Source organism: Halpernia frigidisoli (assembly GCF_900113805.1).
In the GTDB taxonomy this organism is placed as follows: domain Bacteria; phylum Bacteroidota; class Bacteroidia; order Flavobacteriales; family Weeksellaceae; genus Halpernia; species Halpernia frigidisoli.
In genome coordinates, this window is sequence record NZ_FOQT01000004.1 from 346,029 (window position 1) to 403,699 (window position 57,671).

Below are 57,671 nucleotides of genomic sequence, written 5' to 3' on the forward strand. Positions count from 1 at the left end.
CAATCGGCCATTCATGTTCCGCGTATTCCTTTGAAGTGTTGATTCCGTACATGAAAGTCACCAATGAGCAGACGATCATAAACTGCCATCCCCAGAAATGTATCCAAGATAATGTATCACTCCACATTCTGCTTTTAAGTAATCTTTGAAGGGAATAATAAGCACCAGCGCAAAAACCATTCATCACGAAAGCGAAAATAACGGTGTTCGTGTGCATCATTCTCAATCTTCCAAAGCCAAATTTACCCTGAGAATTGATCAAGCCCTGTAAATTTCCTGAAGACAAACTCTTTATCGTTAAATCATCTGTACCGAATAAAAATTCTGGTAATTCCGGGTAAAATAAAAGTAATGCTACCGTAAGCCCAAGAAGCATCCCGAGGAGCCCAAAAACTACTGTGGCATAGAGAAAAGCGCGGACAATACTATTGTCATAACTAAATTTCTGTGTTTCCATATTTATTTAAATATCACTATTTTTTTTCTTTTTTATCCAAATCTGAAGGTTTTTCTTCCGTAAGTTTTGGATTTTCCTTTATAACTTCGTTGTCCATTAAAATGCGTACAGCAGGCGATTCATCATCTTCAAACTGTCCGTTTTTTGCCCCAATAATAAAAATTATTAAAAATACCGCAGCTACTGAAACGCTGCAAATAATCATTAAATAAAGTATATCCATAATGGCTTACAAAAATAAGAAGAATAATCTTCAAAAGGTAGTATTTAAAATGATTTTAGTCATCAAATGTTAATTCCTGTTAAAATAAAATTAATTGCGCAAATTTACTCAAAAAAGGCTCGTATTTACCACCGTTTTGTAATTTAGAAAAACTTTAAATAAACAGAAAATTTTTAAAATTTACCTAATTTAAAATTTTTTAGATTTAAAAAAAAGCATCGTTTTTTTTAATATTTATCCATGAAAAAATGATGATTTTTAAATTCTAAATTATATTTCAAAATACTTTCTACTTCTTAACCATGTTGCCGCAGAAGTAAAAATAACCACACTTATCGAACTTATCGGCATCAAAATAGCAGCGCGCAATGGTGATAAATTGCCAGTAACGGCAAATGCTAAACCGATCACATTATACATTAAACTGATCACAAAAGTTATTTTCACAATTTTAATCGCATCCTGGCAAAGGTTAAAATAATCATTTATTTTGGTAATTTTCTTACCATCCATGATTACGTCGGATGATGGCGTGAAAGAATTACTGTCGTCCGCAATCGCAATTCCTACATTACTTTGTTTTAAAGCGCCTGCGTCGTTTAATCCATCGCCGATCATCGCCACATTTTCTCCGGAATTCTGAAGATTTTGAATGTATTGCAATTTATCTTCCGGGTTTTGGTTAAATTTTAGCTCAGTTGCATTGCTGATAATTTGCTCTAAAACGCTTTTTTCAGATGCGTTATCACCGCTCAAAATATTAATTTTAAATCTTTTTAAAGCAGAAAACATTTCCTTTAACTGCGATCGGTATTCATTTTTAAAAATAAATTTACCTAAAAACTCATCGTTCTTTTTAATGTAAACGGCCGTTTCCAGATCGATCGAATTTTCATTAACAAAACCCGCAGAACCAATTTTGTAAACGTGATTTCTGACTTTTCCGGTGTAACCTTTCCCGGCAATTTCCACATAATTTTCTATCTCAAAATAGGGATCTTTTACCTCAATAAAATCATAAAGCGATTTCGAAAGTGGATGTGTCGAATTTTTAATTAAAGTTTTGATGTTTTCCAGATCCAAATCAGAAATTTCTTTTCCGTTAAATTTAATATCAGATTTTTTATTATGTGTAATTGTTCCCGTTTTGTCAAAAACCAAAGTATTTACTTTTGCGATTTTTTCTATGGTTAAAGCATCTTTTACGTAAAATTTATTACGACCTAAAATCCGCATTATATGTCCAAAAGTAAAAGGCGCAGAAAGTGCCAAAGCGCAAGGACAAGCCACAATTAAAATAGCACAAACCACCTGAAAACTTTTTTCAAAATCAACTCTGATCCAGTAAATTCCGGCTAAAAGTGTAATTCCTAAAATAATAATTGTAAAATATTTACTCAGATTATTCGTCATCGTATCAAGTCCGGATTCTATTTTTCTAAAAGTTTCCTTATTCCAAAGTTGTGTCAGATAACTTTGGTTGACGTTTTTAATGACTTCCAACTCTAAAATTGCACCGACTTGTTTTCCGCCGGCAAAGATTTTATCGCCTGCTTTTTTCGGAATTGAGGCTGATTCGCCGGTTATAAAACTATTGTCAATATTCGCTTCACCTTTAATTAAAACTGCATCAACGGGAATTATTTCCTGATTTCGAACCATTATTCTGTCGCCCACTTTTAATTCAGACAACAAAATATTTTGCTGAACGCCATTAAAATCAACTTTTGTAACGGCGATCGGGTAAAAAGATTTATAATCTCTGTCGTAAGAAAGTGCGCTGTAAGTTCGTTTCTGGAAATATTTACCTAAAAGCATGAAGAAAATTAAGCCACATAAAGTATCAAAATATCCCGAGCCATAATCAGTGATCACTTCATATAAACTTCTTCCAAAAAGTACAAAAATCCCGATGACGATCGGAACATCAATGTTGATCATTTTGTTTTTTAAACCATACCAGGCTGATTTATAGTAGTCTGAAGCTGAATAGAAAACGACAGGAAAAGCCACCAAAAACATCAAAAAGCGAAATAAATTTTTATATTGATAAAAGTAAACATCATTTCCCCCAACATATTCCGGCCAGCTGAAGAACATACCGTTTCCAAAGGCAAAACCTGCAATCGCGATCTTAATGATCAAAGTTTTATCTAAAAATTCTTCTTTTTTTTCGGCAGTTTCTAAACTTATAATTGGTTTATAACCCAGATTCGTCAGAAATTTTGCCAATTTACTTAAAGGTAATTCCTCTGAATTAAAGGAAATCTGAACAGTTTTTCTTGTAAAATTAACCTGAGAGTAGTGAATGTTTTTCTCTAAAGTCTGCAAACTTTCTAAAAGCCAAATACATGAAGAACAGTGAATTACTGGAATTTTAAAAGTGACCAAAGTGGTTTTTCCTTCTGAAAAACTAACGACTTTATCAAAAACTTCAGGTGTGTCAAGATAATCAAACTGGTCATTATTTTCAGAATTTGGCCGAACGCCGGAATTTTTATTTAGCTCATAAAAATTTCCTAAATCATTGATATTTAGGATTTCATAAACGGATTTACAGCCGTTACAGCAAAATTCTTTCTCATCGAAAAAGATGCGTTCCTTTTCAAATTCTTGTCCACAATGAAAACAATTGGTTTGATTCATCTATCTTATTGATTTGCAAAATTATAATATTTAAAGTTGCATCACGATCTTAAAAGCTCTATTTTTGTTGATAAATGTCATTAATATGTCTTTAGAACAACAGCAAAGCGTTTTGGAAAATTTTCAAAAAGTTTTTAATGAAGAATCTTTTAAACAAAATCTGTCCGAAGACGATTTTAAAAAATACCTGTCCGAAAAACAGGAATTGAGTTTTAAAAAAGGACACCTTCTTTTTGAAGATGGGAAAAAACCAAAAGGTGTTCATTACATAAAAAAAGGAACTTTAAAACTGTCAAAATCCGGTGTTTACGGTAAAGAACAGATTCTTCGGTTTGTAAAAGAAGGTGACTTAATTGGCTATCGGTCAATACTTTGTGGCGAAGATTTTCAGGCAAGCGCGGAAGCAATGTCAGATATAGAAGTTACTTTTCTCCCCACAGAAATCTTCATGCATCTCTTAGCTGTTGATACAAAACTCTGTTTTTCAATGTTGCAAAAAATTGCTTTTGAATTGGGTGAATCTTCAAATACAGTGACTTTTTTAGCCCAAAAAACTGTTCGTGAAAGGTTGGCGGAGATCTTACTTTTGCTGGAGCAAAAATTAGGAACAAACCCTGAAGGTTTTATCCAAATATCTTTAACCCGAGAAGAAATTGCAAACATAATTGGAACGGCAACAGAAAGCGCGATTCGTTTAATATCTGAATTTAAAAACGACCAATTGATTGAAGTAGAGGGCAGAAATATTAAGATCATAAACCACGAAAAATTGATGAAAGTAGGGCACGTGACTTTGTAGATTTAAGTCACAAATCACTCATTATTAATTACACATTACTTACAAAAAATATGTCTGTACACTCAGAAATAAAAAGAATCACCACAGAAACTTTACGCAAAATGAAGTTTGACAAAGAAAAAATCACGATGCTTACGGCGTATGATTTTACGACGGCTAAAATGGTTGATGCTGGTGGAGTAGATGCAATTTTAGTTGGAGATTCTGCCTCAAATGTTATGGCGGGGCACGAAACTACGTTGCCGATTACTTTAGACCAAATGATTTATCACGCGCAATGTGTAGTTCGCGGCGTAGAAAAAGCATTGGTTGTAGTAGATTTGCCTTTTGGCTCTTACCAAAGTGATTCTCATAAAGCTTTAGAATCTGCAGTTCGGATCATGAAAGAATCGGGCGCACATGCGATAAAGTTGGAAGGTGGTGTGGAAGTAGAAAAATCTATAAAGAAAATTGTGAATGCAGGAATTCCTGTGATGGGACATTTGGGTTTAACGCCACAAAGTATTTACCAGTTCGGAACTTATAAAGTGCGTGCAAAAGATGATGAAGAAGCAGAAAAACTTTTATCTGACGCCAAACTTTTAGAAGAATTGGGTTGTTTTGCTTTGGTTTTAGAGAAAATTCCGGCACATTTAGCCAAAAAAGTTTCTGAGAGCATAACGATCCCAACAATTGGAATTGGCGCAGGAGCAGATTGTGACGGTCAGGTTTTGGTTTACCACGATATGGTTGGAATGAACCAGGGTTTTTCTCCAAAATTTTTACGAAGATATTTAGATTTGTACACAGAAATCACGGGCGCAGTTTCGCAATATGTGAAAGATGTGAAAGACCAAAATTTCCCTAACGAAAAAGAAAGTTATTAATGAACAATCAACGCAGTAAACAAGCTATTTTATCATTTGCCGCTTTGGCGTGCCTTTTAATAGGATGGCTACAACCATTCTCACCACCCGTAAATTATTTTATTTACAACCAATTATTCTACGTTTTAATAGGCGCAAGTTTCTTTTTTCAAGCGCCAACTTTGTCTAATCCTAAAATGATTTATCCAATGTACGCTGCTGCTGCACTTTGTGTAATCGGCGCATTTATCCCGGAAAACATGGGAATGGTTAACTATATAAAGACAATTGGACTTTTAGGCGGTGTTATCATTTCATTGGTTGCGAGGCCAAGGGTTCAGCGTTAATCGCTAAAAAGTATTTATGAAATTTTTTTCAACTTTCATTCTGTTGTTATTTTTCGGAAAAGTTGCCGCTCAAAATTCAAATAGTTTACCAAAAGATCAATTTTATTTAGAATCTACAGTTTTAGCTTTACGTAGCACACACACAAATTATTTTAATGGTTTTAGTTTGCTTTTTGGCGATCATTTAAATCAGAAATTTAATCTTGCTTTGGGTTACGAATACTCCGGTAGTAAATTCCATAATGATAATGATTGGCGGTTGTATAATTTGAGTTTTAACGTCATCTTGATCAGAGAGCAGTTCACGTTATTTTCAAAGAAAAAATTTAATCTTTCCGCTGATTTTCGGGAAGGACTCTCATTTATAAAATACGTGAAAGAAGAACCTTTAGTTCGTAAAAATTACCGGTACAGAGTGAAAGAAAAAGGCCTTTATCTCTATGGAGGCATTGATGCTAAATATGAAGTCTCAAAATGTATTGCCATAGTCTCAGATTTAGGAATTAAAGGATTGCACATGTCTACTAATGTCTATGAAGTTAATCCACATGGATTAAACTTTATGGTAGGTTTGCAGGTAAAAATTTAAGTATAAAATAAATGGAGGAACAAATTCCTTTTGAAGTTGCATTTAATGAATCTATAAATTATAAATCAATTTTAGTGTTACATATCTGCGTAAAACATAAATTTTATTTTCAGAAATAAAAGATTCAGAAATTGAATTTGTTATATTCCTTTGACTATTAAAAATATTGTTTACCATTAGTTCAAAACTTAAAGGAATTTTGATTGGAGTGTAACTCAAATTAAAATCTCCCTGAATAATTTTATTCTTATTTCCATTATCTGTTGATGTTTCAATATTTTTAAAAGATGTTTTCAAAATAAAATACGTTAAGAAAGTTGAACTCAAATTTGCCGTAAAAATCTTTGTTCTATATTTTGATATCCCATCATTGAAGGCAACTTCATTGTTATTAATAAAATAGTGAAGTTCAAAATTAGGTGCTTTTCGATATTTGGAAACAAACGCGAATTCAATTTCGCTATTTTTACCTTTGCTTAATGAATTTTGACCTTCCAAAATTCTTACGGAATGTAGAATCCCATAGTCAAACTTTGTATAAAAATTAATTTTGTACAATACTTTTTCCACTTTGGCAGAAATGCTCGATTTTTCAAATGGGTTTCTGACATATTTTGGCGTAAAGTATTGTATTCCATTAATGATTTCTAAAGCGGAAACCAAACCATTTTCATTGTAGGAGTAAGATGGACTTATACTAAACCCAAATTTAGAATAACCATAATAACGATAGTAAATCGCCGATAAATTGTGTGAAGAAAGGAAATATTGATTTACAATATTTCCTTGAAAAAAAACATTAAAATTATTTACAATGAGGTTTGATGTGTAATTTTTGATTGGAATTAAATAGTTGTTTTTTCGATAACTAAAATTTAAGTAATTATATTCGCTCCATTTTTTGTCAATCTCTAAATATGGTAAAACCTGATATTTATTTTCATTTTTGTTTTGGGATAGTTGAAAAAATAAATTGCTTAACTGCGCGCCCACTTTAATATTTAGTTTATTTTTGAAATAACTATACTCGGGAATCAACCCAATTTTAAAAGTAGATAATTTAATATCATTTAGGAAGTTTGGCGTAAGATTAAAAGTTTCGGATTGGTATAAATAGTTCGTGTCCTGAAGTAAAAGGCTTACGTTAAAACTGGAATTTTTATAATTTTTGCTGATTTTACTCTGGGAATTTATATTGTATATTTTATTATTTTCAATGGATTGTAGTGAGTTTTTCTCATCAGAATTTTTAGAAAGCCAGGTGTCATCAGTATCTGCACTTTGAAATGATAAATTTATATCATGGGTAAGTTGCAGGGAATTGTTGATTTTCTGATCAATATGCGTGTTATTTTTTAATGATAATGACGCGTTATTAGAATCCGTTAATAAATCGTAGGCCAAAACTGAACTCACAAAATCATTATTGATATTACTTTTATTTGGCGTAGAACTTAACACCAAGTGATTTCTGAGGTAAAATTTGTCGTTTGGTGCATATTTGTAAGACATGTCCGTGTAAAACAAAGAGGAATTATTTGAACCACTAATTTTACTCAAATCAAAATAAGAATTATCTAAAGTTTTATTTTGATTTTCCTGGATGGTATTTGTGTTGATATTTGAATATAAAAAAAGCATCTCAATTTTTGATTTCTTACCAATACTTTTGTTAAAATTCAGAGTTGAAAAATTATTTTTTACTGAATTAAAATTTTCATTTGGTAGCGCAAGCGCAATAATGTTTTGGTCCAAACTTGAAAAAAAATCTTCCGAATTATCCATCATTGCATTTGTGCCACCCTTTAATGCAAAATAATCCGTTATGCTAAATGATTTTTCGCCAATATTGTTGCTGTTTCCAATAAATGAATAACTTCTTGCTTTGTTGAAATTAAATAAATTAGCGTGTGCATAATAATTTTTTTGCACGCCGCCGCCAAGAGAGAGGTCTCCAAATAAAATATTTTGTTTGTCGTTTTTTAGTTTTATGTTTAGTACCGATTTATTAGTAGGATTATTTTTATTTTTTACACTACTTTCATTATAATTATCAATCACTTCTACATTTTCTAAAGAATTTGCAGATATATTATCAATGGCTAATTTTGTGTTATTATTAAAAAAACTTTGGCCTTCAACCAAAGTTCCTGTTATAGATTTGCCGTTTACTTTCACAGCACCATTTTTATCTACCTCAAAACCGGGCAGTTTTTCTAAAACATCCTTTAGTTTTTTTTCTGTACCATCTATGAAACTTGCAACGTGGAAAACTGTCGTATCTTGCTTTATTATAATTGGAGCAGAAATATTAACTTCTTCAATTGACGTCGTTTGCTCAGTAGAGAGTGTGAAGTCGGTTTTACCTTCTTGAGAATTACTAATCTGGAATTTGAAATTTTCTTTTTGAAGTTGAGGTATCTCAAGCGCGTAGGGAACATCTTTTACTAAAAAAGTCTCGTAGTACCCCTTTTCATTTGTACTATCAAAAATATTTTTATTGCTATTATCTGCTGGTTTAAAAATAATGATTTTATTTGAGAGTGGTTTATTATTTGCGTTTTTTATAAAACCAAACATTTTCCGCTCTTGCGAAAAGAAAATGTTTGCAATAATTAGAAAAAATATAGTTATTAATTTACTATTCAATTTATAAATTTTTAGATTCATATTTTAAATACTCGCTAATTGTCACTTTTTTTCCTTTTTCTGATACTTTTTCTACTTCAGTGTCTTTTGGATTTAATTCTAAATTTTGCAAATACGTCGTAAATGTTTTATTGTCTGTCACGATAATCACTAATCCTGGTAAACCAGAAAACTGATAAGGGCCCGCTTTTATTGGGATTGAAGGACAAAACCATGCTTCAATAGGTCTTGATTCTATTTTGGCATCTTTAAAAACATCATTATAAGTTGTATTTGCCTTATAACATTCATAATTTCCAATTTTCTTTTGTTCATTTGTAATATTCCATATTACATCTTGTTTTGTATAAGTAACCAAAAATGCACTTCCTTTAAATTCTTTATCGTTTATAATTTCACCAGTATTTAAATTAGTGAAATAATTACCAGCAACTTTTGAAATAATATAAGCGATATTAATTCCAGATTCATTTTCATTTTTTGGTTGTAATAGGAATGAACTTATAGAATCTCTGATCTTTAATTGAAAAACTGCTTTTTTATCGTTGTTATTCATCAAAAGTTCAATCGCGTTGTCAAAATATTTTTCTGCCATCTTTGGGTGTTCTTTCATCATTTCTTTCTTATCTAATTTTTTAGTGAAAGTATTGATCATCACATAATCTGCTTTTATGTTTGTTTGAGCGAAAAATAAATAGGGTGCTAATATAAAGAGTAGTAATTTTTTTGATTTCATTCTTGGGTTTTTATTTAAAAATAGCTATCTTATTATGCAAGATAGCTATTTTGGTTGAATAATTGTGGGTGATTTTTGCTCTTAAGCAGGAGTTAAAGCTGCAGGTTGTGGCTTACCTCCAAAGATTGCAGTACATCCTGCAGTGGTAGAAAGTCCAATTGCCGCAGCTCCAGCAGCCCCAACTCCTAATTTTATTGCGGCAGCTTCTGCAATAGCTCCAGCTAAATTACAATACCATCTATCGTTTGGACCATCATCATCAGAAAGCATAAAGTAAGTTTGTCCGTTATTTCCAACAAAAGTTTGTGCTTCTGCTTTAGATAGATTTAGAAAATTTACAGATGTAGTTTCTTGTAAATTTACATTTTTTACTTCACTCGTTTTTGCAAACGCGGAAGTGCTTACAGCTAAAGCTAAAAAGCTTCCAAAAATAATTTTTTTCATAATAATTAATATTTTTTTGATTAATGTCTTACAAACTTCACAAAAAATATCCAAAAACAGTGTTGCGAAAGTAATGCAAATATAGTTGCGCTAAAGCAACATTATTTTTATTTATATTTGTCACAAAATTAAACTATGTCTGTAAGTACAAATCTAAGAATTTTACGAAGTAAAAAGAAATTATCTCAACAAGAAGTTGCAGACCATTTAGAGATTGATAGAAATACTTACATAAAATGGGAAAATGGAACAGCGGATATAAAATCACAACACATGCCAAAAATAGCGGAAGTTTTTAACGTAGAAATTGCAGATTTATTTAAAGAAGATCAAAAATTATCAATCACAAATAATTTTAATAACAAAGACAATTCAAATGGTCAAAAAGATTTGCAACAAGGAATTATTATAAATATTTCAGATACTGAAGTGGCAAAAAAGCTATCAATTCAATTAGAAACTATAATTAGTAGTTTTAAAAAATAGGCGACTAATCTAACAAAACTAAATGCAAGATCAAATTCTCTTTGAAGACAATCATCTTTTAATTATCAATAAAAAAGCAGGACAACTTGTGCAAGGTGATAAAACAGGAGACGAATCTTTGTTGGATTCTCTTAAGAATTATATTAAAATAAAAGAAAATAAGCCCGGAAATGTTTTTCTTGGTTTGGTTCATAGAATAGATAGACCCACCTCCGGCTGCGTTATTTATGCTAAAACTTCGAAGGCGTTAACGCGCCTGACTGTAATGGTGAAAAACCGTGAAGTACAAAAAACGTATTGGGCGGTGGTCCCGAAAGCGGAAATCCCGGAAACGCAGAGACTGGTTCATTTTTTAAAAAAGAATGAAAAGAATAACAAATCTACTGTTTTCCCGAAACCTACTGAAGGTGCAAAAGAATCAATTCTAAATTATAAAGTCGCAAAAATTTTAGATAATTTTCAATTGCTGGAAGTTGATTTAGAAACCGGAAGACACCATCAGATCCGCGCCCAATTATCTAAAATTGGAGTGCCCATAAAAGGTGACTTAAAGTACGGTTCTGCAAGATCCAATGCAGATGGTGGAATTCACTTACATGCCAGAAATTTAGAATTTCTTCATCCTGTGACGCAACATAAAATTTCTGTGACAGCGCCTGTTCCGCAAAACGATGCGGTTTGGAAGGCTTGTGAATAGATTTGAAAGATAATTCAAAAAATAATCTTTTGATTTTTATATGATTTTGGTTATTTTATGTTCGGTTACTTACAATTAGATAGATGTAATCAAAGTAATAGAACACTGGCTATCATTATTTAAAAACTAAAATTAATTATTACACAAGTTTTTATTTAATATAAATTCATACTAATTAATGTATTTTTACAAAAAATAACACTAATTTTTAATGATGAAAAAACCTTTGATCTATCTTTTTCTATTTTTCGCTGTATTTTCGCATGCGCAAAGCGTAGGAATTAATTCTAATAATCCCAGAGCAACGCTTGATGTAGTGGGTTCACCATTAGATGTAACTAAATCAGATGGAATCATTGCTCCCAGAATTACGCTGGCCCAACTGAATGCAAAGACCAGTTACGCCGCGGCACAAACTGCTTCTCTTATTTATGTTAACGATATAACAGGTCCAACAGGTGTCACAACAGCATTAGTAACGACAGTTGGATATTATTTTTTTGATGGAACAATTTGGCAAAGTGTTTTACAGAAATCAGCAGTCTTCACAGCTTCCTTAGGAACAGGTTCAGGTTCACAGATCAACGCTACGATTGCTGCGGGCGGTTTTAATACAGTACCATTAAATGTAACAAAAAATGTCGGAGGAGGTGTTTGGAGTGGCGCTCCAAATTACACTTACAATGTTCCCATTACAGGTACATATATCATTAAATCTAGTATAAGACTTACAGATGGTAGTGCTTCAAGAAATATTTTTCAATCTGTTGGAACTTCTAATACTGATGTTCCTGAGGGAATTTGGCAGACAAATCCAGCTCCGGTTGGAACTGCGCGCTGGACAATGCTTTACACAAGAATTGCCTTTTTTACTAAAGGTGATTTATTAAGATTATACATTTATTCCGATGGCGCAATTGCGAATTTATCTGATGCTTCCTTAAATATTGCATTACTAAATCAAAATTAATTTTATTAGAAATAAAAAAATGCTCCAAATATCTGGAGCATTTTTAGTTAAAAGCATTTTTATTATTGAACCGGGATTAAACCCCCGTCATCTTTTTTATCTTTTTCCAGTAAATTTTGATCTACTTTTGCATTTTTATTCTTTGTCGGAATTTTATAATTTAGAGAAAAACCGAAATTTCTTGTGTCAGATTTACTTGACAGATAAACAAATGGTAAACTTGAGATTGAATGTAAAGCGGTTTGCTGTGTATTAAAAATATCATTTGCAAAAAGAGAAACGCTTAATCTGTCATTCATAAATTTACGGGAAAGATTTAGATCTAATGAATTACTAAAAGGTTTGTCACCAACGAAATAATAATAATTTCCATTTGGGGTAAGATAATTATAACTCGCAACAAATTTTATCTTTTTTGGAAGAATGATTTGAGAATTAAAATTAAAAACCCAAAATCCTTTTGTGCTGATATTTGGTAATTCATGCAGCTGATACGCCGCGTAAATGTAAACATAACTGACGTTATCCGGATTGATGTTAAACTTCATCAGCTCGCTGAAAGGTGTATTGAATATTAGAAAAGGAACGGGAAAACCCACATTAAAATTATGAATTTTTAATTCTGAAACGTTGTCCTGTGAATTTATCACTACGTCTGTATTGGTTTTTAAATCAGTGATGCGGGATAATTTTTGCACCACCTGATTTTTTGCAACACTTAAATTATAACCTATAAAAACATAATCTACTGCGCTTAATTTCACTTCATAATTGTCATAAATAGTGGGTTGCAGGTTTGGATTTCCCGTAGATTGAGAATTCGGTCCCTGAAAAGTAGTATTGTTTGGATTTAAAACAGAGATGCTTGGCAAAGAAATTTTCTTATTATAATTTAAAGCAAAAAATACCTGTTTGGCAAAATTATACTGTAAACTCGCATTTGGAAATAATTTAAATTTTTTAAAACCAGTCAAATCTTCATATCTTTTTGTCGAGCCGTTATAAGCTGTTCCTGAAATATCATAGTTTTCACCACGTGTTCCGAGGATCAGATCAATATTTTTTAAAGTGGCCTGAAACTCCAAATAACCCGCCGCGTTTAATTTTTGATAATCTAGATTTAAAAAATTAAAACCTGCAGTTTTAAAATTTTGCTGATCGTAAAGTGTTCCGAAACTTATTTTACCATCATCCAGAATTTTTAATGGTTGAGAATAATCGATCCTGAAATTGGCGATCTTTGTTATGGAAGAATTATCCAAAACTGTCTGTGATAAATTCTGATCAAGCTGATTAAACTGTGAATCTCCTCTGGTGTAAGTTCCTTTAAAATCAAGCTTCTTTGCTTTGTCCGTAAATCTTTTTTGGTACGTAATTACGCCTTCATTTCGATAGCTTTCAGATTGCAATAAAGCGTTTTGTATGTAAGGAATTCCCTTTGAGGTGCCTGAACTTATATTTTCAGTGTCACCGCTATTATTATAAAAATCGTAGTTTAAGAGCAAGCGGTCTTTCCCTAAATCAAATGTGAGCGCTGTTTTTAGAAAATAGCCACGGTTTACAGGGTCAGAATTTATGAAAGCTAAATTATCCTGATTTGATGTATTTAAACCTTCACGGTAATTTTGTCCCGCGTTAATTTGCCAACCAAAAATATTATTTCTTGCGTTTAAACTAATGGAATTATTTGTTCTGCTCCGAAATTTATCATAATTCGTAAAGTTGTAATTTCCTGAATAAGTTGCCGTTAAATATTTATTTGAGTTTTTTCCTGTAATAATATTTAAAATAGCACCGCCGGAAGTCGCAGGGAATTCTGCGCCGGGTTGCGTGATAATTTCTATACGATCCACAGAGTTTGCCGGCAAACCTTCCAGAAAAGCATTAAGTTCATTACTGGAAATATTTAGCGGACGTCCATCCAGATAAACATCAAGTTGTTTCCCCTGATAAAGCATTCCTGCAACATCAGAAACTATTAAACCGGGCAATTTCTTCATGCCTTCCATCACGGTTCCGGAATTTAAATTAGGTTGCTCAGAAAAATCAAAAATAGTTCTGTCTGCTTTCTGTTCAACGGCTTTTTTTACTTTGGTAATAGTGACCTCTTCGATGTTTTTCTCTTTATTTTCGGCAGGTTTTTCCTGAGAAAATACTACCACTGAACATAGAATCGAGAAAATTAGTAAATGTTTTTTCATGTAGTTTTTTAATAATAATAGGTTTGTACAAATCTGTTTTTGTTACATTAAAAAAACCATTTAATTTCTTAAATGGTTTTTACTTTTTATTACATCACTTTATTATTGGTCGCCACTTCTTTAAAGTAATTTGCGCTCATTTTTGGATAGCGTCTCTGGGTTTTAAAATCAACATTGTACAAGCCGAACGTAACACTGTAACCACTTGTCCACTCAAAATTATCCATCAAACTCCAGTAAAAATAACCTTTCACCGGAACGCCTTCGGAAGTTGCACGTTGAAGTTGCGTAAGATAATTTCTCAAAAAAGAAATTCTGTCTGTATCGTAAATTTTATTATCTGCTGTCTTTTCGTCGATGCTGCTGCTGCCATTTTCTGTAATGTACATCTCGTTCACATTCCAGATGTCTTTTACATGTTTAGTAGCCCAATAAAGTGCTTCCGGTGCAATTAATTCCCATTTTGAAGTCGTCGTAGGAAATGATTTAGCGAAAGGAATCACTTTATAACCATCTTTATTATCCGCCGCTTCTATTAAATGTGTCGGGTTGTAAACGTTTAAACCAACAAAATCTAAAGGTGAACTAATGATTTTTAATTCCTCGTCTGTATATTTCAACGCATTTGTGCTAAAAGATTTTAGATATTTTTCTGTGTACTTGCCTTCCAAAATCACTGTAAGATAGCTTGCATTTATTTCGCGCATTGCAATTTGTGACGCTTTGATATTTTCCCGTGTTTCAACCACGGGAACGGCTATACTTAGATTATCTGCCAAACCAACACGCACTTTATTTTTAGAATTTGTCCGCAAAGCCTGAACAGCAAGACCATGAGCCAGCACGGCATTATGACGAACCTGCCCAAGTTTTTCCTCAGGTAATTTTGTACCTGGTGCAAAAACTCCTGACCCATAACCCATTTCTATAAACGTACGAAACTCATTGATTGTAAAAAAATCATTAACTCTGTCACCTAGATTTTTACCAATACAAGCTGCGTATTCACCAAAAGCTTTCGAAGTTTCTTTAGATTCCCAACCTTTGTATTTATCCTGAAGATATTGCGGAAGATCCCAATGGTAAAGTGTTGCAAAAGGTCTGATGTCATTTGCCAGTAATTCGTCAACAAATCTGTTATAAAAGTCTATTCCTTTTTGGTTTGGTTTGCCCGATGCATCAGGAAAAATCCGTGACCATGAAATTGAAAATCTAAATATTGTGGTATTTAGATCTTTCATTAATTTAATATCATCTTTAAAAGAATGATACATATCGCAGGCAACATCACCATTATCATTATTTACTATATTTCCTTTTTTGTGAGAAAATGTATCCCAGATGGAAAGTCCGCGACCGTCTTCTTTATAAGCGCCTTCTACCTGGTAAGCTGCTGTTGCCGTTCCCCATAAAAAGTCTTTCGGGAATTTATTGTCAGGCAGAATAAGATCGTTTTTTATTTTTTTTAAAGATTTTTCATCTTCGCTTTTTGATGACATTATTAGTGGCAACGTTGTTAAACCTAAACCGCCAAGTGCTATTTTTTTAAGGAAATCTCTTCTTTTCTCGTTTGATTCTTTGTTGGTCATTTTTAATAAGTTTTATTATCAAATTTAATCATATTTCCATTGTATTCAGATTTTTTTTGTTTAATCTGCAATAAAAAATAGAAAATAGTCGATTCACTTTCTATTAAAAAAATTTGAGAATTCATTGATAATCTATTAATCAAGGTTAAAAGCTTTTGTTTTAAAAATAATTGGAAAAAGTTTCAAAATTAAATTTGATTATCATCCTTTTCAAAAATAAAATAAAAAAATCCCTCTCTTTCGAAAGGGATTTAAAATTATAAATAATTTAAAAGAAATTATGCATTTCTTGCTGCTTCCGCTGCAATCAAATTTAAGGCAGAACCGGCTTTATACCAAGCAATTTGCGCTTCGTTGTAAGTATGGTTTGTAAGAACAACATCTTTAGTTCCGTCAGCATGAACCAACTCTAAAGTCAACTGTTTTCCGGTTGCAAACTGATCAAGATCTAGGAAATTAACAGTGTCTTTTTCCTGAAATTTATCGTAATCTGCTTTGTCTGCGAAGGTTAAACCAAGCATTCCCTGTTTCTTCAAATTCGTTTCATGAATTCTGGCGAAAGATTTAACTAAAACGGCTTTTACGCCCAAATGTCTCGGTTCCATCGCCGCGTGTTCTCTGGAAGAACCTTCGCCGTAATTTTCATCACCAACTACGATTGTAGGAACTCCGGCTGCTTTATATGCTCTCGCAACTGCGGGAACTTCGCCAAATTCACCAGTAAGTAAATTTTGAACTTTATTCGTTTCCATGTTATAAGCGTTTATCGCGCCGATCAACATATTGTTTGAGATATTATCAAGATGTCCTCTATATTTTAACCAAGGTCCAGCCATGGAAATATGATCAGTCGTACATTTTCCAAAAGCTTTAATTAAAACTTTAGCATTGGTAATGTTTTTTCCGTCCCAGGCATCGAAAGGTGTTAAAAGTTGTAAACGATCAGAATCAGGACTCACGTTAATTTTTACAGAGCTTCCATCTTCAGAAGGTGATTGATAACCATTGTCACCAACGGCGAAACCTTTACTTGGCAATTCGCTTCCGGAAGGTTCATTTAATTTTATCTGTTCGCCATTTTCAGCAGTTAAAGTATCTGTTATTGGGTTAAAATCTAATCTTCCCGCAATCGCGATTGCTGCAACTAATTCAGGAGAAGCTACGAATGCATTTGTATTTGGATTTCCATCAGCTCTCTTGGCAAAATTTCTGTTAAAAGAATGAATGATCGAGTTTTTCTCCCCTTTTTCCGCACCTTCTCTGTCCCATTGTCCGATACAAGGTCCACAAGCGTTGGTGAAAATTCTGGCGTTTTCAAATTTTCTAAATGAATCTAAGAATCCGTCTCTTTCTGCAGTAAATCTTACCTGCTCAGAACCTGGATTAATTCCTAAAATTGCTTTAGGTTTTACACCTTTTGCCACGGCATCTTCTACTACAGAAGCTGCTCGGGAAAGATCTTCATAAGAAGAATTTGTACAAGAGCCTATCAGCGCCCATTCTATATCAAGTGGCCAGCCGTTTGCGATGGCTTTATCATGGAATTCTGCAACTGGTGTTGCTAAATCCGGCGTGAAAGGACCGTTAAGATGAGGTGTTAATTCATCTAAATTAATTTCTATAACCTGATCGAAATACATTTCTGGGTTTGCGTAAACTTCAGCATCACCTGTTAAATGTTCTGCAATTTTATCAGCCGCATCAACTACATCCTGTCTTCCTGTGGCAGAAAGATATCTACGCATAGAATCATCATAACCAAAAGTAGAAGTGGTTGCGCCAATTTCTGCGCCCATGTTACAAATAGTTCCTTTTCCTGTCGCAGAAAGAGAAATTGCTCCGTCACCAAAATATTCTACGATGCAACCTGTTCCACCTTTTACAGTAAGAATTCCGGCTACTTTTAAAATAATATCTTTTGCTGAAGTCCAGCCGTTTAATCTTCCTGTTAATTTAATTCCTATTAATTTCGGCATTTTTAATTCCCAGGCCATTCCGGCCATTACGTCAACTGCATCTGCGCCACCAACACCGATTGCGACCATTCCTAAACCACCGGCATTTACTGTGTGAGAATCAGTTCCTATCATCATTCCACCAGGGAATGCATAATTTTCTAAAACAACCTGGTGGATAATTCCTGCACCTGGTTTCCAAAATCCGATACCATATTTATCACAAACTGAACTTAAAAAACTAAAAACTTCAGAATTTTTATTAATTCCTTCCTGTAAATCTGCGGTTGCACCAACTCTTGCTTGTATCAGGTGATCTGCGTGCGCTGTAGAAGGAACCGCAACTTTAGCTTTTCCGGCTTGCATAAATTGCAAAAGAGCCATTTGTGCCGTCGCATCCTGCATTGCTACACGATCCGGTGCGAAATCCACGTAAGAGTTTCCGCGTTCAAAATTTTGTGACGCAGAACCTTCCCAAAGATGGGAATAAAGAATTTTTTCTGAAAGTGTTAAAGGTTTTCCTACAACGTTTCTTGCTGCTGCAATGCGCTCAGGAAAGCGTTCGTACACTTTTTTAATCATGTCAATATCGAAAGTCATATGCTGTAATTTTTGCTTTAAAGTTTTAGAAGTCCAAATTTAAGAAATTATAAATTGAAAATGTGATAATTTTATAGAGATAAGATATTTATACTATTGCCAAAGATTATTAATGTTAGCAATTTTCATTAAAATGAAAGAAATAGTATGTTAATTATTACCGAAAAAAAATCCGAAATAAATTCACAAATAGATTTTTTCTTCCCGGCATCTGTCCAAAATATATTTTTTTAAATTTAAAATAGATTCCTGATATTGTGGTTCTTCATAGCCAAAACGCTCATGTTCAATTTGTTCTTTTTCGAGGGCGTTGCAACCTTTTATTACTTCCTGCAACATATCTTTCATCGCTAATTCTTTGTTGCTGGCTTTCTCAAATTTAAATTCAATATTTTCCTCTTCAAGTTCATTGCAATATTCCAAAAGATCCATCACTTCCGGCTCATCTAATAAAGAAAGATTATTATTAAAAAGTTCTCGCGGAGATTTCATCGTAATAATATTGAAAGGTTTTAAAACAAATTTATAAATTTTGAAATCAATATTTAAAAATTGTAAAGATTTAATATATTTACAAAAAATAACTATGGAAAATTACAGTAATCCCGTTCAAAATCAAAGTGGAATCCCGCCTAAAACCTGGCTGGTAGAATCAATTTTAGTCACAATTTTTTGTTGCCAGATTTTGGGCATCATCAGTATAATTTATTCTGCTGGTGTAGAATCTAAATTCTACAGAGGCGATGTTGCAGGTGCAGAAAGTGCCTCCAGAACTGCTAAAACGTTAGTGATGGTAAGTGTAGGTATAGGTTTGGTAAGTATTGTGATATTTGTTGCATTGGGTGGCATGGCAATTTTATCAGGAATGATGAACCGTTAATGTGGATCAGGGAAAATAAATTATTATTTCTATTAATTGTATTATTATTAGCTTTCGGATTTGCATTTTATTATTTCGTAGATCCGCTTTCTAATAATTTTATAATTAAATGTCCTTTTAAAGCTGTTACCGGTTTAGATTGTCCGGGTTGCGGCAGTCAGCGGGCGATTCATGAACTGCTTCATGGCAACTTCAGAAAAGCATTTTCATATAATCCACTATTTATAATTGCGCTTCCTTATGCTTTTGTTGGAATTTTATTTGAATGGTTTTCTTTAAAATATAAATTCCCGAAAACCCGCAAAATTCTTTTTGGTAAAAATGCAATCTATATAGTTGCGACTGTTATCATCGCCTTTTTCATTTTGCGAAATTTTTAATTATTATTTTTGGCGTTTATTTTGTAATGAAGCCTTTTATGAAAAATTTTGTCTTATTCTTTTTATTTTATTCCGTCAGTATATTTTCTGCGCAAAGCGACAGTTTATCGGTCAATAAAATCCCGGATCTTATTCCTCAAAAAATTAATGGCAATTTTGGATATGTTAATCATAAAAGCAAATTTGTGATTGCACCAAAATATAATCTTGCGATGTTTTTCAACACCGACTGTAATTTGCTGAATTCTAAAAATAAAAAAGTAAGACCTTTCGGCAGTGCAGATTTTGCTACGGTAGAAGAAAATAAAATAGCTTATAGAATTGATAAAAAAGGCAAAAAAGTATACAAATATTTAAAACAGGATTTAGCAACTTGTCCTGTGGAATATAAAGCTCAAAAATACAAAGCTTACATCATGCAGGGATTTTATGGATTGGTCGATAAAGATTCTGTTAATGAAGGAAATTATAAAGATTTCGTTATTTATCCACAATTTCAAAGGCTGCATGTGATGGAAGGAAATGATATTGATAATCCAATGATCGTAGCAGTTTACAACAACAAATTTGGCGTTATAGACAAAAACGCAAAAGTTATTATTCCTTTTATTTATGCGGATATTAAATTAAATTTTTCCTGGCTTTTAGGCAAAATGTTTGAAGTAAGCGTTGATAATAAGGAATACTTCTACGTAGATGAAAATAATGTGGCTTACTAATTTTAGTTTTTAAAAATACCTTTCTATTTATAAGAAAATTGCGCCCCGACTTGAACGGAACTCCTTTTTTTTGCATTTGAAAAAAAAGAGTGGGAGTGGAAGGCGGAAATGTGCGCCGAAATAAAATTATAAATACACATTCGGCTGAGTTAAATGGGCGCCTAAAAAAAATCCAATATTTTTAAATAAAATTTCAATATTTTTCTATATTTGCACAAAGAAAAAAGGGGTGCTGTGAAAGGCTGAGATGATACCCAAAGAACCTGGAACAGGTAATGCTGTTTAGGGAATTTTAATAATGTAACAATAAATCAATTTAACAGTGTAGCAATTGTAATTGGTAAATTGGTAAACTTTTTTACTGTTACATTAGATTATCGCCCCTTTTATTCTAATAATTTATTTAAAAAAAATTAAAAGAATGAAAGGATTTATTTTTTTAGGACTTTGTGCAGGTCCATTATTTTTTGCACAATCTACCCAGGATTCTCTCACTACGAAAGAGATCGAGTCCGTTAATTTTACCCGCAGACTGCCGGTTGCAAAAGACATTATTAATGTTGAAAAAGATCTGAGCGGCAAAAATCTCGGTCAGGATCTACCCATTTTACTTAAGAATCAAACCTCGGTTTTATCAACTTCAGATGCTGGAAACGGCGTTGGTTACACGGGTTTTAGAATTCGTGGGGTTGGCGGTGCTTCAATTAACGTTATGTTAAATGGCGTTCCTTACAATGATTCTGAAAGTCAGGGCACTTATTTTGTGGATGTTCCGGATCTTGCGAGTTCGGCGTCGCAAATCGTTATTCAGCGCGGCGTGGGAACTTCCAGCAATGGTGTTTCGGCTTTTGGCGCGAGTGTAAATGTTTTAACTAAAAATCCATCGGAAAAATTTTATTTAAAATCTGATGAAAGTTTTGGCTCATTTAATACTTATAAATATTCGGCGGAAATTGGTTCGGGGAAATTTTTAAATAATAAATTGTCTGTTTCGGGAAGATATTCTAAAATTCATTCTGACGGATATATTGACCGCGCTTTTTCCGATCTGGATTCTTACCAGTTTTCTGCTTTATTTGAAGCCAATAAAACAAAATTGCGCTTTATTACTTTTGGTGGAAAGGAAAAGACGTACCAAGCTTATAATGGAATTGCACGCGAAACCTGGTTGACAGATCCAAAATTTAATATTTCAGGCGCGATTTTTAATTCTGATTATTCTCAGATCACTGGATTTTATGATGATGAAACGGATAATTATAAACAAAACCATTATCAATTATTATGGGAACAAAATTTAAATAAAAACTGGAATTTAGAAACCACTTTTCATTACACAAAAGGGCAGGGTTACTACAAAAATTATAAACAGGACGCGGATTTTGCTAAATATAATTTGCCTAATATTTTCCTAAATAATCAGGAAATAACAAGTACAGATTTTACCCGGAAAAAGTGGCTAAATAATGATTTTTACGGCGCAGTTTCGACTTTGTATGGAAAGTTTCAAAACTTAGATCTGAATTTAGGCGCCGTTGCAAATCAATATTTTGGGCGACATTACGGCAATGTTTCCGGTGTTCAGTTTCCACAAATTGACGAGTCTGAATATTATCGCAATTCTTCTTTAAAAAATGAAGTTTCCGGTTTTGCAAAAGCTTTGGTGAAAGCAGATCAGTTTGAATTTTTTGGCGATCTGCAATTAAGAAATATTGATTATTCTACTAAAATTCAACAGCAAGGTGATGATGAAGGTGCGGTTGTAGATAAAAACTGGCTCTTTTTTAATCCAAAAGTTGGGGTAAATTATCAAATCAACGGCGGAAAATTATTTTTGTCTTACGCGCATGCTCACCGTGAGCCAAACCGTGACGATCTTTTTTCAAACCCTGAAACGCAGCCGGAAAAACTGCACGATTTTGAAGCAGGTTTAGAAAAAACATTCGGTAAAGCCTCTTTCACGGCTAATCTATATTATATGAATTATAAAAACCAGTTGGTTTATAATGGACAGATCAATAATGTGGGCGAATTTATCCGCATAAATTCAGGGAAAAGTTACCGCGCAGGAATTGAAATAGCAACCATAATTCCACTTTCTGAAAAATTCCTTTTAGCTGCAAACGCCACTTTTAGTCAAAACAGAAATAGAGATTTTACTACGGACGGGGGAAATTTAATTGGAAAAACACACATTTCACTTTCGCCTGATCTTCTGTCGAATCTTAGTTTGCAATATTCACCACTTAAAAATCTAAGCTTTAAAGTGCAAAATCAATATGTTGGCAAACAATATTTAGATAATTCTGATGATATTATTAACCGTTTAAATGATTATTTAATGACTGACCTTTCTGCGCAATATAATTTTAAGCTAAAAAAGAACGATTTTTCTTTAAATTTTTTGGTAAATAATGTTCTCGATAAAAAATACGTAAACAACGGTTTTGTTTATGAAGGTCCTTATTATTTTTCGCAAGCAGGCGTAAATTTTATGCTTGGTTTATCCTGGAAATTCACGAAATAATTCCAAAAAATATCTAATTATAAAAGGCTGCCGATTGGCAGTCTTTTTTTTATCAAATTAAAATATTTATAAATTCAGAAATTTGCAAAGAGCCTTCTACAGGACGATTTTTCTCATTATGGGACAATGGTAAACCGATTAACTTAAGTGAAATTTATAAGAAATTTAGCTTTTGAATGTGAATTATTTAATACATTTGTTTTTAACAAAAAAATATTTTTTATGAAAAAACTTTTATTTTCTTTCATTATTCTTGCAGGCAGTTTGTTAACAAATGCACAGCAAATGAAAATTACAATTACCGGAAGTACGGTAAAATTTACAACAAGAGTTGATAGTTCAACAGGAACAGATTGGACTTCAGCTCCTGTTTATTTGTACGCTTATTCTGAAGTAGCAGACAATTCTGCAGGTGTTTTTAAAGAACTTTTAGGTTCTTTTGGCGGCACAATTTTGGTGGACGATGGTATGGGTAATTTTAGCACAACGGTAAATTTATCGTCTTTTTATCCATCGGGAACTGTTGTAAACAACATCAAATTTATTTACACAGCGCCGAACGGTTCTGGTGGATTTTTCCAAAATCCAGGTTCAGGAGGTTTTAGTACGACAGATGCGTCGCATACTTCTGGTTGGAGCGCTGTTACAGTTGCAAGTTTAGGTGTAAACGATTTGTCAAATGCTAAGAAAAATTCTTTCGTGGCAAATGGTAAACTTTACACAAAACAAACGGGTAATTTAGATGTTAAAGTTTATGACATGACTGGTAAAATCGTTGCACAATCTCAGGTGAAATCTTCGGATGCAGCTTTAGATCTTAATGTGAAACAAACCGGAACTTACATTGTAAAAGTATCCAATGGAAGCCAAACAGAAACAGTGAAATTTATCAAATAATTTTCTTTGTTTTAAATTTTAAAAGACTGCTTTTTAGCGGTCTTTTTTTTTGATTAAATTTACTTTAAATTTGCGCAAATTATGATGATGACGGATCTTATCTTAAAATATTTATCGCTCAATAATCAAGTTAAAATTTCGGGTTTTGGTATTTTTTACCAGAAAGATTCGCCTGCATTTTATGACGAAACAACTGCTGCACTTTTACCGCCGGGAAAAGAACTTTTTTTCACAGTTGATTTTGATTTAAAAGACAATGAATTTGCCCGGTTTTTTGCGGGACAAAAAAATATGACGATTGGCGAAAGCGAAGCAAAAATTCTCGAAACTGCCAATTACTGGAAATCAACGTTAGAAAATAACAAAGAACTTGAAATTCCTGAACTCGGAAATTTTTATGTAAATGATACAGAACTTGTCTTCAAAGGAAAACGTTTGATCACTCATAATCCGGATAATTTTGGACTTGAAGAAGTAAATCTTTCGCAGTTGAAAAAAAGCACTTTTACCGAAATTTCATCAGAACCAAACGATTATAAAAAAAGCACTAACAAAGTTTGGTGGTTGCTTTTTATCCTTCCTGCAGCAGTAATTATTTATTACGCGACGCAAAATCCCGAATTGATTTTCGGAAAAAAATCATTTCCTCAGCCAAATAAAATAAAATCGAATCCGGTAAGTAAAAAAGACAGTTTAAAAAATAAAACCGTAAAAATGGATTCTGTTTCTCTAAAAAATACTCAAAATGCCCAAAAATAAAAAGACCGTTGGTGAATCGCTGACGGTGATGACAAATATCGTTTTACCCAACGAAACCAATTCCTTAAGAAATTTATTCGGTGGAGAATTGCTTGCAAAAATGGACCGTTGCGCCGCAATTGCTGCTGCCAGACATTGCGCCAGAAGAGTTGTGACGGCTTCAGTGAACCACGTTTCTTTCGATAAACCCATTCCCGAAGGCGGAATTGTGGTTTTGGAAGCCAAAGTTTCCCGCGCATTTTCCACCTCTATGGAAATTTACGTAGACGTTTGGTTGGACGATCCCATAAGACAAACGAAAGTGCATACCAATGATGGTATTTACACTTTCGTCGCGGTCGATGAATATAACGTTCCTGTGCCAATTCCGGAGGCAATTCCAGAAACTGATCAGGAAATCGAACGCTGGAATGCGGCGTTGCGCAGAAAAGAATTGTCTCTCATTTTAGGAGGCAGAATGAAGGCCGAAGACAGCGTAGAATTGAAAAAACTATTTTCCAAGTAAATTTTTTGGGCAGCTTTATCCGTCTTCCGTTCCCGCTTTTTTGCTCGTCGCTCCTCCTCACAAAAAGAGCTCCACTCAAGCCGGGCTGCAAAGTGTCGCAAATAATTCGGTAATTTTTTTAAAATAAAACTTTATGATGATCTTACTTTTAGATAAAAATCATCCTTTAATAGAAGAACAACTTTCTGCCAAAGGTTTCACTTTTGAGGAAGATTTTACTTCAACTTACGAGGAGGTTTTAGAAAAAATTTCAGATTTTGAAGGTGTCATTATCCGCAGTAGAATTCCTTTAGACGAAAATTTCCTGCGTCACGCCAAGCATTTAAAATTCATCGCGAGAGTTGGCGCAGGAATGGAAAATATTAATGTTGAAGTCGCAAAAGAATTAGGAATTTCTTTGATAAATTCGCCGGAAGGAAACCGTGATGCCGTTGCAGAACAGGTTTTAGGAATGATTTTGCTTTTAACAAACCGGTTAATTATTTCTTCAGAAGAAGTAAAAAAAGGAATCTGGAAACGAGAAGAAAACCGTGGCGAAGAATTATTGGGCAAAACTTTCGGAATTATTGGTTATGGAAATATGGGAAAAGCCGTTGCTAAAAGATTAAGTGGTTTTAGTACGAAAACCATATTTTATGATATTTTGCCCAATTTATCAGACGAATTTGCAACACAGGTTTCATTAGAAGAATTACAAAAAAATGCAGATTTTATAAGTTTACATTTGCCGATCGACAAAAGCACACATTACATTATTAATGAAGACTTCATCTCAAAAATGCAGAAAAACTTCTATATAATAAACACAGCGCGCGGAAAAAACATCGATACAGAAGCGCTTGCTAATGCTTTAAAATCCGGAAAAATAAAAGGTGCAGCTTTCGATGTTTTGGAATTCGAAAAAGCCTCCTTTGAAAATATCGAGATTGAAAACATGGATTTAGATTTCCTTTTAAATTCAGAAAAAGTTTTGATCACACCACATATTGCCGGTTGGACTATTGAAAGTAAAGAGAAACTAGCGCAGGTAATCGTTGATAAAATTCTGTTAAAGTATTCTTAATCTTTTGTGCAGGCTTAGGTTTTAAAAAGAATATTCCTAAATTCGTTTTTTCAAAAAAAAATCTGCCTTTAATAATGCTGTACCGTACTTTTCTATTTTTATTTTTGGCTTTAAGCCTTTCATCCTGCAATAAAAAATCCGAGACAAATAGTAAAATTTCTGAAACCAAACTTCCAAATTTTGGAAATGTGGATGTTGACAAAATTTTCACGGATACCAATAACAGTTTACAAAACGAAGATTCCGTAAAAAAAACAATCAGAAACTATTACGAAAATGTCTGGGAAAAAGGAAACTTAAGTGGTGGACTTTTAGTGGCGAAAGGCAATAATATCTTATTTGAAGATTACAGAGGTTTTGGCCAAGTTAATGATAAGATGCCGATCGATAAAAATACGCCTCTGCACGTTGCATCAGTTTCCAAAACAATGACAGCAATGGCCACGATGAAATTAGTGGAAGGCGGTTTGCTGAAGTTGGACGATCATTTAACTAAGTTTTTTCCTAAATTTCCATATCCTGAAGTCACGGTTTTTAATCTTTTAACGCAGAGAAGCGGTTTGCCAAAATATGAGCTATTTATTGAAAAAATAGATCCCGCAGCAGCAGAAATGAAGAAAAAGTATCTTACAAACCAAGATATTCTTAATCTACTTACAGCCTACAAACCTGAACTCGCAAGGCCAACAAATTCAGGATTTATGTATTGTAACACCAATTTTGCGATGTTGGCTTTGATTGTTGAAAAAGTAACAAAAATGCCTTTCCCGCAAGCAATGCAGGAAATACTTTTCAGACCTTTAAAAATGGATCATACTTATATTTATAAAGAAAAAGATTCTATAACAGCATCACGATCATTTTTTAACGGCAATAACAGACTTTATCCGTTGGACCATTTAGACTTAATTTATGGGGATAAAAATGTGTACACCACACCACGAGATTTGTTGAATTTTTCCAAAGCGTTATATGCGAAGAATTTTCTGAGGGCTGATTTGATGAAATTAGTTTTTGAGCCGCATAGTAATGAAAACCCCGGCATTAACAACTATGGCGTAGGTTTTAGGATGAAAATTTTTGATAATGGTGAAAAACTTACCTATCACAACGGTTGGTGGCATGGCAGTAATGCAGTATTTGCGCACCTTTTAAAATCTAATGTTACTATTATAGCAATCGGAAATAAGTATTCCTCACGCGTTTATTCGGCACTTTCTCTTTCAGGTTTATTTGAAGATTTTCCTTATGAAACTGAAAAATTATTAGAGGTGACTAATCCAAAAGACAGTTTAAAAACAGATGAAGGTGCTGAATAAGGATTTTAGGCAGGAAAATCCGTAACTTCTCAGCCGATTTAAATCATATGAAAAATTATATTTTTTTAATTTTAATTGCGCTTCTCACAGCATCCTGCGCACGCGTTGGTTCACCTGTAGGTGGAACAAAAGATTCAATTGCGCCCCAATTTTTGGGTTCAAATATAGATTCTTCCAGAGTAAACGTGCCGCGCGATATTCATCAGCTGCGTTTGGATTTTGATGAATACATTACTTTAAAAGATATTTCAAAAAACTTAATAATTTCTCCACCAATCACGCAGATCTCAAAAATTTTACCTTCAAATCTTTCAACAAAATTTGTTTTGATCCAGTGGAAAGACACATTAAAGGCAAATACAACTTATAGTTTTAATTTCGGAAACGCAATATTGGATAACAATGAGGGAAACCCGCTTCCATACTTTAATTATGCGTTTTCAACCGGTGACAAAATTGATAATCTGTACATAAGCGGCGAGGTAAAAGATGCTTTCGCAAGTAAAAAGAAAGGTGAAGACTACAAAGACGGAAATATCGTGGTCGGACTTTTTCAGGCAAAAGATTCTATGGATTACCGTCAAAAACCATATTACATCACAAAAGCTGATCCCGACGGCTATTTTGAACTAAATTATCTTTCGCCTGGAAAATATAAAATTGTAGCTTTTGAAGATGCGAACAGCAACTCAGTTTTTGATAACGGCTCTGAAAAAGTGGGTTTTCAAAAAGAGGAAATTGAGTTAAAAAGTAATATTTCCGGACTGAAATTTATTGTTTATCCTTCAAAAAAAATCATTAAATATGCCGAATGGAAACCGCAGGTCGGTGGAATTTTGCTTTTATTTGAGGGAAATCCTGAAAGCATAAAAATAGAGCCTAAAGAAGGCGTTTTTAAAAATTATAAAGTCGTTCATCAGCCAAAATCCGACAGTGTAAATATTTATTTTGATGCACAGCGGGAAAACATCGGCCTGACAAATTCACAGAATCTGAAATTTAGTTATGAAGCTGGTGCTAAAAAAGATAGTATTTCTCTTTTTTACAAATATGATCCGAAAGCTTTAATGGAACTTTCTAACCGCGACGGAAATTTATTACCACCGAAAAAACCTTTTAAAGTATATTCAAATTTACCTGTGGAGAATATTATTACGGATAAATTTACAATGACTTCAGACAGTATAAAACAAAATTTTTCAGCTTCGATATCAAAAACAAATCCGCATGAGATCCTGATCAATGCAGATTATCAGGAAGGGAAAAAGTACCAGTTAACTATTCTAAAAGAGTCCGTAACGTCTTATTTTGAAAGTATTGCAAAGTCTTATCAATTTAATTTTGAAATTGATAAATCGCAAAATTATGGCAGTTTTACGGTGAATCTTATCAATAAACCGACACATCCTTTTTGGATAGAAATTATTGATTCTGGTGATAAAGTCGCTTATTCAAAAAAATCGACAGAAGCGGGCAACAAATTTACGGAGTTGAAACCTGAGACTTATACTGTAAGAATTCTGGTTGATAATAATGAGAACGGAGTTTGGGATACTGCCGATTTTACGACTCAGAGTTATGCAGAAGATGTGTTCATGTTCAACAAAAAATTACTGGTAAAACCTTTTTGGGAAATTGTAGAAAGTTGGGATCTTCTTAATCAATTAGCAGTCGACGGCGAGGAAGATTTGCCCGAAACAGCGCCACAAAATAATCCAGCAACAAAAGAAGCAGAAGCAATACAAACGCAAGCACCAAAAGTAGAAAATAACGCTCCGGTTAAAAAAGTAAAAGTTCTGCAAAAATAATTATGAAAACATTTACAACAATTTTATTTTGGTTAGTGATTGCAGTTTCTGTGATACAATTTATACCGATGGATACGACAAATAAATCAGTCAAAAAATCAGAAAATTTCGTTGATGTTCTTAATACACCGTCAGAAGTTCAGGAAATTCTAAAAAATGCCTGTTATGATTGCCATTCAAACGAAACAGTATATCCTTATTATGCTTTTATAGCGCCATTTTCATGGTCAGTGAAAAGTCATATCAATGAAGGTCGTGAGCATTTAAATTTTTCCGAATGGACAACATTTAATAAAGATCTTAAACAGGGAATGCTTGCGAATGCAATAGAAGAAATTCAGCAAAAGTCAATGCCGATGGCAGCTTACGTGCCTTATCATCCAAAGGCAAATCTGACGGATGCGCAAAGAAAAATCTTAACGAACTATTTTAGTGAAATTTTAAAAAGTTCTAAATTTTAAAATAATTTTTTAAAAATTGCCTTTGAGATTCAAAAGCAAGATCATCAAGTTTAATTTCATCTTTTGAAAGCCAAACAATATCAGATATTTCTTCTGTTTCCAAAGTAAATTCGTTGACGTCATCAATTTCATAAAGATAAAAAAGATCTAAAGTATTGTAATTGATATTTTTATACAAATAAGTATTAGGTAAACTTCCTAAATACTGCAGTAATTTTATATTTACATCAAGATTCAATTCCTCCTTCAATTCTCTTTGACAAGTTTCCTCGCCTGATTCTTCAGGATCCGTAAATCCACCCGAAAGATCTAAAAAGTCTTTTTTAGGCTCTTTATTTCTTCGGGTGAAAAGATACGATTCCTTATGTTTAATTAATACTGCAACGGCTGCGGCGACGTTTTGATACATCACAAAATCGCAGTTACTGCAGGATAATTTTGAAATGTTATTCCAAATAAGCGTTTCTTTTCCGCATTTTGGACAAAATTTCAGTTGTTCCATTAATGTAAAACATTTCTTGGGTGACATTCAATAATAACCCTGCGCAATTCCTCTGTTTTTAAATGCGTGTAGATCTCAGTGGTTGTAATACTGGAATGACCAAGCATTTCCTGAATATAACGAAGATCCGCACCATTTTGAAGTAAATGTGTTGCAAACGAATGGCGAAAAGTGTGCGGTGAAATACTTTTATTAATGCCCGCTTTTTCTGCAAGTTCTTTAATAATAATAAAAACCATCACTCGGGACATAGAAGAGCCACGTCTGTTTAAAAATACAAAATCTTCAAACTTTTTATTGATCTCAATATCTTTTCTTGAATTTAAAATATAGTCGGAAATTACTTTTGCAGTAAAATCTGTAAAAGGAACGAAGCGCGTTTTTTCGCCTTTTCCATCTACCCGAAGATAATTTTCTTTAAAGTTAATGTTAGAGATCTTCAGATCAACAAGCTCCGAAACGCGAAGTCCGCAGCCGTAAAGTACTTCTAAAATACAGTAATTTCTTTGACCAAGATTACTCGTAAGATCTACTGCATTCACAATTCTTTCAATGTTAGTTTCAGAAAGTGTGTCTGGAAGGTAGAACCCAAGTTTGGGGCCTTCTAATAGGGTTGTAGGATTGTCCGCCCTGATTTCTTCTTCAACTAGATATTTAAAGAAAGATTTTAGCGAAGAGACCCATCTTGCCTGGGAGCGCTCACTAAATTTTTTCTTACTGTTAGAAAAAAGATACTCTTGTATCTGTTCGTAAGTGATATTAACCGGCGTTACGCCTTCAAGATTTTCCAGAGAAAAATCCTTTAATTTGTTAATGTCGCTTAAGTAAGCTTCTAATGTGTTGTTAGAAAAGCTTTTTTCTAATCTTAAATAGTCTTCAAATTGTTTAATTTTTTCATTCCAATTCATCATTTTGTGTTTTATATTCCTTGTGGAAAAGTGTGTTCTTTTCAAGTTGCAAAACCTCGATCTCATGATTTTTTAAAAAATGAATGCCTTCTGCGTCAGAATAATCATCCAGATAAACCAGTTTTTTGATCCCTGCCTGCAAAATTAATTTGCTGCATTCTTTGCAGGGTGAGAGCGTGAGGTAAAGCGTTGCGCCTTTCGCAGATTGTGTGCTTGAGGCTAATTTTAAAATGGCGTTTGCTTCCGCATGCAAAACATACCAATGTGTCATTCCGTCTTCGTCTTCGCAGCAATTTTCAAACCCAGATGGTGTCCCATTATAACCGTCAGAGATAATCATACGGTCTTTCACAATGAGTGCGCCTACTTTCTTGCGCCCACAATAGGAAAGATTAGCCCATTCCTGAGCCATTTTAATGTATGCAATATCAAATTTAGTTATTTGTGGCATTTTAAAAATACGGTTTTCTTTTTTCTAAAAATGCGTTGACGCCTTCTTTTTTATCATCCAGATCAAATAATTCCCCGAAAGATTTTATTTCAGTTTCATATCCTTTATCGGTATCATATAAATTGACTGCTTTTATAGCTTTTTCTATTGCTAAAGGTGAATTTCTCGCGATCATTTTAGCTAAATTTTTACATTCATCTAAAAGTGTTTCACTGGAAAAAACATCATTTACCAAACCAATGGATTTGGCTTTATCCGCAGATATCATTTTAGCGGAAAATATCATTTCATTAGCAAGTCCTTTACCTACTAATTTGGGTAATCTTTGCGTTCCTCCATAACCAGGAATTAAACCCAAAGTAACTTCAGGTAAACCCAGTTTTGCATTTTCAGAAGCGTAACGGATATGGCAACACATTGCTAATTCCAACCCGCCACCAAGGGCAAATCCATTAACAGCTGCAATAACAGGTTTTCTTAAATTTTCGATCTTGTTGAAGAGATTTTCCTGACCGGTTCGGGCAAGATTTTCAGCATTTGAAGAGCCGAAATCACTGAATTCTTTTATATCAGCACCAGCAACGAAGGACTTTTGACCTTCTCCGGTTAAAATTATAACTCTGCAGGATTTACTTTTTTCTAATTCAGAAAATGCCATACTCAACTCCTCAATAATCTGTTTGTTTAAAGCGTTTAAACTTTCAGGTTTATTTATAGTGATTGTCGTAACAGAATTTTCTTCTGAGATAATTAGAAATTGGTAAATCATTTGTGTGTTTAAAATACACTGCAAGTTATAAAAATATTCTAAACAATTACAATATTTTTGTGATATTCTTAAAAATAAATCTTTTAAGTTATTAATTGTTGTGATTCATCATGTTCACATCAATCTGTATCTGCATTTTTTGGGCAATCTTCATTCCCAGTTCTATGTTGGCTCTAAAGAAATGACATAACTGGCGATTAATTATTTCATCCCTTTTTTCACCTTTGATACCATTCATGTGTTCAACTATATTTTTGATCAGATTTTCTCTTCCTTCCTGGTCAAGAGCTTTGGTATATAGAAGACCTGGTTGTGTATAATGATCATCTTCGTTGGCATTTCTATTAAAATTTGCAACATGAAGACTGTCTAAATTATACTCAAAGTTTTTATATTTTTCCGCAGGTGAAACATTTCCAAAACTGTTTGGGTAATAATTCGGTTCATCTTTATATTGACTTGAATCTGCCATAAAACCGTCCCGTTGAAAATTGCTAAAGCCAAACGGACAACGGTTCACCTCTAATTGATTTCCGTTAACGCCGATTCTGTATCGCGCGGCATCTGCATAAGAAAATAATCTGCCCTGTAACATTTTATCCGGACTAAAACTAATGCCATTAATAAGATTATTTGGTTCAAAAGCAGCCTGTTCGACGTGTGCGAAATAATTATTTGGAATTTCATTCAGTTCCATTTCTCCGACTTCAATTAAAGGATATTCATTTTGAAACCACACTTTTGTAACATCGAAAGGATTCCAGCGAAATTCTTTGGCCTGTTCCTCTGTCATTATCTGAATGTACATTTTCCATTTGGGGAAATTGCCGTTTGTTATTGCGTTTACAAGATCCTCTTGTGCAAAATCAGGATTTTCACCTTTCATTTTTGTTGCTTCGTCAGAGGTAAAATTTTCTATTCCCTGCTGTGTTTTAAAATGAAACTTTACCCAAACTCTTTCATTATTTTCATTGATCATTGAAAAAGTATGAGAGCCGAATCCGTGCATATGACGAAATCCCTTTGGTGTCCCACGATCCGACATTAAAATTAGAACCTGATGAAGACTTTCTGGATTTAGACTCCAGTAATCCCACATAACTGTTTTGTCACGAAGGTTCGTTTTCGGAATTCTTTTTTGGGTATGTATAAAATCAGGAAATTTTTTGGCATCTTTTACAAAAAAAACGGGTGTATTATTACCTACTAAATCCCAGTTTCCATCTTCTGTGTAAAATTTTAAAGCAAATCCTCGTGGATCTCTTTCCGTATCTGCACTGCCTTTTTCACCGGCAACAGTAGAAAATCTTGCAAACATTTTACATGAATTGCCCACTTTTGAGAATAATTTGGCTTTTGTATATTTTGAAATATCATGGGTAACGGTAAATTTGCCGTACGCACCGCTTCCTTTTGCATGAACGACTCTTTCCGGAATTCTTTCTCTTACGAAGTGTGCTAAATTTTCCTGCAATATAAAATCCTGAAGTAATATTGGACCTCTGTTACCCACAGTTTGAGAATCTTCATGCTCAAAATAGGGCACTCCGGCGCCGGTTGTTAATTTTTTAGAATCCATGTGTGTAATTTTAGGTATAAACAAATTTACCATATACTTTCATTTAAAATGATATAATTCTAAAAACATAATTATATTTGTAATAGATAAAATTTATACATGAACATACAGCAGTTAGAATATCTTATCGCGGTCGATAAATTCAAGCATTTTGGTAAAGCAGCGCAATCCTGTTTTATCACGCAACCGACGTTAAGCGCGATGATCCAGAAATTTGAAGAAGAATTGGACGTTAAGATTTTTGACCGCACCACGCATCCGATTCGAACAACTGACATCGGTGCAGAAATCATTACCCAGGCTACATTAATTATAGATGGCGTCATGGAATTGCGAAATAAGGCAAATCTGTTAAAAAATATTCTTGGCGGAAGACTTAATCTAGGCATCATTCCGACAGTTTCAAGTTCTTTGATCCCGACAGAAATTTTTGATTTTATTTCTAAAAATGATAAAATTGAGCTGAACGTAAAAGAAATGACCACTGAAAATATCATTAAATCGCTAAAAACTGGCGAACTTGATGCAGGAATAATTTCTACACCATACACGGGTTCTGAGGAATTTTCTCAAAGTTTTATCATCAATGAGGAACTTATGGTTTATTCTGCAGAAGGCAAAAAAAATGCTGAAGGTTCATTCATTTTGCCTGAAGAGATCGATGTCAACAAAGTTTGGCTTTTGGAAGAAGGAAATTGCCTGAGACATCAGTTTGAAACTATTTGTCATTTAAAGGAAAATAAAACCGCACCGAAAAATCTCGAATTTTTAGCTTCAAACATCAGTACGCTTATTCATATGGTAGATAAAATGGGAGGTTTAACCATTATACCCGAAATCGCTATTGATCAACTTTCAGAAAAACAGCAGGAAAAAGTGTCGCGTTTTGTAAAACCTTTTCCTTTTCGGGAAATTTCTATTATTTATTACAAGCCGACTTATAAGCAAAAAATCATTGATGAACTCGTAATTTCAATTCAAAAATCTTTAAAACAAAAATTGAATTTTTACAAAAATCCTGAAGATTTTGTTGCCATAAAAGCCTCCGCAAATTAGTTTTAAAAAACTTGTACCATCAATATATTAAAGCTTAAATTTGCACCTTATTATTTCGAGGAAAAATTTGAACTGATTGCAACCTCTTTAAAAAAATGCTAAAACAGATATTCTATTTTAGTACTTTTCAAGGGTCTTTATTTCAACTTTTTTTCTTTTAATTAAATTTAAAAAAATAAAAATTTATGTCCTATTTATTTACTTCTGAATCTGTTTCCGAAGGCCATCCAGATAAAATCGCAGATCAAATTTCTGATGCTTTAATTGATAATTTTTTAGCTTTTGACAAAGAATCAAAGGTAGCTTGTGAAACTTTGGTGACAACAGGTCAGGTTATATTAGCAGGTGAAGTTAAATCTAAAGCCTATTTAGATGTCCAACAAATTGCCCGTGATGTGATCAACAAAATTGGATACACGAAAAGCGAATATATGTTTAACGGTGATTCTTGCGGTGTTATTTCATGTATTCATGAGCAGTCGCCGGACATTAACCAAGGTGTTGACAGATTAAAAAACGAAGCTGATTTTGAAACAAAAGCCAACTCTCAAGGTGCAGGAGATCAGGGAATGATGTTTGGTTATGCAACGAACGAAACTGAAAATTATATGCCTTTAGCCTTAGATTTGGCGCACACTATTTTAAAGGAACTTTCAAATCTTCGAAAAGACAATAATGCTATAAAATATCTTCGTCCTGATGCAAAAAGCCAGGTAACGATTGAATATTCCGATGATCACAAACCTGTGAGAATCGACAGTATCGTGATTTCCACGCAACATGATGATTTTGCCAGCGAAGAAGCGATGCTTTCTAAGATTCGAAAAGATTTGATCGACATGCTGATTCCAACAGTAAAAGAAAAGCAAAAACCTGAGATCCAAAAATTATTTAATTCTGATATAAAATACCATATTAATCCTACAGGAAAGTTCGTAATTGGCGGTCCTCACGGTGATACTGGTCTTACAGGAAGAAAAATAATTGTAGATACTTATGGTGGTAAAGGAGCGCACGGTGGTGGTGCTTTTTCCGGAAAAGATCCTTCTAAAGTTGATAGAAGTGCAGCTTATGCAACAAGACATATCGCAAAAAATCTAGTTGCTGCAGGAGTTGCTGATGAGGTTTTAGTACAAATTTCTTACGCGATCGGTGTAGCAGAACCTTGCGGTTTGTTCGTCGATACTAAAGGTACGGCAAAAGTGAATATTACTGACGGTGAAATCGCTAAAAAAGTTCAGAAAATATTTGATCTTCGACCTTATGCCATTGAACAAAATCTGAAACTTAGAAATCCTATTTATCAGGAAACTGCGTCTTACGGGCACATGGGAAGAGATTATTATGTAGCAGATAAAACTTTTAAAAATACACTCGGCGAAAATGTCGTTTTAAAAGATCTGGAATTTTTTACCTGGGAAAAATTAGACCGTGTAGAAGACATAAAGAAAGAATTTAATCTATAAAATTTAATACAGCTTTATGATTTTTCATAAAGCTGTTTTTTTTTATTAGCTTTATAATTATTTATTTTTAAAATGATGAAACGTTTATTATTCATTTTTGGCTTTATATTTTTGAGTCAAAGTTCTTCAGCACAAGTTACTATTCACAAAATGCTTCACGTGGGTTATGTTTATCAAAATCAAAGTTTTGCAGAACTTGGTGGCAGACTTTTGTTTTTAAATAATGATGATTTTATATACAGAGTCGGGGCGTCAGCTTTGGTTGGTAGCACCAATTCAAAATTTGCGATTTTACCAAAGTTGCAGGGTGATATCTTAATTAACACAGAGAGAAATGTTGATGTTTTTCATTCCTACTATTTTTTAGCAGGCGCAGAAGCTACTTCAAAATATATTGCGCCTAAAATAGGTGCTTCTTTATTTGGAATCATCGATCTTACCGGCGGTTATGCCTTCCCATTTTCCGGGCAAACAGTGAAGGGTAAAGAATTAAAAGGTTTTAACTTAAATTTCACAATAAATCTTCCACTGACGATGTTGCATGATTTATTGAATTAATTTGAAAAAAAATTAATAACTTTTAAACTTTTTAACAAAGTATTAACTTTTTTATGTATTTTTACATCCAATTCAAAAATACATCTATCGCATAATTCTACTTTAAAATTTCAGAAAAACGTTGATCACAAATGTTTGTGAGCTTATTTCTGACTAAAATTTAAGAAGAAAAAATGAATACCTATACCGATAGTCAGTTGATAGATTCTTACCAAAAAGGCTGTGAGAAATCTTTAAGTTCCCTTATTACCCGTTATCAAAAAGATCTTTTTACCTATATCTATTATAAAATTATGGATGAGGATCTTGCGAATGATATTTTTCAGGATACTTTTATTAAAATTATTGTGACTTTGAAAGAAGGCAGATATAATGATCAGGGAAAATTTATTTTGTGGGCTAAAAGAATTGCGCATAATCTTGTAATAGACCATTACAGATTAAAATCTAAACATATTAAAGTATCAGAAACAACTTACGAAAATGATGAATATTCCATTTTTGATACGCTGCAGATTACTGATGAAAACATTGAAGAGCAGATAATCAGTGAGCAGATTAATTCGGATTTATTAAGTTTGTTGGTTCATTTACCTGAAAATCAGCAGGAAGTGATAAAATTGCGTTTTTTTGATGGTTTGAGTTTTAAAGAAATCGCAGATCAGACGGATTCAAGTATCAATACAACTTTGGGAAGAGTTCGTTATGCACTTATCAATCTTAGAAAAATAATGGACGAAAAAAATATTATTCTTACAAGATAACAATAATTTTAAAAAGCCGCCGTTTTAAATTAACATTCTTAAAACACGGCCTATGAAAAAATTTGACATTTTAAAAACAAAAAAACTAATGCCCAAGAAAGAAACAGTTTCTTTTTTACTTCAATTTTCAAAAAGTTTAGCTATTCTAAAGACAAAGACCAAAAAATATTTGATCTCTAAGAATTAAATAACTTTTAAAAATCTTAAATTTGTGCCTATGATTAGGCACATTTTTTTTGACTTAGATAATACACTTTGGGATCACCGCAAAAACGCTCGTTTAACGCTTGATATTCTTTTTAAAAGATACAAAGTTGAAGAACTTCACAACCTTAATTTTGAAGATTTCCATACGGAATACGACATCGTAAATGAAGATCTTTGGGCAAAGATCCGTGATGAAAAAATTGATAAAGATTATCTACGCAAACATCGTTTTTACGATACTTTTTTAAAATTTAATATTGATGATTTTGACTTATCTCAGAAATTTGAGAATCAGTTTTTAGATGATATTGTAGAATTTAATGAATTGGTAGAAGGTTCTTTAGAAATTTTGGATTATTTGAAAGCCAAAAATTACAAACTTCACATCATTACCAATGGTTTTGAAGAAGTAAGCTACCGAAAAATTGAAGGATCTGGAATGAATAATTATTTTGAAACCGTCACTTCCGCAGATTCTCTAAATGTAAGAAAACCCAATCCAAAAATTTTTGAACATGCTTTGAAAATGGCGAATGCCAGGAAGGAAGAATCTATTTTGATCGGCGACGATTGGATTGCAGATGTTTTGGGCGCAAAAAATTTCGGATTGGATGTTATTTTCTTTGATGTTTTTAAAGAACAACCTGAGCTTACGGATATAAAAAGAGTAGAGAAGTTGGTGGAAATTAAGAATTATTTATAAAAAATTAAAAATCAGATATTAAAACAAAAAAACGACACCTTGCGATGTCGTTTTTTTTCAGCATTTGTGTTTTGCTTATTTTGTGGTTTTTATTTTCTGAATTTAAAAGTTTCTTCCTTATTATTGTTTTGATAGATCAATATGTAAACGCCATTATTATCATTCTGAAAAGAAATCGTATTGCCTCTTTCGGTACCAGCTTTAAGAATTTTGCCAGACATATCGTATATTTTATAAGCCCCAAAACCATCTTTTGTGTTATTTGAAATCATTTTTATTTGTCCGTCTACTTTATTATAAAAAACCGTAGCAGAATTTATTACATTTTCATTTACTGCTAAAGTAGCGTTTGTAATATTAAGGCCTGTAAGCAAAACTGAAAATGGTTTTACAGCAGCTGGTGAAGTAGTGTTTTTTCTTACATAGACGATTAAATTATTTCCAAGATTGCTCGTTGTTATGTTTGCCTGTCTATAATTATCTACATTATTTACAAACCACGTACTACTAACGGTTGCTACATTATTTGGGCTCGTTACGCTTAGCGGAGCAAAAGTACGTCTGTCTATAAATGGTGTTCCCTGCTGTCTGAATAATATATCAAAATTATAAACCAACCTACTTGTAGTATTATTTATACCATTAGTTGCAGTTTGTTCTGTTCCTTCATCATCTGTCCAGCAAATAGAAGCTTTGGCGCTGATGCCTCCTGCAGTACCTGATGTAGACACTTCAGCACTAGAATTATTTGTAGGATTGGTAGTAAATTCTACCAATTTTGCGCTTCCACCCGTTTGCATTTGTTTAATGGTTTTAGCGGCATTTTCTACATTCAATATTCCCCAACCAAATTTAGCGTCTGGTCCCGCATTTCCTGCATCGTCTGCGGTGTGTAGCATTAATGCTTTCAAAGAAGCGGCTGTCATATATTTATTAAACAAAGAAAAATAATATTGTTGCAATAATAATCCTGCAGCTGCAGCAGCTGGTGCGGCATAAGAAGTTCCAGAAGAATTGATATCTACACCAGTGTAAGTATTATTTCCGGTGTACAAAGGCACATTAATAGAAGTTCCTAAAGTTACAATGTCTGGTTTCACTCTTCCGTCGTCTGTTGGCCCCCAATTACTGTAATCAGACATGCTATTGTCTGCATTAATAGCGCCTACAGTCATTACATTTTTAGACGCAGAAGAACCTGTCATATTATCAAATCCTGTAGCTGATGCATTTCCCGTAGTTTGCTGCTCATTTCCTCCTGCTACAAATGGTAAATACAATGGAGTAGTTTTTAGCAGTGCATCCCAGTCTTTAGAAGTTTCATCATAGGCACCATAATTCCAGATGTTATTAGTGGTTGTATTGGAATAGCCATAAGAATGATTGGAAATAAGAAATCCGCTTCCAGCAAAAGATGCCATTTCTGTTAAATCATTATCCCAATCATAGTTTCTGGCAGTTGCATTTGGAGCTAGTCCACGAGCAGTTGCTGCATTTGGATTGGTACTGGTAGTAATTATTTTGCCCACCATAATTCCAGATACTGCTTGCATATGATTATTTCCACCAGCACTGTTTACAGTTTGAGAGGGTTGCATGGTTACGTTTCCTGCCAATAATTCATGGTTGGCATTTATCTGGCCTCCATCCCAAACGCCTGCAACCATATTAGTTCCGGTGATGTTTACGTTTACACTTCCACCACCATAAAGTGCATTTATCTTTGCGTTTGATACTTGATTTGCATCCTTTGTATTGATATAAATTGGGTTGCCTTCTGCATCAATATGATGAAGCATAAAAACATTGCCATCTTTTACAAAAGTTTTTTTAGCATTTGGATTGGCGGATAAATAGCTGGAAATTTTTTGTTGTTGAAATTCATAATCTAATTGAAATTTCTGCTCCAATCGAGTTAATTCATTTTTATCAATAGATTTTTGAATTTCAGCGCGCTGTTCTGCAGTCTGTGCAAATGCAAAAGTTCCGATAAAGAAACTGGCAATAAGTATTGATTTTTTCATATAAAAAATTTATTAGTTTGTTATTGCAAAATTGCATTTTCAACATTGAAAATTTCCTATACTTTAGTCTAGTTCTTTTGTAAAAAATAGTCTAGTAAAAAACTAGACCATGATAATCAAATTGTTGTAATTGTAAAATGAATTTTTTTATAGATATGAATTAAAACTTTGCTAATTATCTATTATTTTCCCAAAAATCTCTTTTCTATTTTTAATATCTAGAATTGCATAGATATTTCCCAGATGATATTTTACTGTAGCTTCTGTAATGGATAATTTTTCTGCAATTTCTCTATTGCTAAAACCTTTTGCAACCAGCTCCAGCAATTTTTTTTGTCTGGCATTTAATTTTTCAGATTTTAAAATATTATTTTCAGATTTTATTTGGGAGAATTGCGCTTCTGCATAAACCTGAAGTTCTTGCTTTATACTTTTTAATTCCTCTTCGAATTTTAACTTTTCAAGATGATGCTTTTTATTGTTTTTGAAATAAATAATTGCAGAAACAACCAGTGCAGTTCCTAAAATTAATGTTAATATTAAACCTAATGTGGAATTTGTTTTTTCTGTTTCTGTTTCTTTTTCCAAAAAATTTTGATTTGAAACATGCATCTCCGAAAGTTTATTTTCCCGATTATATATTTCATTCAACTTGTCCAAAGTCTTTTTATATTGAAGTACTTTTTCCTTATTCTCAACCCTTTGATAAATTGTGATAAGCTCCTCTGTTGCGTAAATTTTATATTTGATGATCGCACAATAATCTGAGATCTTTATACAATTTTTATAAATTTCATCTACTTTCTCGAAATTATTTAAAGCAGCATTTAATTGCATTTGCTTCACCATCACTACTGGTTGATCGCACGGTGAATTTTTTTTTAAAAGTGGAAGAGATTGTTGGTATAATTTTTCAGAAAGCGGATATTTTCCTTGCAAAAAATTAATATATCCTTCCTGCATTATTATATAGGCATGATTAGTAGGATCTAAATTTTGATAATTTTCTTTTTTAATTTGTTGAATAATTTCATTAGATTTATCATATTTACGATTGTCAAAGTATGCAAAAGCCATTTCTGCCTTGATATTCATCTTTAGAGAATCTTCACCAATAATATCTGAAGAAATAATTTTTGCTTTTTTTAAATAATTTATTGCACTGCTATAATCATTTATACTTCGGAAAGTGGTTGCTAATAAAAGATTTACTTTCGACTGTTGAAATTTAGTAAGATCTTTATTAGAAAGTATTTTCAATAATTGATCTTGAGATATTTCTTGTTTTCCAGCTTTATTATTTGCTGAAATTTGATTTTCCAATAATGCCAAATTCAAATTTTGACCCTTTACGAAAATAGCGAAGAATAGAAAAAAAGAAAGAATTATTTTCATAGATAAACGACGAAAAGTTATTTTAAGAAATAATTATTAATGCACACACAATGTACGTCTAAATACGTAAGAATAAGAAATAAGTTTTAGAATAAAAATATTGGTGTTAAAATTAGATTTTTAATTAAGATAATCCCAAGCTAGCACGAACTCTCGTCAAAGTTTCAGCAGCAATTTTTTTAGTTTTGATGGCGCCTTCTTGCAGTTTTTCTTCTAATTCTGGCAGATTATTCATGTAATAATCAAAAAGTTCTCTTTCTTTTGAAAATTTTGTTAGAATTAATTGTAAAAGTTCATTTTTCGCATGTCCATATCCAAAATTTCCAGCCAGATATTTTTCTTTCAGTGTTTCGGTTTCTTCTGCGGAAGCTATTAATTTATAGATGGCAAAAACTTTGTCCGTTTCTGGATCTTTTGCTTCTTCAAGGCTTTTAGAATCCGTTTCTATAGACATTACTTGCTTTTTCAATTCTTTTTCTTGCAAAAAAATATTGATAAGGTTTCCTCGAGATTTGCTCATTTTGTGTCCATCTGTCCCCGGAACATATTTGGTTTCCTCTTGCAATTCTGCTTGTGGCAACACGAAAATTTCGCCCATTTGATTGTTGAATCTTGCTCCCATATCTCTTGCCATTTCCAAATGTTGCAATTGATCTTTCCCAACGGGAACTATTTCTGCATCGTACAGCAAAATATCTGCGGCCATCAAAACTGGATATGTGAAAAGTCCGGCATTTACATCTTCCAAACGATCTGCTTTGTCTTTAAAACTGTGCGCCAAAGTCAATCTTTGGAAAGGATAAAAACAACTCAAATACCAGGAAAGTTCCGTCACTTCTGGAATATCGCTTTGACGGTAAAAAAAAGTTTTTTCCGTATCTAAACCACAGGCGAGCCAAGCCGCAGCAATTTCGTAAGTATTTTGTTTTAAATCTTTAGCATTCTTTATCTGCGTCAAAGAATGAAGGTTTGCAATAAACAAAAAAGATTCATTTTCTGCTTTTTTAGAAAGTTCGATTGCGGGAAAAATCGCGCCCAAAAGATTTCCTAAATGTGGCGTTCCCGTTGCTTGTATTCCTGTGAGGATTCTTGGCATTTTTTATTAATGATGAGTTATAGTTGCAAAAATAATCTATTTAAAAATGTCAGGAAGATAAAATGTTTTTAAACTTTTTAAGATTTTCTACTGTGTTATTTTCTAAATCTATAAAATAATCTCCTTGCCAGAATTTAGTTTTAATCGCTTGTTTAGAATCTGGAAAATCCCAATTTGTGTAAACACGAAATCCCAGTTTTCCTGCTTTTTTATTGCTCGTCAAAATTTGATGATTTTCTAAAATATTTTTCGGAAAAAAGAAGAAACCGGATTTTTGCTTTTCTATGGCTGAAATAATATAAAAATCAAAATCATCAGTAATATTAAATGGTTCAGTTTTACCATTAACATTTCGTTTCCAAAGCGTTACAAATTTTCCGATCTTTTTGGGTGTAATTTTAGCTTTTCTAAATTTAACGTTGAATCTGCCAATTGTAAAATCATATCCAAAATAATCTTCACATTCCAGGTCTTGAACAATATCTGAAATTGACAAGTTCAGTGGTTTTAAAATAGTAGTTTCGAGATTTTTTATTTCAGAAATCATTTATTTAGTTTGATATTATAATTTCTGGAAAATAATTTCGAAATTGCGAAACCTTGCAGCCCGACTTGAGTGGAACTCCTTTTTTTTGCATTTGAAAAAAAAGAGTGGGAACGGAAGGCGGAAAATGCTGCCCAAAAAAATCAAATTTCTTAAAATTCCAGACCGTGTGGAAACGCTTTTTTTCTGAAAATAAATAATAATAAAGCACCTAGCGTAATTGCGGCATCTGCGACATTAAATATGTATTTAAAAAACTCAACATGATGACCGCCAATTAGAGGCCAGTTTTGCGGAACATCCCAGTTTACCAAAGGAAAATGAAACATATCAACAACGCAGCCTTTCATAAAAGTGGAGTAGCCGTGGCCAAATTGCGTGAGTTTTGAAACGCCATCGTAGTCGATCCAGCGCCCAATATCTTCAATATAAATTGTCCCGGAATCGTAGATCAGACCATAAAACATACCGTCTATCAAGTTACCAATTGCGCCCGCAAAAATCATAGACATTGGGATAATCAGATAATTTGAACTCCCCATTTTAAGCCATTTACTAAATAAATAGACCATGCCGCCAATTAAAACCAAACGAACTAAAACGAGAAAATATTTACCGATCAAACCACCAAAGTGAAATCCGTAGGCCATACCTGGATTTTCTACAAATGTGAATTTAAAACCGGGAAAAATATCATGGGATTCGCCGAGAGAAAAATGGGTTTTTATGTAAAATTTTGTGAGTTGATCGATCAATAAAATCACAATTGTGATCAGCGCTATCTTCTTCATTCTTATCCTTTTGGTTTTGATTTATTCACAATTTTTTCCACTTTTTTGTCCTGCATTTTTTGCACAGTTTTCTTGTTGTGAAAAGTATTTTTGTGAAATTTTTCAAATTCTATATTCATGTCTTTCAAAACGGTTTTTACGGCTTGAAGTTCCGTGGCGTTTTTAGTGTGTACAATTATAGATTCCATTATATTATCAGTTTATTTTTTTTGATAATTCATCGAGACGTTTTTGGTCTTTTTCCGATAAATCATTTTTTCCGTTTTCACCCATTTTTGAGAGAAGTTTGTCTATTTCTTTTTCTCTTTCCCGTTTGTCAGAATTAAACTGATCATCAATCGTATAGCTTTTTTGTAATTTTTCACGGTAATTTTTAAAAAGTTTATTCCGAAAAAAGTACAGAAAAATCACTAGTGCGATTATAAAAAGTATAATAGATTCTGACATCAAAAAATAGAAATTTTATCGCTGCATATTTTTTGCTTCGATACTTAAAGTTGCGTGTGGAACGGCTTTTAATCGGTCTTTTGCGATTAATTTTCCTGTAACTCTACAAATACCGTAGGTTTTATTTTGAATTCTTATCAAGGCATTTTTCAGATCTCGAAGAAATTTTTCCTGTCTTCCTGCAAGTATTGAATTTTGCTCTTTACTTAAAGTTTCTGCACCTTCTTCAAAAGCTTTGAAAGTTGGCGAAGTATCATCCGTTCCATTGTTTTTGTCGTTAAGAAAACTCTCTCTGATCAACATTAGATCGCGTTCAGCTTTATCAATTTTTCCCTGTATCAATATTTTAAATTCAGCTAAATCTGCATCGCTGTATCTTTGTCTATCTTCGTTCATAGTATTTTTTGTATTTATTTAAATTTAGAAATTTTCCTTTCAAAGATTATTAAATCTCTAAATTTTGTTCACATTTATTTTGAATTTCACTTCGTCGATCTCGATATTTTCAAAATTCGAAAGTGAATTTACAACCTTTATTTCATCCGACAATACTTCCGCTGAAATATAATTTTTATTATCAAGAATTTCATTTTTAAAGGGACAATCTTCTTCGATTTCTACTAAAATCCTCTCTGTTAAATCAAAGTTTTTTTCTTTTCTAATGCCTTGTACGCGATTTACAAATTCTCTCGCAACGCCTTCTGCCTTAAGTTCTTCCGTTAAAGTTAAATCTAAAGCAACCGTTAATTTATTATCAGAAATTACCGTCCAACCTGGAATGTCTTTCGTGGAAATCTCAACTTCTTCCAAAGTGATCGGAAATCCTTGAACGTCAACCGTTCCATTTTTCTCCAAAGTTGCGATAGAATCAGAATCAAAATTCGAAATCTCGTTTGCAACTGTCTTCATATCTTTCCCCAATCTCGCTCCAAGAACTTTAAAATTCGGTTTTATTTGTTTAATGATAAGATGCGATGCTTCTTCCGCATTGATTAATTGAAGTTCTTTAACGTTCACCTCGCTTTTTATCAAATCAGAAACTGCTAATATCTGTTCTTCCGTTTTCTTGTCTAAAACAGGAATTAAAACTTTCTGTAAAGGCTGTCTCACACGAATATTTTCTTTCTTTCTCAAAGAAAAAACCATTGACGTGATTTGTTGTGCCAAATGTGTTTTTTGAACCAAACTTAGATCGATCAAATCTTCATTAACCAAAGGAAAATCTGTCAAATGAACTGATTCTGCTTCATTTTTACCGGAAATTTTATTTAGATCCTGAAACAATTGATCCATAAAAAATGGTGCAATTGGCGCGGAAATTTTTGCGACAGTTTCAAGACATGTGTATAAAGTTTGATAAGCCGAAATTTTATCTTCAGAATAATCACCTTTCCAGAATCTTCTTCGGCAAAGTCTTACGTACCAGTTGCTTAAATTATCATTAATAAAAGTATTGATCGCTCTCGCCACTTTCGTTGGTTCATAATCATTGTAAAAAGCAGTCACTTCTTTAACCAAAATATTTAATTCAGATAAAATCCAACGGTCAATTTCTGGGCAATTTTCTACGTCTTTTTCAGAATAATTGAATTTGTCCACATTCGCATAAAGCACAAAAAATGAATAGGTGTTATATAAAGTTCCAAAAAATTTACGTCGAACTTCGTCAATTCCTTCTAAGTCAAATTTTAGATTTTCCCAAGGATTTGCGTTTGAAATCATATACCAACGCGTTGCATCCGGTCCATATTTTTCTAAAGTCGTGAAAGGATCAACGGCGTTGCCCAATCTTTTAGACATTTTTTGTCCGTTTTTATCTAAAACTAAACCGTTGCTCATCACATTTTTATAAGCCACAGAATCAAAAACTGCGGTTGCGATCGCGTGTAATGTATAAAACCAACCGCGGGTTTGATCAACACCTTCTGCAATAAAATCTGCTGGAAATGCTTTGTGATTATCAATTAATTCCTTGTTTTCGAAAGGATAATGCAATTGCGCGTAAGGCATTGAACCGGAATCAAACCAAACATCAATCAAATCAGTTTCGCGTTTCATGGCTTTGCCAGAAGTGGAAACTAAAATAATTTTATCAACAATATTTTTATGTAAATCAATGTTCAAATAATTTTCAACGGACATATTTCCGACTTCAAATTTTGAAAAAGGGTTGTTTTCCATGAAACCTAAAGCGACAGATTTATTAATTTCGTTCATTAATTCTTCAACAGAACCAATAATGATTTCTTCTTTTAAATCTTCTGTACGCCAGATTGGCAAAGGAATTCCCCAATATCTTGAACGGGAAAGATTCCAGTCGTTTACGTTGGCTAACCAGTTTGCAAATCTACCTTCACCAGTTGATTTTGGTTTCCAGTTGATTGTTTCATTAAGTTCAACCAAACGGTCTTTTAATGAAGACATTTTCACAAACCAGGAATCTAATGGATAATATAAAACAGGTTTGTCAGTTCGCCAGCAATGCGGATAACTGTGGACGTATTTTTTTACGTCAAAGGCTTTATTTTCAGTCTTCAATAAAATTGCCAAATCAACATCCCAGGATTTTTCTGGTGCTGTTCCACTTTCGTAATATTCGTTTTTAATGAATTTATCGGCAAATAATTCCGGTACATTTTCACCTTTAATGAATTTTCCCTGCAGATTCACCAATGGAACCAAACTATCATTTTTATCTTTCACCAAAAGCGGCGAAATATTATTTTCTTTCCCAACTCGCGCATCATCTGCACCAAAAGTTGGCGCGATGTGAACGATTCCAGTTCCGTCTTCAGTCGTTACAAAATCGCCAATAATTACTCGAAACGTATTTTCAGGATTTTCTGCCGGTAAAAACCAAGGAATTAATTGTTCGTAGGTTGTTCCCGCTAAATCTGCGCCTGTAAATTCTTTTAAAATTTGATAAGGAATTACTTTGCTTTCAGAAGTGTAATTTGTAAAATCTTCGTCAGTTCCAACGGCGTATTTTTTACCAAAATTTTTCTCCATTAAAACTTTAGCCAAAACAATAGTAATTGGTTCAAAAGTATATTGGTTGAAAGTTTTAACTAAAATATATTCGATATCTCGTCCAACTGCAAGTGCCGTATTTGAAGGTAAAGTCCAAGGTGTTGTTGTCCACGCTAAAATGTGAACGTCACCAGAAATATCATTAAATAAATCGGTCGATTCTCTTTTTGCTTTAAATTGAGCCGTAACTGTGGTATCAGAAACATCTCTGTAAGTTCCTGGCTGATTCAATTCATGCGAAGAAAGTCCGGTTCCAGCGGCTGGAGAATAAGGTTGGATTGTGTAACCTTTATATAAAAGATCTTTTTTATAAAGTTCCTTCAAAAGATACCAAACCGTTTCCATGTATTTCGGTTCGTAAGTAATATATGGATCTTTTAAATCTACCCAATAACCAATTTTTTCCGTTAAATCATTCCAAACATCGGTGTATTTCATAACGGCTTTTCGGCAGGCGTCGTTGTAATCTTCTACCGAAATTGTTTTGCCAATGTCGTCTTTTGTAATTCCTAATTCTTTCTCAACGCCCAATTCTATTGGTAAACCGTGCGTATCCCAACCTGCTTTTCTGAAAACCTGTTTTCCCTGTTGTGTTTGGTAACGGCAAAAAATATCTTTTAAGGCACGCGCCATAACGTGGTGGATTCCGGGCATTCCGTTCGCGGAAGGTGGACCTTCGTAAAAAACGTATTCGGGTTTGCCAGCGCGCATTTCAACAGACTTTTCGAAAGTGTTGTTTTCTTTCCAAAAATCTGATACTTGACTGGCTATTTCAGTTAGATTCAGGCCTTTATATTCGGTAAATTGACTCATCAATTTTTAATTTCAATTGTTAAAAATAAGGCGCGAAGGTACGGATTTTTAGATAATTTTTAAAGCAGAGAAAAAACAAAAAATCAATTCAATTTTTGCTGTTATTTTGTTTATCGATTATTTTAAGAAGAAGAAAAGTCAGTAAGCCAAATGAAATTGAAGAAACTACAGCCAAAACTGAACTACCAACAATGTATTGAAAAAGATGTTCTTTGACAAAAGCAATATTCATAGTCTCATTTTCAAAAGTTAGACTTCCACCCACGATATGACCGCCAACAAACAAAGATGCAGCAATAATAAAAGGCAAAAAAAGTGGAAAACTTACATGTGTGGACATATATGAAATCACTTTATTTAATTTCAAATAAGTTGCTAAAAAAATCACAATCACCGTGTGAAATCCCCAAAGAGGAGTTAATCCCACAAAAACGCCTAGAGCAACAGATAGTGCTTTCGTCCTGTTACTTCCTTCAGTTTCTAAAATATTTTCCTTTAAAAAACGCTTAAAACCTTTCTTCCGAATGTATCGAAAAAAAACTTTTTGGCTCTGGAATGTATTTTTGATGAAGTTTTTCAAGAATGAAAATTAGGTAACAAAACTAACCTTAATTATAAATTAATCAAAATGAATTTTAGAGCATATAATAAGGATAGTCAATTTAAATAAAACAAAAAATTTCTGTCTAAAAAAAAACTTCTACTTTTGCAAAAATTTCTTCTATGCCAAAAAATCTCGTAATTGTAGAATCTCCCGCTAAAGCAAAAACTATTCAAAAGTATTTGGGTAGTGATTTTGAAGTAAAATCAAGCTTTGGACACATCAGAGATCTACCTAAAAAAGGAATGGGCATCGACCTGGAAACTTTCACGCCGGATTATGAAGTTTCTGCCGATAAAAAGAAATTGGTTGCAGAATTGAAAGCTGCCGCCAAAAAAGCGGATATTATTTGGCTGGCTTCGGATGAGGATCGTGAAGGTGAGGCGATTTCCTGGCATTTGGCGCAGGAACTAAAATTAAAAGAAGAAGATACGCGAAGAATTGTTTTTCATGAAATTACTAAGAATGCGATTTTAAAAGCGATCGAAAATCCCCGAAAAATAGACCAAAATTTAGTTAATGCGCAACAAGCAAGACGGATTTTAGATAGAATTGTTGGTTTTGAAATGTCACCGGTTTTATGGCGGAAAGTAAAAACTGGTTTGTCTGCGGGAAGAGTTCAGTCTGTGGCTTTAAGATTAGTTGTAGAAAGAGAAAAAGAAATTAGGGATTTTCAATCAACATCTTCTTATAAGGTTGAAGGAACTTTCATCAACAAACAAAATCAGGATATTTTATCGAAATTAAAGAAAGATTTCATCGAAGAAAATGATGCCGAAAATTTTTTAAATTTAGCAAAAGATACAGAATTTAAAGTTTTAAATGTTGAGAAAAAACCGGGAACAAGAACACCTTCCGCACCTTTTACCACCTCAACTTTACAGCAGGAAGCGTCTAACAGATTGGGTTACAACGTAACGAACACGATGCGGATCGCGCAAAGATTGTATGAAGAAGGTTTCATTACCTATATGAGAACCGATTCCGTCAATCTTTCGGAAGAAGCAATTAACGGTGCAAAATCTCAAATCTTGTCAGAATTTGGTAAGGAATTTAGCAATCCAAAAAAATATACCACGAAATCTGCGTCTGCGCAGGAAGCACACGAGGCGATCAGACCGACGGATTTTAGTTTGAAAACGGTTCCAGATTCGTCACTGAATAGTTTATACCAATTAATTTATCGCAGAACGTTAGCAAGCCAAATGGCAAATGCTAAAATTGAGAAAACGGTGATTGAAATTGGAAATCAAAAGTTGCCACAACATTTTGAAGCAGTTGGTGAAGTCATTGTTTTTGAAGGATTTTTAAAAGCATATGGTATTGAAAAAAATGATGATGAAGACGCAGAAGATAACAGCAAATTACTGCCAAAAGTAACGATTGGCGAGATTTTAAGTTATAAAAAAATCACAGCGACTCAGAAATTTACGCGTGCTTCGGCAAGATATACGGAAGCAGGTTTAGTAAAAAAATTAGAAGAATTGGGCATCGGAAGACCATCGACTTATGCACCGACTATTCAAACGATTCAAAATAGAGAATACGTTGATAAAAGGGAAATTGAGCCGCAAACCCGGGAAATTTCGAAACTAACTTTAACCAAAACTTTAAAAAAAGAGATTTTAGAGGAAAAATTTGGTGGCGATAAAAATAAATTTGTCCCGACAGATATTGGTGAAGTTGTTACAGATTTTTTAACAGCCAATTTTGCGGAAATTTTAGATTATGGTTTTACGGCAAAAGTAGAACAGGATTTTGATGATATTGCAAACGGTTCGGAAAAATGGAAAGAAACTTTACAGACTTTTTATAAAGATTTCCATCCAAGAATTGAAGATGTTCAGGAAAATGCAGAACGTGCAAATGGAGAAAGATTATTAGGGAAAGATCCAAAAACTGGTAAAAATGTTTACGCCAGAATTGGAAGATTTGGGCCTATGGTTCAGATTGGCGAACAGGATGACGAAGAAAAGCCAACTTTTGCGAGTTTGATGGCGAATCAAAATATAGTGACTTTAACTTTCGAAGAAGCACTTGAATTATTTAAAATCCCTTTTGATCTCAATGATTATGAGGGTGAAAAAGTTTTAGTTGGCGTGGGAAGATTTGGACCTTATGTGAAATGGGGCGAGGCTTTTATCAGTATTCCAAAAGGGATGGATCCGTTTTCTGTAAATGATGAAAAAGCCATTGAAATCATTAAAGAAAAACAAATTGCAGACGCGCCGATCAGTAGTTTTAAAGGAAATCCGGTAACGAAAGGTACGGGAAGATTTGGGAATTTCATTAAATACGACGGTATGTTTATTAATGTTCCGAAGCGTTATGACTTTGAAAATTTGTCGCAGAAAGATATTGATGAATTGATCATTGCCAAAGTTGAAAAAGAAGCAAACCGCTACATTCAACAATGGGAAACGGAAAAAATTTCGATTGAAAACGCGAGATGGGGTCCGATCATTAAGCATGGAAAAAATATTCATAAAATCCCGAGAACGAAAGCCGGTGAAAAATATGAAGTTGAGGATTTGAAAGAAGTGGTTTTAGAGGAAGTAAAAGCCTGGATCATGGCGCAGGACAAAAATGCATTTAAAGAAAAGGCAAAACCAAAGAAAGCAGCTGTGAAAAAACCTGCTGCAAAAAAACCAGTTGCAAAGAAAACTGCAGTAAAAAAACCAGTTGCGAAGAAATAACTTCAAATTTTACATTTTAAATAAAAAACCGTCAAGAATTTGACGGTTTTTTTTGGTTTCAATTTTAAAATGCAGTGAATAGTTAAATTTCAATAATTTTTAAGTTAATGTATTGTTTACAATTAATTCATTTAATATGAGATTATGTTAACAAATATTAAATTTATTTCGAATATTATTTGGTTATTAAAAAAAATATACTATTATTGCAAGACACAAATGTTGCTTCAAAAAATCTCAACACAAAAATGATGTTAAAAAATAGATAAATAACTCTAATTTTTTTAACAATGAAGCAAAATTATTTTCTACTATTCGTAGTAAGCTCTGTATTTGCACAAGCGCAAACAGCTAATCATTCAAATTTTTCCAATGTGGAAGCTTCATCAGGTATGAAAGCTAACACACAGACATTTGATTTCGCAAAATCACCCAACAGCTACATTTATGATCTTGATGTGGCAAAAACAAACAATTATGGTGGTTTGGAAATTCCTGTCAAAAAAGCCTACGAAATGTGGGCTAAATATGATTATTTAAAAAATAACGGACAGTTTACGCCAATTCCCCAAGGTAACCTAAGTGCAACACTTTATTGGGAAGATCTTGCCGGACTTGTAGAAAGTGTCGCTGTAAACGCGGGATCTTCACCGGAAGATTCTACAATAAAAGTTAACATTAACAAAGGAAAAGGAAAGGGCAATGCCGTGATCGCTTTTAAAGTTAATGGTGTGATCTACTGGAGCTGGCATATTTGGGTAACCGATAATCCTGAAAATGGTGTAAGTTATAAGCAGGGATTCGAAACTGACAAAAACGGAAATCCGATAGAAGTGCAGTATATGGACCGTAATTTAGGTGCTTCAACAGACAGCTTTTTAGGAAATCAGTGGCAAAAATCCGGAGGTTTGCTTTATGAATGGGGCAGAAAAGATCCGTTTCCGGCTTTGGCAAATAAAGATTTTTTCTTTTATGAGCTTGATGGAGAGGTTGGAAATTTAAAACACAGAACGATAGATTCTGATAAAACTATCCCGCTAAAAATTCGCGAGTTCAATGAGATTGAAAAAAACATGAATTTTGCGGTAAAAAATCCCTTAACGCTAATTATCAATACTGATAACGCCAATTGGTTTTCCAATAAACTTCACCGTTCAGAAGGTCCGGGAACTGATTTTATGGCATGGGATCTTTGGTCAGATAATTTTAAAGGGGGAAATGGAAACGCAAACAGTTCAAATACTCAAATAAAGAATGATACACGTTCATATGAACTTAAATCAGAATTAGACCCTTGTCCGGATGGCTGGAGAGTACCGTCGTATTATGGTAGAGTGACCACAAATAATAATATGGGACCTTGGGGCAGAAAAAACAGCGGCGGTAATGATGATACAAATGGTTATAATTTAATAAAACCAGATATGTTAAACGCTGCGCTTGATGGCGTAAAAGTTTACCCTGGTCTTGGTATAGATTTTTCTAAGGCTCAAAATGGTGGCCGAAATTTAGGTTTAGTACCAATTACAGGAGGATATAAATATTATCCTAACTCAGTTGCGCCCAATACATCAATTTATTCCATTTATCAGGATGAGAATTCTAATGGTGGACTTTGGAGCGGTACTTACGGTTTTGATGGACCAAGATATCTGGGAGTAATTTCAGATGCAGAAAGAAAGGATGTTTCTGCAGCAGGACTTAATAGTGTTTATGTAAATCAAACTGGTCTAAGTAAAGACGCAATGGCAGTAAGATGTATGAGAGATCCAAATATTGATTTTATAGGACATTTTCCAACTCAATATTTTGCAGATACTGAAGAAAGTTATGCAAATGGTTTAGATGCACCAAATACTTATATGGTAATCGCTCAGCCGGTTTTAGAAATTCCAATTAGTAAAGCTTTTGCTGTTTACAATCAGGTGTTAACTAATCAGGATAATTTACCTACAAACCATTTGGTAGCAAAAATACTTTGGACAGATAATAAAGATCTGGTTAAAGATATTAGTCTTAATTTAGGTTCAGGTGATGTGCGTGACGGCAAAATAATTATTAATTTAGATCCAAATCAAGTAGGGAATGCAGTTGTATCTCTTCACAACAATTCCACCGAAACTCCTGCTTATTGGAGCTGGCAAATTTGGAGCCCGGGCGAACAACCAGGTACAATCACCTACACAACGGAAGATCCAACTCCTGCTGCTTATAATTTTGTTAATTTGACGAAAAGTAATCTTGCAGCGATGACGACTAATTTTATGGACAGAAATTTGGGCGCACGTTTAGCTGCAAAAAATAATAGCAATTTTACTCCAAATGATATTTCAGTTTTATCGAGTGGACTTCATTATCAGTGGGGCAGAAAAGACGCGATGCCATTGTTTAGAAATTTATCAAATGCCGGAACGTCAGCTATGGTTTATCTTGGCGCAGAAAATACTTCTGAGACAGGAATTTTAAATTATTCCAATATTAGTGGCGACGATTATGAAAGAAATTACAGCAAAGAATACAGTTTATACGCTTCAAACAATTCAAACGAAACAAAAAAAATATCTGAAAATATTTTATATTCCGTTAACAATCCAATGCAGTTTTTGTACAGATCTGGAGCGGGGCAACTATACGATGGTGGAATAAAATCCAATAACGATGTAAGTCAGATCCGCGATTGGGTTTCTGATAAACAATCTAAAGCACCGGAAAGATGGGGTCATGCTGATAAGAAATCTGTTTTCGATCCTTGTCCGGATGGATGGAGAGTTCCTGATGTTTCTTACACGGCGCTTTACACAAGTTCAAAAGGAAATTCTCCTTTTTATAATGGCAGCAAAAAAGACCGTTATGGAAAAGATGGCTTAATTCAGGATCAGGCTACCGGTATTTCTGATTATTACGAAGGAGAAAATGTTCAGAATTATTACGTGAAATTTGAATCAGGTAATTATAATGTCGGCAATTTTCCTTTCGCGGGAATTAGAGGTGAATTTGGAGGTAATAAAGTTTCAGTGGAAAGAAGTGGTGTCTGGTTGGCTTCATTAGCAGATCTTGGAACAGGATATGGTCTTGCAATGGAATTTGATCAAAATAGCATGCAGGCAGGAACAGGCGCTTATCCACAAGCTGCAATGTCAGTAAGATGCGCGAAAGATGAGCCAAGATTTTTATTGATAAATCCAGTAAAAACAAGCAACAGCACTTTATCAACGATAAATATTCCTCCGGCAAATACTGACGTAAGTAAAGATATTTATCCAAATCCTTTCCGTGACAAAATTTATCTAAAAAAAGAATTGAAAGCACAATTTGAAATTTATGATATCTCAGGAAAAGTAGTACGGACAGGTAAAGTAAAAAATACAGAGATCGACGCTGTTGATTTATTACCGGGAACCTATATCTTAAAAATTACAGACAGTGAAGGCAAAATAATAACCAAGAAAATGATAAAAACTAAATAATCATTTTATTTAAAAGAAGGCGCAATTTTAATTGCGTCTTTTTTTTTTAAATTTGTCCAAACTAATAATTAAAATATTTTATGAATATTGAGGACTTCATCATTCCCGCTCCGGAAATTAAAACTGAAAACTGGCAACTTGGTCATTTTATTAAAAGGGAAATAATCGAGAACAGCATTGTTTTGCTTTTTGTTTCAGATTTTAGAGGTGCAAAAGGAAGCGGTGAAAGTCAGGATTTTAGAAGGGTAAGAAAACAGCTTTATAAATTGTCACATTTACAGCTGGAAACAACGGTTTGTGATCTCGGCGATCTTATTTCCGGTAAAACTATTGAAGATACACATTATGTTTTGCAGGAATTTCTTTCGCTTTGTCATTATAAAAATGCAGTTCCGGTAATAATTGGAGGAAGTAATGATCTTGCTTTTTCACTTTTTTCAGCTTTAAATTTTCACCAAAAAAATATTAGTTATACACAGATCAACAGTAAAATCGAGTTGGGAAATGTTGCAGATACTCTTTCTGAGAAGAATTTTCTAACGAAGATCTTAAGTTCAAAAAATTTATCTGTAGAAAATTATCACCATTTGGCCTATCAAAAACATTTAAATCCTTTGGAATCTGTCGATTTAATTAAAGATGTCGATTTTGATATCATTCGTTTGGCAGAAATGATGAATGTGACCGAGAAAGCAGAACCTTTCTTCAGAAAGGCAGATTTGGTAACCGTAAACTGCGACGCCATTGAAAGTTTTGCCGAAAGTTTTTCAATTCATCCGCAGGTAAATGGTTTAAACCGTCGAGAAATCTGCGCTTATATGCAGGAAATAGGTTTAGGTGAAAATCTAAGATCAGTAGGGATTTTTAACTTTAATTTTGACGCAGAAAACGTACTAAATCACCAGCTTTTAGCGCAAATGATCTGGTATTTAATTTTAGGAATTGATCTTCAGAATTCTCATCCGAAAGAACGTTTTTACGAAACTTTCCATGTTTTGGTAAAAGATGAAAATTATACTTTTAAAAGAGATACTTTTAAAAATCTGTGGTATTTTGGGTCAGATGACAAAATAGAAAACTGTCTGCCATGTTCACATTTGGATTATGAGGCGGCAAAGAAAGAAAATCTGACTCAGCGTCTTTTAAATTTTTTAAATAAATAAAAAATGACCAAAGTTTCCGTCATTGTACCGGTTTTCAACGTAGAAAAATATCTGGAAAAATGCCTGAATTCTTTGGTGAATCAAACTTTAGATGAGGTAGAAATTCTCGTCATTAATGATGGAAGTACAGACGGTTCGCAGAAAATTATCGATAAATTTCAACAAAATTTTCCGCAAAAGATACAATCATTTACCAAAGAAAATGGTGGTTTAAGCGATGCGAGAAATTTTGGTTTAGACAAAGCTACCGGAAATTATATTGGCTTTGTGGATAGTGATGATTATGTTTCTGAAAATATGTTTGAAGAAATGATTGATTTAGCAGAAAAACACAGTGCTGAAATGGTGATCTGTAATCTTCAAAAAGTTGATGAAATGGGAAAAAACACACAGCAATTAACCCAAATTCCACATCTCCCGGAAGGCATTAATCTTAAAGAAAATTTTGATGTTTTTGCGGATCTTTCATATTTTGCCTGTAATAAAATCTTTAGAAAAGACCTTTTTAATGATCTTCGTTTTAAAAAAAGCAGACATTTTGAGGACATCGAATTAATTCCAAAACTTCTTCTAAAATGTACGACTTTAGCACAAACGCAAAGTTTTTATTACCAATATCTTGAGCGTACGGATTCTATCAGTAAAACGCATACTCTTAAAGGTTTAGATATTTTAAAAGCCGTAAATGATGTCTCGGAAGATTTTAAAAATTCAAAATATTCAGGACATAAAAGTACGCTCAAAAATTTTAAAATTTTAGAAGGGGTTTATACATTTTTGGCGTATTCCGCTTTTGTAAAAGATGAATTTGTTGCAGAAAAATTGCACAACGCTTATTGCGAATTTGTAAAAGAAAATAAAATAACGGTGCGCGAAATATTATTTTACCGCCGTTTTGGTAAAAATTATCTGTTATCTTTGCCGCTGACTAAAATAATTTATTACGTTCTCTACTTTTTTGGGTTTAATAAGTTAACGCAGATCTTCATCAAAAAAATATAAAATAAGTTGCAAATTTTACATCCTGTTTTTACCGTTACCATTTTAATTTTAATAGGCTACAGTTTTTTAGAAGTTTATGGCCGTGAAA

53 protein-coding genes (2 of these 53 cut by a window edge) are annotated in these 57,671 nt (G+C 33.3%); 28 read left to right on the top strand and 25 right to left on the bottom strand.

Going from position 1 to position 57,671, the window contains the following annotated elements; all coding sequences use genetic code 11:
* The 3 genes from ccoN to BM238_RS11930 form a co-directional block, all read right to left on the bottom strand.
* Nucleotides 1-457, bottom strand: partial view of a cytochrome-c oxidase, cbb3-type subunit I gene (gene ccoN, locus BM238_RS11920; protein WP_090081304.1) — the 5' end (the start) only. The gene continues 1,823 nt to the left of window position 1, outside the view; the window shows 457 of its 2,280 coding nt (coding positions 1-457); it begins with the start codon at nt 455-457; its stop codon lies beyond the left edge, outside the window.
* Nucleotides 458-473: 16 nt separating this feature from the next.
* Nucleotides 474-680 carry a cbb3-type cytochrome oxidase assembly protein CcoS gene (ccoS, locus tag BM238_RS11925; RefSeq protein WP_090081306.1) on the bottom strand — a complete coding sequence of 69 codons (207 nt, stop codon included), beginning with the start codon at nt 678-680 and terminating at the stop codon, nt 474-476.
* A 270-nt stretch (nt 681-950) separates the two neighbouring features.
* A complete protein-coding gene (locus BM238_RS11930; RefSeq protein WP_090081310.1) occupies nt 951-3,326 on the bottom strand; it encodes a heavy metal translocating P-type ATPase in 2,376 nt (791 codons plus the stop codon).
* A gap of 85 nt (nt 3,327-3,411) precedes the next feature.
* On the opposite strand from BM238_RS11930, the gene BM238_RS11935 reads away from it, so the two are divergent.
* From BM238_RS11935 to BM238_RS11950, 4 genes are read left to right on the top strand one after another with little or no spacing between them, the layout of a single operon-like run.
* Entirely contained in the window at nt 3,412-4,125 is a 714-nt protein-coding gene (locus tag BM238_RS11935) for a Crp/Fnr family transcriptional regulator (protein WP_090081313.1), read from the top strand.
* Between the two features lie 50 nt (nt 4,126-4,175).
* Complete coding sequence (gene panB / locus BM238_RS11940; protein ID WP_090081316.1) at nt 4,176-4,991, top strand: 3-methyl-2-oxobutanoate hydroxymethyltransferase; 816 nt, start codon at nt 4,176-4,178, stop codon at nt 4,989-4,991.
* Nucleotides 4,991-5,317, top strand: a complete 327-nt coding sequence (locus BM238_RS11945; protein ID WP_090081321.1) for a hypothetical protein — start codon at nt 4,991-4,993, stop codon at nt 5,315-5,317. The genes panB and BM238_RS11945 overlap by 1 nt, the downstream gene beginning before the upstream one ends.
* Nucleotides 5,318-5,333: 16 nt before the next feature.
* A complete protein-coding gene (locus BM238_RS11950) occupies nt 5,334-5,906 on the top strand; it encodes a hypothetical protein (RefSeq protein WP_143093386.1) in 573 nt (190 codons plus the stop codon).
* A 51-nt stretch (nt 5,907-5,957) separates the two neighbouring features.
* Here BM238_RS11950 and BM238_RS11955 read toward each other — a convergent pair whose 3' ends face one another.
* The 3 genes from BM238_RS11955 to BM238_RS11965 all read right to left on the bottom strand — a co-directional run bounded on the left by BM238_RS11955 (nt 5,958) and on the right by BM238_RS11965 (nt 9,735).
* A complete protein-coding gene (locus BM238_RS11955) occupies nt 5,958-8,486 on the bottom strand; it encodes a hypothetical protein (RefSeq protein ID WP_143093387.1) in 2,529 nt (842 codons plus the stop codon).
* A 70-nt stretch (nt 8,487-8,556) separates the two neighbouring features.
* Complete coding sequence (locus BM238_RS11960; RefSeq protein ID WP_090081332.1) at nt 8,557-9,291, bottom strand: GLPGLI family protein; 735 nt, start codon at nt 9,289-9,291, stop codon at nt 8,557-8,559.
* An 81-nt stretch (nt 9,292-9,372) separates the two neighbouring features.
* Nucleotides 9,373-9,735, bottom strand: coding sequence for a hypothetical protein (locus tag BM238_RS11965; protein WP_143093388.1), 363 nt, complete (start codon nt 9,733-9,735; stop codon nt 9,373-9,375).
* Between the two features lie 135 nt (nt 9,736-9,870).
* Between BM238_RS11965 and BM238_RS11970 the strand changes: the two genes are divergently transcribed.
* The 3 genes from BM238_RS11970 to BM238_RS11980 all read left to right on the top strand — a co-directional run bounded on the left by BM238_RS11970 (nt 9,871) and on the right by BM238_RS11980 (nt 11,888).
* Nucleotides 9,871-10,221 carry a helix-turn-helix transcriptional regulator gene (locus BM238_RS11970; RefSeq protein ID WP_090081340.1) on the top strand — a complete coding sequence of 117 codons (351 nt, stop codon included), beginning with the start codon at nt 9,871-9,873 and terminating at the stop codon, nt 10,219-10,221.
* A 22-nt stretch (nt 10,222-10,243) separates the two neighbouring features.
* The gene (locus BM238_RS11975; protein ID WP_090081343.1) at nt 10,244-10,918 is read left to right on the top strand and encodes an RluA family pseudouridine synthase; all 675 of its coding nucleotides are present in this window, start codon (nt 10,244-10,246) and stop codon (nt 10,916-10,918) included.
* A gap of 211 nt (nt 10,919-11,129) precedes the next feature.
* Nucleotides 11,130-11,888: a hypothetical protein gene (locus BM238_RS11980; protein ID WP_090081345.1), complete on the top strand. Its 759-nt coding sequence runs from the start codon at nt 11,130-11,132 to the stop codon at nt 11,886-11,888.
* Nucleotides 11,889-11,950: 62 nt separating this feature from the next.
* Here BM238_RS11980 and BM238_RS11985 read toward each other — a convergent pair whose 3' ends face one another.
* The 4 genes from BM238_RS11985 to BM238_RS12000 all read right to left on the bottom strand — a co-directional run bounded on the left by BM238_RS11985 (nt 11,951) and on the right by BM238_RS12000 (nt 18,725).
* The gene (locus BM238_RS11985) at nt 11,951-14,089 is read right to left on the bottom strand and encodes an outer membrane beta-barrel protein (RefSeq protein ID WP_090081348.1); all 2,139 of its coding nucleotides are present in this window, start codon (nt 14,087-14,089) and stop codon (nt 11,951-11,953) included.
* Between the two features lie 89 nt (nt 14,090-14,178).
* Complete coding sequence (locus BM238_RS11990; RefSeq protein WP_090081349.1) at nt 14,179-15,678, bottom strand: GH1 family beta-glucosidase; 1,500 nt, start codon at nt 15,676-15,678, stop codon at nt 14,179-14,181.
* Between the two features lie 278 nt (nt 15,679-15,956).
* The gene (locus BM238_RS11995; RefSeq protein WP_090081350.1) at nt 15,957-18,233 is read right to left on the bottom strand and encodes an aconitate hydratase; all 2,277 of its coding nucleotides are present in this window, start codon (nt 18,231-18,233) and stop codon (nt 15,957-15,959) included.
* Between the two features lie 183 nt (nt 18,234-18,416).
* On the bottom strand, nt 18,417-18,725 hold the full coding sequence (locus BM238_RS12000) for a hypothetical protein (protein ID WP_090081355.1): 309 nt from the start codon (nt 18,723-18,725) through the stop codon (nt 18,417-18,419).
* A gap of 94 nt (nt 18,726-18,819) precedes the next feature.
* On the opposite strand from BM238_RS12000, the gene BM238_RS12005 reads away from it, so the two are divergent.
* From BM238_RS12005 to BM238_RS12055, 11 genes are all read left to right on the top strand, one after another.
* Nucleotides 18,820-19,113, top strand: coding sequence for a CD225/dispanin family protein (locus tag BM238_RS12005; protein WP_090081374.1), 294 nt, complete (start codon nt 18,820-18,822; stop codon nt 19,111-19,113).
* Nucleotides 19,113-19,493: a DUF2752 domain-containing protein gene (locus BM238_RS12010; RefSeq protein WP_090081377.1), complete on the top strand. Its 381-nt coding sequence runs from the start codon at nt 19,113-19,115 to the stop codon at nt 19,491-19,493. The genes BM238_RS12005 and BM238_RS12010 overlap by 1 nt, the downstream gene beginning before the upstream one ends.
* A gap of 38 nt (nt 19,494-19,531) precedes the next feature.
* A complete protein-coding gene (locus tag BM238_RS12015; protein ID WP_090081380.1) occupies nt 19,532-20,212 on the top strand; it encodes a WG repeat-containing protein in 681 nt (226 codons plus the stop codon).
* A 421-nt stretch (nt 20,213-20,633) separates the two neighbouring features.
* Complete coding sequence (locus tag BM238_RS12020; protein WP_090081384.1) at nt 20,634-22,739, top strand: TonB-dependent receptor; 2,106 nt, start codon at nt 20,634-20,636, stop codon at nt 22,737-22,739.
* 222 nt (nt 22,740-22,961) lie between these two features.
* Nucleotides 22,962-23,636, top strand: a complete 675-nt coding sequence (locus tag BM238_RS12025; protein WP_090081387.1) for a T9SS type A sorting domain-containing protein — start codon at nt 22,962-22,964, stop codon at nt 23,634-23,636.
* An 87-nt stretch (nt 23,637-23,723) separates the two neighbouring features.
* Nucleotides 23,724-24,395 carry a hypothetical protein gene (locus BM238_RS12030; protein WP_090081389.1) on the top strand — a complete coding sequence of 224 codons (672 nt, stop codon included), beginning with the start codon at nt 23,724-23,726 and terminating at the stop codon, nt 24,393-24,395.
* Nucleotides 24,382-24,900 (top strand): acyl-CoA thioesterase, encoded by a 519-nt coding sequence (locus BM238_RS12035; protein WP_090081392.1) that lies wholly within the window; start codon nt 24,382-24,384, stop codon nt 24,898-24,900. The genes BM238_RS12030 and BM238_RS12035 overlap by 14 nt, the downstream gene beginning before the upstream one ends.
* Before the next feature lie 133 nt (nt 24,901-25,033).
* Nucleotides 25,034-25,963, top strand: coding sequence for an NAD(P)-dependent oxidoreductase (locus tag BM238_RS12040; RefSeq protein ID WP_090081394.1), 930 nt, complete (start codon nt 25,034-25,036; stop codon nt 25,961-25,963).
* A gap of 74 nt (nt 25,964-26,037) precedes the next feature.
* Nucleotides 26,038-27,282, top strand: a complete 1,245-nt coding sequence (locus BM238_RS12045) for a serine hydrolase domain-containing protein (protein WP_090081413.1) — start codon at nt 26,038-26,040, stop codon at nt 27,280-27,282.
* 47 nt (nt 27,283-27,329) lie between these two features.
* Nucleotides 27,330-29,090 carry an Ig-like domain-containing domain gene (locus tag BM238_RS12050; RefSeq protein WP_090081415.1) on the top strand — a complete coding sequence of 587 codons (1,761 nt, stop codon included), beginning with the start codon at nt 27,330-27,332 and terminating at the stop codon, nt 29,088-29,090.
* Nucleotides 29,091-29,092: 2 nt separating this feature from the next.
* Complete coding sequence (locus tag BM238_RS12055) at nt 29,093-29,551, top strand: heme-binding domain-containing protein (RefSeq protein WP_090081420.1); 459 nt, start codon at nt 29,093-29,095, stop codon at nt 29,549-29,551.
* On the opposite strand, the gene BM238_RS12060 is transcribed toward BM238_RS12055, so the two are convergent.
* From BM238_RS12060 to BM238_RS12080, 5 genes are all read right to left on the bottom strand, one after another.
* Nucleotides 29,541-30,053 (bottom strand): NUDIX hydrolase, encoded by a 513-nt coding sequence (locus BM238_RS12060; RefSeq protein WP_090081423.1) that lies wholly within the window; start codon nt 30,051-30,053, stop codon nt 29,541-29,543. The two genes, BM238_RS12055 and BM238_RS12060, sit on opposite strands and share 11 nt — an antisense overlap.
* Complete coding sequence (gene xerD, locus BM238_RS12065; protein WP_090081427.1) at nt 30,053-30,961, bottom strand: site-specific tyrosine recombinase XerD; 909 nt, start codon at nt 30,959-30,961, stop codon at nt 30,053-30,055. Before xerD ends, BM238_RS12060 begins: the two co-directional genes overlap by 1 nt.
* Nucleotides 30,948-31,412 (bottom strand): deoxycytidylate deaminase, encoded by a 465-nt coding sequence (locus tag BM238_RS12070; RefSeq protein WP_177205467.1) that lies wholly within the window; start codon nt 31,410-31,412, stop codon nt 30,948-30,950. The genes xerD and BM238_RS12070 overlap by 14 nt, the downstream gene beginning before the upstream one ends.
* Nucleotide 31,413: 1 nt before the next feature.
* The gene (locus BM238_RS12075) at nt 31,414-32,181 is read right to left on the bottom strand and encodes an enoyl-CoA hydratase-related protein (protein WP_090081430.1); all 768 of its coding nucleotides are present in this window, start codon (nt 32,179-32,181) and stop codon (nt 31,414-31,416) included.
* 91 nt (nt 32,182-32,272) lie between these two features.
* Nucleotides 32,273-33,760, bottom strand: a complete 1,488-nt coding sequence (locus BM238_RS12080; protein WP_090081433.1) for a catalase — start codon at nt 33,758-33,760, stop codon at nt 32,273-32,275.
* Nucleotides 33,761-33,859: 99 nt separating this feature from the next.
* Here BM238_RS12080 and BM238_RS12085 point away from each other — a divergent pair, with 99 nt between their 5' ends.
* The 5 genes from BM238_RS12085 (at nt 33,860) to BM238_RS12105 (ending at nt 38,514) form a co-directional block, all read left to right on the top strand.
* Nucleotides 33,860-34,816 (top strand): hydrogen peroxide-inducible genes activator, encoded by a 957-nt coding sequence (locus BM238_RS12085; protein WP_090081436.1) that lies wholly within the window; start codon nt 33,860-33,862, stop codon nt 34,814-34,816.
* Nucleotides 34,817-35,001: 185 nt separating this feature from the next.
* The gene (metK, locus tag BM238_RS12090; RefSeq protein WP_090081438.1) at nt 35,002-36,282 is read left to right on the top strand and encodes a methionine adenosyltransferase; all 1,281 of its coding nucleotides are present in this window, start codon (nt 35,002-35,004) and stop codon (nt 36,280-36,282) included.
* 75 nt (nt 36,283-36,357) lie between these two features.
* Complete coding sequence (locus BM238_RS12095) at nt 36,358-36,840, top strand: hypothetical protein (protein ID WP_090081442.1); 483 nt, start codon at nt 36,358-36,360, stop codon at nt 36,838-36,840.
* A gap of 173 nt (nt 36,841-37,013) precedes the next feature.
* Complete coding sequence (locus BM238_RS12100) at nt 37,014-37,604, top strand: RNA polymerase sigma factor (protein ID WP_090081443.1); 591 nt, start codon at nt 37,014-37,016, stop codon at nt 37,602-37,604.
* A gap of 217 nt (nt 37,605-37,821) precedes the next feature.
* Nucleotides 37,822-38,514, top strand: a complete 693-nt coding sequence (locus BM238_RS12105; protein WP_090081445.1) for a YjjG family noncanonical pyrimidine nucleotidase — start codon at nt 37,822-37,824, stop codon at nt 38,512-38,514.
* Nucleotides 38,515-38,603: 89 nt separating this feature from the next.
* On the opposite strand, the gene BM238_RS12110 is transcribed toward BM238_RS12105, so the two are convergent.
* From BM238_RS12110 to BM238_RS12155, 10 genes are all read right to left on the bottom strand, one after another.
* The gene (locus tag BM238_RS12110) at nt 38,604-40,538 is read right to left on the bottom strand and encodes a S8 family peptidase (RefSeq protein WP_090081448.1); all 1,935 of its coding nucleotides are present in this window, start codon (nt 40,536-40,538) and stop codon (nt 38,604-38,606) included.
* A 171-nt stretch (nt 40,539-40,709) separates the two neighbouring features.
* The gene (locus BM238_RS12115) at nt 40,710-41,870 is read right to left on the bottom strand and encodes a LuxR family transcriptional regulator (RefSeq protein ID WP_177205468.1); all 1,161 of its coding nucleotides are present in this window, start codon (nt 41,868-41,870) and stop codon (nt 40,710-40,712) included.
* 187 nt (nt 41,871-42,057) lie between these two features.
* Nucleotides 42,058-43,029, bottom strand: coding sequence for a tryptophan--tRNA ligase (trpS, locus tag BM238_RS12120; protein ID WP_090081454.1), 972 nt, complete (start codon nt 43,027-43,029; stop codon nt 42,058-42,060).
* A 49-nt stretch (nt 43,030-43,078) separates the two neighbouring features.
* The gene (locus BM238_RS12125; protein WP_090081457.1) at nt 43,079-43,576 is read right to left on the bottom strand and encodes a MepB family protein; all 498 of its coding nucleotides are present in this window, start codon (nt 43,574-43,576) and stop codon (nt 43,079-43,081) included.
* 149 nt (nt 43,577-43,725) lie between these two features.
* Nucleotides 43,726-44,364: a lipoprotein signal peptidase gene (locus tag BM238_RS12130; RefSeq protein WP_090081461.1), complete on the bottom strand. Its 639-nt coding sequence runs from the start codon at nt 44,362-44,364 to the stop codon at nt 43,726-43,728.
* Nucleotides 44,365-44,366: 2 nt separating this feature from the next.
* A complete protein-coding gene (locus BM238_RS12135) occupies nt 44,367-44,552 on the bottom strand; it encodes a DUF2683 family protein (protein ID WP_090081464.1) in 186 nt (61 codons plus the stop codon).
* 7 nt (nt 44,553-44,559) lie between these two features.
* Nucleotides 44,560-44,811, bottom strand: coding sequence for a DUF6576 domain-containing protein (locus tag BM238_RS12140; RefSeq protein WP_090081466.1), 252 nt, complete (start codon nt 44,809-44,811; stop codon nt 44,560-44,562).
* A 15-nt stretch (nt 44,812-44,826) separates the two neighbouring features.
* Entirely contained in the window at nt 44,827-45,207 is a 381-nt protein-coding gene (locus BM238_RS12145; RefSeq protein ID WP_090081470.1) for a TraR/DksA family transcriptional regulator, read from the bottom strand.
* Between the two features lie 57 nt (nt 45,208-45,264).
* Complete coding sequence (gene ileS, locus BM238_RS12150; protein WP_090081473.1) at nt 45,265-48,654, bottom strand: isoleucine--tRNA ligase; 3,390 nt, start codon at nt 48,652-48,654, stop codon at nt 45,265-45,267.
* A gap of 88 nt (nt 48,655-48,742) precedes the next feature.
* Complete coding sequence (locus BM238_RS12155) at nt 48,743-49,234, bottom strand: DUF2062 domain-containing protein (protein WP_090081476.1); 492 nt, start codon at nt 49,232-49,234, stop codon at nt 48,743-48,745.
* Nucleotides 49,235-49,377: 143 nt separating this feature from the next.
* Here BM238_RS12155 and topA point away from each other — a divergent pair, with 143 nt between their 5' ends.
* The 5 genes from topA to BM238_RS12180 form a co-directional block, all read left to right on the top strand.
* Nucleotides 49,378-51,951, top strand: a complete 2,574-nt coding sequence (gene topA, locus BM238_RS12160) for a type I DNA topoisomerase (protein ID WP_090081480.1) — start codon at nt 49,378-49,380, stop codon at nt 51,949-51,951.
* 290 nt (nt 51,952-52,241) lie between these two features.
* Nucleotides 52,242-55,418 (top strand): T9SS type A sorting domain-containing protein, encoded by a 3,177-nt coding sequence (locus tag BM238_RS12165; protein ID WP_090081482.1) that lies wholly within the window; start codon nt 52,242-52,244, stop codon nt 55,416-55,418.
* 80 nt (nt 55,419-55,498) lie between these two features.
* Nucleotides 55,499-56,581, top strand: coding sequence for a formimidoylglutamase (locus tag BM238_RS12170; RefSeq protein WP_090081484.1), 1,083 nt, complete (start codon nt 55,499-55,501; stop codon nt 56,579-56,581).
* A 3-nt stretch (nt 56,582-56,584) separates the two neighbouring features.
* Nucleotides 56,585-57,583, top strand: coding sequence for a glycosyltransferase family 2 protein (locus BM238_RS12175; protein WP_090081487.1), 999 nt, complete (start codon nt 56,585-56,587; stop codon nt 57,581-57,583).
* Between the two features lie 6 nt (nt 57,584-57,589).
* A protein-coding gene (locus BM238_RS12180) for an EpsG family protein (protein ID WP_090081490.1) crosses the window boundary here: on the top strand, nt 57,590-57,671 show its 5' end (the start). The gene runs 1,046 nt beyond the window's last position; 82 of the gene's 1,128 nt are visible here — the first part of the coding sequence; it begins with the start codon at nt 57,590-57,592; the stop codon falls past the right edge of the window.

What these genes read in the sequence shown, in the direction of transcription:
- ccoS (WP_090081306.1), bottom strand. Translation starts at nt 680, where the DNA reads ATGGATATACTTTATTTAATGATTATTTGCAGCGTTTCAGTAGCTGCG.
- BM238_RS11930 (WP_090081310.1), bottom strand. Translation starts at nt 3,326, where the DNA reads ATGAATCAAACCAATTGTTTTCATTGTGGACAAGAATTTGAAAAGGAA.
- BM238_RS11935 (WP_090081313.1), top strand. Translation starts at nt 3,412, where the DNA reads ATGTCTTTAGAACAACAGCAAAGCGTTTTGGAAAATTTTCAAAAAGTT.
- panB (WP_090081316.1), top strand. Translation starts at nt 4,176, where the DNA reads ATGTCTGTACACTCAGAAATAAAAAGAATCACCACAGAAACTTTACGC.
- BM238_RS11945 (WP_090081321.1), top strand. Translation starts at nt 4,991, where the DNA reads ATGAACAATCAACGCAGTAAACAAGCTATTTTATCATTTGCCGCTTTG.
- BM238_RS11950 (WP_143093386.1), top strand. Translation starts at nt 5,334, where the DNA reads ATGAAATTTTTTTCAACTTTCATTCTGTTGTTATTTTTCGGAAAAGTT.
- BM238_RS11955 (WP_143093387.1), bottom strand. Translation starts at nt 8,486, where the DNA reads ATGTTTGGTTTTATAAAAAACGCAAATAATAAACCACTCTCAAATAAA.
- BM238_RS11960 (WP_090081332.1), bottom strand. Translation starts at nt 9,291, where the DNA reads ATGAAATCAAAAAAATTACTACTCTTTATATTAGCACCCTATTTATTT.
- BM238_RS11965 (WP_143093388.1), bottom strand. Translation starts at nt 9,735, where the DNA reads ATGAAAAAAATTATTTTTGGAAGCTTTTTAGCTTTAGCTGTAAGCACT.
- BM238_RS11970 (WP_090081340.1), top strand. Translation starts at nt 9,871, where the DNA reads ATGTCTGTAAGTACAAATCTAAGAATTTTACGAAGTAAAAAGAAATTA.
- BM238_RS11975 (WP_090081343.1), top strand. Translation starts at nt 10,244, where the DNA reads ATGCAAGATCAAATTCTCTTTGAAGACAATCATCTTTTAATTATCAAT.
- BM238_RS11980 (WP_090081345.1), top strand. Translation starts at nt 11,130, where the DNA reads ATGATGAAAAAACCTTTGATCTATCTTTTTCTATTTTTCGCTGTATTT.
- BM238_RS11985 (WP_090081348.1), bottom strand. Translation starts at nt 14,089, where the DNA reads ATGAAAAAACATTTACTAATTTTCTCGATTCTATGTTCAGTGGTAGTA.
- BM238_RS11990 (WP_090081349.1), bottom strand. Translation starts at nt 15,678, where the DNA reads ATGACCAACAAAGAATCAAACGAGAAAAGAAGAGATTTCCTTAAAAAA.
- BM238_RS11995 (WP_090081350.1), bottom strand. Translation starts at nt 18,233, where the DNA reads ATGACTTTCGATATTGACATGATTAAAAAAGTGTACGAACGCTTTCCT.
- BM238_RS12000 (WP_090081355.1), bottom strand. Translation starts at nt 18,725, where the DNA reads ATGAAATCTCCGCGAGAACTTTTTAATAATAATCTTTCTTTATTAGAT.
- BM238_RS12005 (WP_090081374.1), top strand. Translation starts at nt 18,820, where the DNA reads ATGGAAAATTACAGTAATCCCGTTCAAAATCAAAGTGGAATCCCGCCT.
- BM238_RS12010 (WP_090081377.1), top strand. Translation starts at nt 19,113, where the DNA reads ATGTGGATCAGGGAAAATAAATTATTATTTCTATTAATTGTATTATTA.
- BM238_RS12015 (WP_090081380.1), top strand. Translation starts at nt 19,532, where the DNA reads ATGAAAAATTTTGTCTTATTCTTTTTATTTTATTCCGTCAGTATATTT.
- BM238_RS12020 (WP_090081384.1), top strand. Translation starts at nt 20,634, where the DNA reads ATGAAAGGATTTATTTTTTTAGGACTTTGTGCAGGTCCATTATTTTTT.
- BM238_RS12025 (WP_090081387.1), top strand. Translation starts at nt 22,962, where the DNA reads ATGAAAAAACTTTTATTTTCTTTCATTATTCTTGCAGGCAGTTTGTTA.
- BM238_RS12030 (WP_090081389.1), top strand. Translation starts at nt 23,724, where the DNA reads ATGACGGATCTTATCTTAAAATATTTATCGCTCAATAATCAAGTTAAA.
- BM238_RS12035 (WP_090081392.1), top strand. Translation starts at nt 24,382, where the DNA reads ATGCCCAAAAATAAAAAGACCGTTGGTGAATCGCTGACGGTGATGACA.
- BM238_RS12040 (WP_090081394.1), top strand. Translation starts at nt 25,034, where the DNA reads ATGATGATCTTACTTTTAGATAAAAATCATCCTTTAATAGAAGAACAA.
- BM238_RS12045 (WP_090081413.1), top strand. Translation starts at nt 26,038, where the DNA reads ATGCTGTACCGTACTTTTCTATTTTTATTTTTGGCTTTAAGCCTTTCA.
- BM238_RS12050 (WP_090081415.1), top strand. Translation starts at nt 27,330, where the DNA reads ATGAAAAATTATATTTTTTTAATTTTAATTGCGCTTCTCACAGCATCC.
- BM238_RS12055 (WP_090081420.1), top strand. Translation starts at nt 29,093, where the DNA reads ATGAAAACATTTACAACAATTTTATTTTGGTTAGTGATTGCAGTTTCT.
- BM238_RS12060 (WP_090081423.1), bottom strand. Translation starts at nt 30,053, where the DNA reads ATGGAACAACTGAAATTTTGTCCAAAATGCGGAAAAGAAACGCTTATT.
- xerD (WP_090081427.1), bottom strand. Translation starts at nt 30,961, where the DNA reads ATGAATTGGAATGAAAAAATTAAACAATTTGAAGACTATTTAAGATTA.
- BM238_RS12070 (WP_177205467.1), bottom strand. Translation starts at nt 31,412, where the DNA reads ATGCCACAAATAACTAAATTTGATATTGCATACATTAAAATGGCTCAG.
- BM238_RS12075 (WP_090081430.1), bottom strand. Translation starts at nt 32,181, where the DNA reads ATGATTTACCAATTTCTAATTATCTCAGAAGAAAATTCTGTTACGACA.
- BM238_RS12080 (WP_090081433.1), bottom strand. Translation starts at nt 33,760, where the DNA reads ATGGATTCTAAAAAATTAACAACCGGCGCCGGAGTGCCCTATTTTGAG.
- BM238_RS12085 (WP_090081436.1), top strand. Translation starts at nt 33,860, where the DNA reads ATGAACATACAGCAGTTAGAATATCTTATCGCGGTCGATAAATTCAAG.
- metK (WP_090081438.1), top strand. Translation starts at nt 35,002, where the DNA reads ATGTCCTATTTATTTACTTCTGAATCTGTTTCCGAAGGCCATCCAGAT.
- BM238_RS12095 (WP_090081442.1), top strand. Translation starts at nt 36,358, where the DNA reads ATGAAACGTTTATTATTCATTTTTGGCTTTATATTTTTGAGTCAAAGT.
- BM238_RS12100 (WP_090081443.1), top strand. Translation starts at nt 37,014, where the DNA reads ATGAATACCTATACCGATAGTCAGTTGATAGATTCTTACCAAAAAGGC.
- BM238_RS12105 (WP_090081445.1), top strand. Translation starts at nt 37,822, where the DNA reads ATGATTAGGCACATTTTTTTTGACTTAGATAATACACTTTGGGATCAC.
- BM238_RS12110 (WP_090081448.1), bottom strand. Translation starts at nt 40,538, where the DNA reads ATGAAAAAATCAATACTTATTGCCAGTTTCTTTATCGGAACTTTTGCA.
- trpS (WP_090081454.1), bottom strand. Translation starts at nt 43,029, where the DNA reads ATGCCAAGAATCCTCACAGGAATACAAGCAACGGGAACGCCACATTTA.
- BM238_RS12125 (WP_090081457.1), bottom strand. Translation starts at nt 43,576, where the DNA reads ATGATTTCTGAAATAAAAAATCTCGAAACTACTATTTTAAAACCACTG.
- BM238_RS12130 (WP_090081461.1), bottom strand. Translation starts at nt 44,364, where the DNA reads ATGAAGAAGATAGCGCTGATCACAATTGTGATTTTATTGATCGATCAA.
- BM238_RS12135 (WP_090081464.1), bottom strand. Translation starts at nt 44,552, where the DNA reads ATGGAATCTATAATTGTACACACTAAAAACGCCACGGAACTTCAAGCC.
- BM238_RS12140 (WP_090081466.1), bottom strand. Translation starts at nt 44,811, where the DNA reads ATGTCAGAATCTATTATACTTTTTATAATCGCACTAGTGATTTTTCTG.
- BM238_RS12145 (WP_090081470.1), bottom strand. Translation starts at nt 45,207, where the DNA reads ATGAACGAAGATAGACAAAGATACAGCGATGCAGATTTAGCTGAATTT.
- ileS (WP_090081473.1), bottom strand. Translation starts at nt 48,654, where the DNA reads ATGAGTCAATTTACCGAATATAAAGGCCTGAATCTAACTGAAATAGCC.
- topA (WP_090081480.1), top strand. Translation starts at nt 49,378, where the DNA reads ATGCCAAAAAATCTCGTAATTGTAGAATCTCCCGCTAAAGCAAAAACT.
- BM238_RS12165 (WP_090081482.1), top strand. Translation starts at nt 52,242, where the DNA reads ATGAAGCAAAATTATTTTCTACTATTCGTAGTAAGCTCTGTATTTGCA.
- BM238_RS12170 (WP_090081484.1), top strand. Translation starts at nt 55,499, where the DNA reads ATGAATATTGAGGACTTCATCATTCCCGCTCCGGAAATTAAAACTGAA.
- BM238_RS12175 (WP_090081487.1), top strand. Translation starts at nt 56,585, where the DNA reads ATGACCAAAGTTTCCGTCATTGTACCGGTTTTCAACGTAGAAAAATAT.